This is a genomic window from Streptomyces sp. NPDC093801, assembly GCF_040701585.1.
Classification (GTDB): domain Bacteria; phylum Actinomycetota; class Actinomycetes; order Streptomycetales; family Streptomycetaceae; genus Streptomyces.
The window spans coordinates 1-46,083 of record NZ_JBFBDP010000053.1; the positions used below are offsets into that span (position 1 = coordinate 1).

The following is a 46,083-nucleotide window of genomic DNA, read 5'->3' on the forward strand; positions in this document are numbered from 1 at the left end:
GCGGTGTGCTCTTCCCCACCCCCCCGCCGGGCGCGGGCGCGGGGCCCGCCCCCCCCCCACCGCGGCACCCGTCCCACGGCGCCCAGCCCCCGGAGGATTCGGCTCTGGCCTGCTCCCCGCTGCCCGACTACTGGGACGCGAGACGTCCGGCCAGCCGCTGCGCCTCGACCATCGCAGCCCGCCGCACCGCGGGCGGGTATCCGAGGCGGTCGGCGGCCTCATCCGCCGGCAGGCCCGGGTCGGACTTCATCAGCTCGGCGATCCGGGCGCCCCGCAGCCGGACCAACGTTTTCTGCGCACTGGAATAGGAGACTCCGAGCTCATCCATCACCTGAGCTGTCGTCACTGCGGGGTCGTCCTGCAGCAGTGCCTCGATCCGCGCGGAAAGTTCCGCCCGCGGAACGGCATCGGCGCTTCCGGCTGGCCGGCCGGTGGCTGCCTGCTTACCGGGGCGCGACTGACTGAAGGCCACCACGACGCGGCGGGGCCAGTGCTCCACACCGCCGACAACGACGGTCTGCTCGGCGAGCTCTGGCGCTGCCCGTTTGTAGCTGTCCCAGCTCTTCGGCGTTACGCCGAGTTCGGCGGCCGCCTCGTTACGGTCCAGGAGGTCCTCGTCGTCGCCGGCAGGCGAAAGCCCGGGCACCGGCCGGCCCGCCCGGAAGGCATCCGTCTGTTCCGCGTCCCACAGCAGAACACGCGCGCCCGCCGAGCTGATCGGTACTGGATGTCCTGGGACCGCATACAGCTTCCGGTTGCGGAACGTCCCGAAACTCATCCCCTGATCGCGAGCAAGATCCTCTCGCGTACGTACCAGCTTCAGCCGTCCAGCCCGGATCATCGCGGTCTCAACTCCCCCACAAAAAGCTATAGCATTTACGGCACTCAAAGGTACACTGAACTCGTAGCCACTCCCCCGGGAATCCAGGGTTGTGTGTCTTCGGCTGGCCGGCGCCCTTGTCACCCGCTACGGCGGAAGTGGGCGTCGGCCACATTGCTTTCCCCTATCAGACGTAGCGTCGCTCTGCGGCCCCGGCTGCCAACAACGAACGAGGACACCGGCACGCCGATGCTGGATGAGCCGCAGCAGCGGATGGCGCCACCCGTAGGTATGCCGTGTCTGCCCGCAGCAGGGACACTCTGTGCACCCGCGCGTGAACGCGGTCCGCCGGGGAGATCCAGCTGCGCCTGAACCCGTCGAGGGCGCCTTCGTTCACTTCCAGGAGCCAGTTGCTGCGCGACACACTTGGCTGCGCCCTCAGGCTCGGCATCACCGATGCCGCCCTGCCTGCCCCCTGTTGGGGGCTGAGAGGCACAGCTCTCCCGGTATAGGAAGGGAAACGGCACTGAGCCGTCATCTCCCGCCTGTAGGCCAGGTACGCGTACGCGACAGAGTCGCCCCTCCGCCCTCCCCTGCCAACCCCTCTCCCATCCTCATAAAGAAAGTCCGGCCAGTCACCGGTACTGAAAATGGGGCCTGAGCAGCGCGAATGGAAGGTGCGCGGTCAGCCCGGTCTCCCCGTCAGTCTCCCCTCTCTGCGTCCCTCTCCGTGTCCCCCTCCTACGTCCCCTGCATCTTCCCCCTCAGCCGCCGAAGCGATGAAGAAGGCAGGCCTCGATGTGGTCGAGGCCGGCCGGGTGTTCCTTAGTTCCGGGGTGGGGCGCCCAGGCGGACGACCTGGGGTTCGTGGGTGCTCTTGCGGTTGCCGGTCTGCGGGTCGATGCGGAAAACGCCGCTGGCTCCTCTGATGACGTTGGTGCTGTCGAAGAGGTAGAGCTGGGCCGCCACCGCGTGCACGCTGGGCGGGGTCTGGGGTGTGTCGACGGCCTTGCGGATCGCGAGGCTGGCGGTGAGGACGGCGTCGTGTGCCATGACGGCCCATCCGCTGGCCAGGTGTCCCTTGTCGAACTGCTGCCCGTGGTGGTCGCGGCCGAACTCGTCGGCGAAGCCCTGGAAGAGGCCGTGGTCGGGGTTGGTGCCGTCGGCGAGCTGGGCCGGGTCGGCGAGAGGTACGTAGAGAACGGAGATGGGGGCCTCGGGGTCTTTCAGGGCGGGCAGGCTGCGGTCCAGGGTGGCCGCGTCGGAGCCGGTGACCACCGTGATCGGGGTGGTGTGGCACGGCCGCTGGCGCAGGTCTTCGAGGAAGTCGCCGAGGCGGTTCGCGCGGCCGGCGTAGAAGACCAGGTCGGGCTCGACCTTGCCGCAGAGGTTGTTGCTGATGGTGTTGAGGCTGGTCCGTACGGCGTCGTTCCTGGCGTCGAACCTGAAGGAGATGCCTCCTGCCTGCAGGTAGGGAAGGAGTCCGGTCGCCGGGTTGCGGACGGCCGCTTCCTGGGACTGGGTGTAGAAGTCGGTGGTTCCGTTCGGGGTGGTCGGCGCGCTGACGAGGGCCGCGGTCTTCAGCTCGGGGTGCTTGTGGAGTTCTTGGGCGATTGCCTGGAGCTGTGTGCTGGTGTTGGGGGCGATCCGCACCAGTCCGTCGATGGCTCCGTTGCCGTCGATGGCGCCGGTGGTGTCGAAGCCGTCGGCGGTGATGAGGTCGCCGACCATCGGGATGGAGGCCTTGGACAGGGAGCGTGCGGCGTCGATCGACTCCTTCTGGCTCAGGCCCATGCCTGTCACCGCGACGAGGTGGTCGCTTCCACCGGTCATCGTCTTGAGGCGGTCGACGACGGTGGGCCAGCTCGTCTCGTCGGTGCCCATGTTGGCCAGCACCATCCGGATCTTGGGGTAGGTGCCTCCCTGGTTCGCCTCGTGCTGGGCGATCGCGGCGCCTTCGACCTGGTGCACGGCGCGGTCGCCCGTGAGGCTCTTGTCGCCCTGGGTCAGCGGCCCCATCAGCGCCACCGTGACGTAGCCGCCGCTCTTGACCGCGGCCTGGTTCTCGGCGTCGATCACCGCCAGAGCCGGTTCGAAGCCCTTGCCGAACACGGCGTGGCCGTCACGGCCGTCCGTGATCCCGGCGCACCAGGCCGACGCGGTGGTCAGCGCGGCGTTGTCGGTGCCGCAGTGGGACGTGCGCCATTCCGCCTTGTCCTGGGCCGCGGTCTCCTTGGCCCGGGTGTCGGCGTCTTTCTGCCGCTCCGCCTGCAGCCACAGCCCGCCGGCGACCAGGACGCCTGCCACCGCCGCCGAGGCCAGCCCGATCAGCCAGCGTCGGCGTGCCTGCTTGGAAGGGCTCTTCCGGGAAGTGCTGGTGGCCGGGTTGGCCGAGGAGTCCTGCTCGGAGGTGGCCGGGTCCGCGTGCTCTGCGTCCTGGAGCGCCGGCAGAGCCTCCTGCGAGGGCTCCGCGGTGTCGGGACCGGTCTTCGGGGTCGTCGAAAGGCCTTCCTCGACGGACACCGGTTCCGGGGCCGGAACCGGAGCCGGCGCCTGGTTGGGAGGCCTCACGACTCCGAGGTCAACGGTCCCGACGACGGGCGGGGCCGACGGCGAGGGCACGGCGTCCTGCGGCTGGCCGAGGGGGGCGCGGCCCTCCTCCAGGGCGTGCCACACCTCTATCCAGAGGGGCTGGTCTTCTTCCCGTACCCCGCAGACCCTGATGAGCTGCTGCACGAAGACGAGCTTGGGGAGCTTGTCGCGGGTCAGGGTCGCGGTCACGGTGGCCTTCGGGAGCGGCAGGCCTCCCAGCCTCGCGGCCTTGCCGGCGACCTGGTCGCCGGTCAGCCCCGTGGACTTCAGGACGGTGGTCAGGTGCCCTCGGAAGTCCTTGTCGGTGGCGACCGCGTAGAGCCTCTCCCGCCAGACGGCGCCGCCGCCCGGCCCCGTCAGGCCCGTCATGCCGCTGCTCCGGGCAGGGCGCTGGCGGGCTGCTCGAACCACGAGCTGATCTGGGCGGCCGTGCCGGCCGCGACGGTCACGAGTCCGAACGCGTCGAGGACCGAGAAGCCGGACTTCAGGAGCACGGCGACGACCACGACGACCACCACGAACACCAGCACTCGCAGGCCGCCCGGCAGCGCGCCCGTCCCGCAGGACGGGGTGACGGGAGCCGGCCGGGTGCTGCGGCGCCTCAACGATCGACGAGTATGCATGGATGCCTCCTGGGCGGTGGACGTACGGGACAAGCCCGAGGGCGCTTACCGGGCGCCGAGCACGGGCTGTGATGGGACGTAAGCCTGCTGTCGTCGGCTGGCGCGGGGCAACCCTTGATCCAGCACGGAATACGGCCGCCCGGATCCGCTCGAAACGAGCCCCGTTCCACATGTACTCGCGGCGCGCCGAGGACGGGGGGCGGGCGGAACGGCCCCTGCCGCGACCTGTGGTCCGCCGTTCGGAACCGGCCTTCGTGCCTCGTACGCAACCGGTGCTGGCCTGGGTATCGACCGTTCGGAACGCGCCGGAACGCCTATTCGATCTTGACTATGGTCGGCGGACCGTGGTGAGACTGGACGCATGCAGCCGTCCCAGTGCGGCTGCGGCGGTGGCTCTCTCGTTGAGTCCTCCTGGGCATGACGCGGGCACCACACGGACGATCAGAGGGCCCCTGTTACCGGCGGGGGCCCTCTTCCGCACACGTTCCGCGGCCGCCGCCGAAGTTCCGAACGGGCGCTGCAGATCCAGCGATCGTAGCGACGGTCACATGCCCCGGGCAGATGAAGAGACCAACTCATCATCAGGCCGTGGTCGGCAGAACGAGCGCGGCCGCACTCGAGGCGAGGGGCGCGCACGCAGACGGGGGTACCGCCTTCAGGACGGCTCTCCCGGGCGGCGGCTACGTATAGGTGGGGGACCGTCGGGGTGCCTTCGTGCCTACCCCGCTGCCGCCTAACGGCGGAGCGACGAACTTCCCTGGGGCCGGCGCGACGTGTGGGGCGCGGTGCAGCCGCCCGGCACACCGCGGACGAAGAACGTGGGAGGCAGTCAGAGGCGGTGAGGTGATTGGTGAGTTGAGCGGGGGCGGTTCATCACCGGTGAGGTGTTGCTGTCGGCAGGGCTTTGACCTGCGGCGGGGAGGTTTCAGTGGGTGGTGTGAGCTCACCGGTGACTCACCAGCTGAGGTGTTGCCCTCCCGTGATGGTGGGGGGCTGCCGGCGGTGAGCCGGGTGGTGAGAGCTTGGCCGTTTCGTGGGGTGCAAGAACGAGCTCCTCCACGGAAGGCGTTTCCATGACCCCCGTCCCCTCTGCCTCGCGCCGCCTACGGCGCACCCCACAGACCGCGTCTGCGCAGTCCCTCCGGCTTTCCCGTCCGGAGACCGTTCCGGCCGGGAGGGCCGTCTCGAGCGGTCCGCGTCTGGCCCGGATGGGGGCATGGGCGGCGCTGGCCGCTGGGCCCCTGGCACTGGCCGTCGCCCTCGTGATGCCGCGCGGTTCCGTCGCCCAGGCCGCCCCGGTTCCGCACACTGACAGCGCGCCCAGGCCGTCGGCCGACCCGGCGGGGACGGCCGCGCTGTTCGTGGATCTGTGGCTGCGCTCCGATGCGGCGGCGCCCGACAGCCCGGTGGCCGCGGCCCTGCGGTCGATGGCGCCCGCCGTGCAGCTCCCCAAGCGGGTCCGCGGCGAGGCCGCGCCCGGGGAGATGCGGGTGGTGCCCGTGCGTACCTCGTCCTCCCCGGAGGGGTGGACGGTGGTGGTCGCCGCCGTGGCCTCCGCCGCCGCTCTTGATCCGGTGGGCCCGGGCCCGGCGAAGGAGTCCGTCGCGGTCAGCGGGCCGGTGGTGCGGTACTTCGCGGTGTCCGGTGCCGGCGGTCGCGAAGGTGGGCCGCTGGGCGTCTTCGGAGCGCCGGCGGAGGTGTCCGCCCCGGAGGGCGTCGCGGAGGCCGCCTCCCCGTTCTCCCATTCCGTCCCGTCCGGCGCCGCGCTGTCGGTGTCGCTGGGTGAGTTCCTGCGGACCTATCTCTCGGGCGGGCCGGGTGCGGGGCTGGAGCGGTACCTCTCGCCGGGTGTGCGTCTGTCGGCTCCGGCGGCCGCGGCGTATGTGCGGGTGGACGTCGAAGAGGTCGTATCCGACACCGAGCGCGCGGCGGGGAAGGAGGTTCCGGCCGACGGGACTCGGGCGCGGGTGCGTGTTCGGGTCGCCGGTGAGGACCGGGCCGGGTCTCGGTGGCCGTTGGTCTACCGGTTGGAGGTGACCACGCGGGCCGGGCGGTGGGAGATCGTCGCTCTGGAGGGCGGGGCTGGCGGTGCGGGGGCCCCGGCCGCTACGCCGTCCGGTCCGGTGGCCGCGCCGGCCGCGGGGGGTGCGCGATGAAGCAGTTCATCCTCGCGGGTCAGCTCGACAAGCTGGGCGATTCCCTGATCGGGACGCTCGCCGGGTGGAGTGACAAGGGGCTCAAGGTCGCGCTGACGGTGGTGGTGGTCGTGACCGTGGCCCGCAGGTTCTCGCTGAAGGCCGGGATCGGCGCGCTGATCGCGATGGTGCTGGCGCTGGGCCTGTATGAGGCGCGGGAGTCCTTGTCCGGTGCGGTGAAGGACGAGATCAACAACCCTGCGAAGGGCGCCGGCGCCGTCACGGTCGTGGTCACCCCTGGCGTCGGGGTGGGCGCGGGTGGCGGCCGGGGGGTTCTGTGAGCGGGGCGGAGCGGACGCGGGTCGCGCGTGCGTACACCAGTGCGCGGCGGCATCCGTGGGTGCTGGGCAAGCTCGGTGACTGGACGCTGCCGTTCGGCCCGTACACGCCGGCGCAGTTGGTGGTGCTGGGTGGTGGGGCGTTCGTTCTGATCAAGACGTTTGCCTGGTGGTCGTGGGCGGGGCCGGTGCCGATCGCCCTGTGGCTGGGTGCGGTGTGGGCGGTGCGGGGGGCGCAGATCGCGGGGCAGAACCCGTTCACGGCTGTGCTGGGGGTGGGCTCGCTGCTGTTGAGGCATCCGGCTGGGGTGGTTGGGGGGCGGGTGGCGCGTGACCGGCAGGTGTCCTGCCTGCGTGCGTGGTTCGTCATCACGGCCGCTCCGGCTCCCGCCCTTGCTGGCGGTCCGGGGAGTGGGGTGAGGGCGGCCGGGGTGGGGGTGTCGGGCGCTGAGCGGACGGCCGCCGGGTCGGGGCTTTCGCGGCTGTTGGCCGATGGTGCGGGGAGGGCGTTGTGATGAGGACGCCTTTCCGGCACGTCGCGGGGCATCTGCTGTGGGCGGTGTCGGGGCGGGTGTGGGCGGTGTGGCGGGTGGCCGCGCTGCCGGGCGGCTATCTGCCGGCCCGGGTGCATCAGGATCTGCTGGGGCGGGTCACCTCGCTGGTGCGGTCGATGCCCGGGATGGAGCCGCGGCTGTTCGTGCTGGCGGCCGGTACTGATCCCGGCGAGGTCGCCGAGCGGATGGTCGCGGATGTGGACTGGCGGCGGCTGCCGGCGTGGGCGGAGACCTGCGCGGCGACGGTCGATCTTTTGACTGGTCAGGAGATGCACGAGCGGACGCTGTGGCTGGCCGTGCCCCTGGCCGTCAAGGGCGGGGTGGCGAGTGCCTCCCTGACTGCTTTGTACGCGGAGCTGTCGGCCGCGCTGGATCTTGCGCCGGTTCCGGTGGCTGAGGCTGAGGTGAGGGCGGCCGTTGTGGAGGCCGAGCGGATCCAGACCTCTCTGGGCGGGGGGTTGGGGCTTCGGCCCGCGTCGGCGGCGGAGATCGTGTGGATGCTCCAGCACGCGCTGTGCCGCGGGTTGGAGGAGCCGCTGCTGTCGGATGCCGAGCACAGCCGGCTGTACGGCAGCCGCACCCGCGAGGGTCGTCTGCAGTCGCCGTCGTACGCGGATCTGGGGATGGTCCGTCTCGCCGAGGGCGGGCAGGGGATGCATGCCGGGGCCAAGGAGGCCAAGGCTCGGGGCCCGTGGTGGCGGTCGGTTGGGGCTTCGTCGCCGCTGGGCCGGCGGTGGCTTCAGGTGGAGTCCGAAGCCGGTACCGGATACCAGGCGCACCTGGTGCTGGCGGAGATCCCGCCGGCGGTGTCGGTGCGGGCCGCTGATGTCCTGGCTCAGCTGGAGGCTCTGCCCTTCCCCGTGGATGTCACGGTCGATCTGCGGGTGGTCACGGCGAAGAAGGCGCGGGCGCAGGTCCAGCGCAAGAAGCGCGAACTCCTCGATCAGGCGGATCAGTACGGTGCGCAGCCGACGGGGATGCCGCATTCGCTTCCGGACGCTGCGGGGGATCTGGCGGAGCAGGATGCGCGGATGGCGAGGACGTCGGTGGAGGTCGAGGTCCAGTCGGTGACGGTGCTCAGTGTGTGGGGGCCGGACGCGGGGACGTGTGATGTGCGGGCGCGGGAGCTGTCGGCGGCTCTGTCGGGGGGCGACTACCGGGTGGAGCGCCCGTATGGGATGCAGGAGGAGTTGTTCGCGCTGGGTCTGCCCGGGACGGTGCGGGCGCCGAAGCTGAGCCAATTTACGCAGCACCAGTTGTCGGAGGACTGGGCTGCTTCGGGGGCTTTGACGCTGTCGCGGGTGGGGGACCCGGCGGGGATGATGGTGGGTTACGACCTGGACTGCGGCACGATCCGCCCGGTGCTGCTGAATCCGGCGGATGCCCCGCAGGTCAACGCTTCGGCTTCCAGCGCGGTGATCGGCGACCTCGGCGCGGGCAAGAGCGTGCTGGAGAAGCTGGTCACCGAGGCGGTGGTGGACCGGGGCGGGCGGGCGATCGTCATCGACCGGACCCCGATGCGCGAGTGGGCCGGCTTCGCGCGGACGGCGATGGGTGAGCGCTGCCAGATCATCGACGCCGCGAAGGCGCAGATCTCCATCGACCCGCTGCGGGTGTTCGGCGGCGCGGTCGGCGCGCACTACGCCTTGTCCTACCTGACCTTGCAGTTGGGTGTGGGGGCGATGACGGCCGCCGGGGCCGTGCTCCACCATGCGGTCGAGGAGGTCAGCGGCGGGCCGGAGCCGTCCATGGGCAAGGTCCTCGACGTCCTGGCCGCGCTCGCCGCCTCGGGGGCCGGCTCGACGAGGGGGGATGCGGCCGCGACCATGGCGGATCTGCTGCGGATCGTGCGCGGCAACCCGCTGGCGGCGATGGTGTTCGACTCCGGCCTGCCGCCGGTCACGCTCGCCGGGGATCTGGGTGCCGACATGGTGGTGGTGACCACGACCGGTCTGACCCTGCCGCCGCGGGAGGCGTTCGCCGACGTGGAGGTGCTGCGCCAGCAGCCGTTGGAGGCGTTGATCGGGCGGGCGGTGCTGTATCTGATCGCGGCTGTCGCCCGGCAGGCGGCGTTCACCGATCCGTCCCGGTTCTGCTTGGTCTCCCTGGACGAGGTGTATTGGCTGACCTCCTCGGCGGAGGGGTCCGCGCTGGTCCACGAGATCCTCCACGACGGCCGCAAGCACGGCGCCGGTGTGTTCCTGGGGGCTCACGACGCAGACGAGCTGGGCAAGGACGCGGGTCTGGTCGCCTACCGGTTCCTGGCCCGCACCGCCGACCGGGCCCGTGCGGTCAAGGGATTGCGTTTTCTGGGATTGGACGGCGAGGACGAGGACCTCATCCGGCTGGTCACCACCGGGCTTTCCCCGGTGGGGCAGGCCGGCCGGGAGGGCGAGATGCTGCTGCGCGATCCGCGCATGCAGGTCGGCCGGATCAAGGTGGTCGTCCCGCCCGTGCCCCGCATCAAGGAATCGATCTTCACCACGCCCGGCCGCGCGGTACAGCCCGCGGCCCCCGGGGGGACCTCATGACGTACCGATCGGGTGTGCGGCTGCTGCTGGTGGGCGCCGTCACTGCGCTGCTGCTGGCCTGCACCGTTGCCGCGTGGGCCCTGCCCCACACCCCTGTGGCTTCCCCGGCGGTCGGGGTGAGCGTCTCCCAGGCGGCTGCCGGTTGTGCGCGGGGTGCCGGCCCGGTGCATGGGCCGTGTGTGTCCGAGCCCGTCAGCCCTGTCGCTGCGTCACAGCCGGCCGTGCCGGGTGTGGCCGGGCTGCCGGGGCTGGATGCGCGGTCCGCGCTGCTGCTGTTCTCCACCGTCGCTGTCGCGGCCGCCATCGCTCTGGTGAGTACTGCCGGGCGGCGGCTGTGACGGCCCGGCGCAGGCTGGACCGGGGGACACTGCGCGCCGCCGGGTTCGTCGCGCTGCTCACCGTCACGTTCCTGGTGACGAACACGGCGGTGGCCGCGGCCGCAACCGCCGACGGACCCGGCACGGGCGGGGGCCTGCTGGGGCCCTTGGACATCATGACCGGCGAGGGGGTGCCGCTCAGCAGCTACCAGCTGGAGGCCATGCCCGTCTCCTCGCAGCCCCAAGGGGGTATCCCGGCGGTCGACCTGGCGGTGACGGGGCGCCTGCCAGACCTTGATGTGGTCGGCGACATCCAGCGCCTGGTCCTGGGCGGCCTGTTCACCCTGGTGCGGCTGCTGGTCGGGCTGTGCGGGTGGCTGATCTCCTTCGTGTTCCGCTTCCCGTTGATCACCCTGCTGACCAGGCCGGCGCAGCAGATCGCCGACGCCTACGAGCGGCACGTGGTCGCCCCCCTCGGTCTCGAAGGCTTGCTGCTGGCGTGGGCGTTCGTGTTCGGGCTGGTCCTGTTCGTGCGGGGTAAGGCGGGGACGGGGCTGGGGGAGATCGCGCTGACGCTGGTCATCGCGGCTTTGGCCGCCAGCGCGTTTGTGCGCCCTGACTACCTGCTGGGCAAGGACGGTCCGCTCGACCAGACCCACCAGGCTGCCGTGGAGGTGGCGTCCATCACCACCGCCTCCTATTTCGGCACGCCCGCGCGCGGCGGCCGGCCCTGTGACAGCGCGGTGGGGCCCGCCCACGAGGCCTGCGTGAAGGAGAAGGCCGAGGCGAAGTCGGTGGTCGATCCGGTCCAGCGCGCGCTGACCGACAGTCTGGTGGTCAAGCCGTACATGCTCCTGCAGTACGGCCGCGTCCTCGATCCCCACAGGGCAGGGGAAGCCGACGCCTACAAAGCCCATCTGAAGTGGGTCGAGAGCAGCCAGCCCAAGCAGAAGCAAAAGCAGGGCGAGGTGGATCTGTCGAAGTGTTCCGGGGTCGTCGGTCCTCTCAAGGAGGCTTGCGAGCGCCAGCTGAAAGAAGCCGGCGGCAGCCAGAAAGGGGCGGCCAACCCGGAGTGCAAGATGCTGCGCGGGTCGGCCAAGAAGTACTGCGAGAACCGCGATAACCCCTGCGCGAGCATGGACGAACCGGCTAAGGACTTCTGCGAGAACGGAAACGGCCCTCGCGGGACGAAGTCCAGGGATTCCGCGTACTCGGAGCTCGTCAAGGACTTGCAGGATGCCGGACCGGTCGGGCGGGAGGCTGCCGAGTACGCGCAGGAGCCGACCTGGGACCGGGTGTGGTCGGTGGCCGCCCTGCTGGTCGCGGTGCTCGTGGTCACGCTGATGATCGTGTCGATGGCGGTCGTGATGCTCGGCGCCCAGGCTGCCGACGCGGCCGCCGCGGCCGGCGGGCCGATCGCCTGGGTGTGGTCGATGCTCCCGGGCCCCTCCCGCATGCTGCTGTGGCGGTGGCTCGGGGTGTTCATCGCCTCGGCCCTGGTGTCGTTCATGGCCGCTTTGTGCCTGCCGATGTTCGGGATCGCCGTCGACGCGATCCTGTCGGACAGCGACGCCGACCTGATGGTGGAGCGCCTCCTGCTGGTGGACGCGATCGCTGTGGCCTTCTTGGTCATGCACCGGCGGGTGCTGGCCGCGGCGTCCGGCTTCGGGCAGCGCGTGGCCACCCGCATGCGGTACCGGAAGGTCGGCGGCAGCCACCTGCGCGGTGACAGCTCGGAGATCGGCGCCGCTCTCTCCGAACACGGGTCCGCCGGCGGCGGAGTCTCCCGCCGGGGTGGGCCGTCGTCGGCACACGGCGCGTTCGGTGCGCGGCTGGCGTCCCTGGGCAGTCTCGCGGCGATGAGCGACGGGGCGGGCATGCCGATGTCCCCCGGCCGGTTCATCGGCGATGCCCTCGCCGAAGGGAAGCGCGGCCTGGCGCCGTTCGCCGTCGCGCTGCGGATGGGGCACGCGGCGCTGATCGGGCCGGGGCCCGGCCGACACCCTGCCTCCCAGGCTCTGGCCGGCGCCGCCCGCGGCACCGGCGGCGGGTCCGGCGGCGGGTCCGGCGAGGTCGTCGCGGATCAGTGGACGGGTGAGATCCTGCATGATCCGGCGACCGACCGGCCGCTGCTCGGATCCCGGATCCATGCCCGCGCCTCACGGCTGCGCGGCTACCGGATCGCCTCGCGTACCGCGCGCCTGGCCTACGGAGCGACCCTCGGGCTTCCCCGCAACCTGGGCCGCGCGCGGGGAGCAGCCAGCGAGTTCACCGACGACGCCCGCACCCAGCTGCGCGTGGCGGCACACCAGGTCCGCGAAGACGGGAGCCGGTGGGCCGACGGCGGCCGCCTTGTCCGGGACGGCGTCGACCACGCCGGGCAGCGCCTGGCGACCGCCTGGCAGGTCCACAACCCGATGGGCTCGGTACGGGACACCGCCGTGGCCGCAGCCCTCGCCACCGCCCCGCTGTCCGTGTCCTCCAGCGGCCGCGAGAGCGCCCCGCGCACGAGCATCTCGGCTCCACGCGTCGAAGGCGGCCGCGCGCCGAGGCCGCGGCGGCGGACCGTCGAGCGTGCTGTGACTCCCTCACAGGCCGACGCCCGGGGCGGGGACACCAGTGCGGCGGGTGCGGTCGACAGGGAAGCCGAGGCGAACGCGGCTCGGCTGCGCGCGAGGTTCGCAGCCCACGCGGCAGAGCGCCGGCGCCGTGAAGGCGGTGAGCGGTGAAGAGGTGGCAGAAGCTGGGGTGTCTGGGAGTGCTGCTGATGGTGGCGGCGTGCTGCACCGCTCCGGTGCTGGTGGTGGCCGCCGCCCGTGCCCGCGGCAGCGTGCCGGCCGGTTCGTCGGTGAGTGCGGCCGCGGCCGGGATCCCGGAGAGGATGTTCGCCGCCTACCTCACCGGCGCCGCCCAGGTGACGGCGTACGTGCCGGAGTGCCGGGGGATGCGGTGGCAGGTCCTCGCGGGGATCGCCCAGGTCGAGTCCGACCATGCCGCCGGGCATCTCGTCGGGGCGAGCGGGGACATCGATCCGATCATCACCGGTCCTCGTCTGGACGGCTCGGGTGCGGGCGGGAACACCACCGCGATCCGTGACACCGACGGTGGTCGCTGGGACAACGACAGCGAGTTCGACCGTGCGGTGGGTCCCTTCCAGTTCCTGCCCGAGACGTTCCGCGCCTACGGCAAGGACGGCAACAAGGACGGGCAGATCAGTCCGCACAACGCAGACGACGCCGCCGTGGCGGCGGCCGTCTACCTGTGCGGCAACGGTCGCAACCTCGGTGACCGGGAGCAGTTGCGCGCCGCAATCCACACCTACAACCTGTCCTGGGCGTATGTGGACGACGTCATGTCGGGCATCGACCGCTACGACGCCCTGGGGACAGCGCCGGCCGTGCCGTCGGGGAACGTCGGCGCGGTCATCCAGGCCGCGCTGGCCCAGCAGGGCATCCCCTACTCCTGGGGCGGCGGCGGGCCCGAAGGCCCGAGTACGGGGATCTGCTGCTCGCCCGGCGGGCAGGACGGCGGCGCCGTGGTCGGCTTCGACTGCTCGGGCCTGACCCAGTACGCCTATGCCAAGGCCGGGATCATGCTGCCGCGCACGGCGGCCGAACAGGCCGGCGCGGGCCTGCGCATCCCCGCCTCCGCCGGATTCGGGGCGCTGCGCCCGGGCGATCTCATCTTCTACGGGTACAGCGCCACGTCGGATTCGACGATTCACCACGTCGGGATCTATATCGGCGACGGAAAGATGATCAACGCGCCGCGGCCCGGGAAGCAGGTGCGGATCGACCCCGTCACCGCGATGCCCGACTACGCGGGAGGGGCCCGGCTCCTGTGAGCGGACACGCGTGGACGGGCGGCCGCCTGATCACCGCCGCGGCCGTCCTGGCCGCCGCCGGGCTGGTGCTGCTGTATGCGGGAGCGCACGGCATCAGTCCCGGTGCTGATGCTGTGGCGCCCAGGCTGACGGGTCCCGCCCGGCAGACGGGCCCGGCGGCGCCGCCAGCCGCCGCGTCCGCCGCACCCCAGTCACCGCGGTCCGCCGCAGGCTCGGCGTCTTCCGCCGCTCCGGTGGCGCCGGGTCCCGCCCGGCCGGCGGCCGGACCCGGTGCCGGTAATGGCAGCGCTGTGGCGCGGGAGCTTCCGCCGCCGGGGTCCGGGCCGGCGGCGGACCCGATCATCCAGCAGGCCCTGGACCAGGCCAGCCCACCCGATCTCCCGCCGGACGACGAGCGGCAGCTGCTCGACCTGGGCCGCCAGGCGTGGACGGCGGAAACCGCCGGCTACACGCAGGTGCGGGTCCAGGCCGCCACCGCCCGCCGTGACACCGCACCCCCCGCAGCCGGGGACCCGGCGCGGGCACAGGCCGTGGTGCGGCTGGTGTGGGCCGGCGCGGACCGCGCCGGGACCTTCCTCGACGGTCGCACCGCGACCCTCCACTACACCCAGAACGGACAAGGATCATGGAACCGCACCTGACCGCCATGGCGCTCCTGCACATGGGCGCCGCGCTGTGGGACGGGCTGGTAGCGCTCGCTCGCTGGACCCTGGCGAACTCCTGGTGGCTGGCCTTGCTCACGGCTGCCGCCCTGATCGGATGGGAACACCTGCAACGGCGCCTGAGCGCCGAGGCCCTGTCGCGGCGCACCTACCTCCAGCTGGAGCCGACACCGGCCTTCAAGCCGGACGCCGAGCAGATCTGGCGGCAGGGAATGCAACTGGTGCGGGCGGCCGGCTCGGGTCCGTGGTGGACCCCGCGCCGGGCCCGGTCGGTGAGGCTGCGGCTGCGCGCCGACGGGAAGCGGCCGCTGGTCTACCGGATCGAGGCCCCGGCGACCGCGCATGCCTTGCTCAAGCAGACCCCGTACGGGGCGCGGGTCGAGGTGAAGCGGACGGCCCCGGTGGCCGACAAGCGGCGTGCCCACGTCGTGCGCGCGGTGTTGACCCTGCACGGGGAGCCCGGCTCGCGGCTGCGTGAGGTGCCGCTGGACCCCGATCCGCTCCAGCCGCTGATAGACGCCGTCGCCGACCTGAACGCCGGCCTCGGCGATCTCGCAGAGGTGTGCGTGGACCTCTCCCCCGCGCCGCGCTGGCACCTTGCCGTGCGGCGCATGCAGGCCCTGCAGCGCGCCCGCGAGCAGGCCCGGCGGGAAGCCCAGCGCGAGGCCCGCTGGCAGGTCAGCGAGCCGGCCGACAGCCTGTCGGCCTCCTTGGGACGGCTGCTGGACCCGGCCGAGTGGCAGGGCGGACCGCGCGGGCAGGTGGTGATGTCCCCCCGGCCGCGGCGTGTCGACCGGGAGGTGGTGCTGGGGAAGCTCGCGCACAGCCCGGGGCTGGTACGGGTGCAGATCCTGGTGCGCTGCGCCTCGGACGCGGCCGGGCGAGCGGAAGCACGGCTCGCCAGGATCGGGGCAGCCATGGACGTCTACGCCGGCCCCTCCCGCCTGACCGCGCTCGGCTGGTCCGCCGGCCCCCTGCGTCTGGGCCCCGACCGCAGGCCGTGGCGGGGACGGTTCGATACGCAGTGGGCCACGGCGATGATGCGGCCGGCCCGCGGCGGATGGGCGCACATCGACGAACTGGCGGGGCTGCTGAAACCGCCCACCGTCACGGCCCGGCTGCCGCTGCTGGAGACCGAGATGCCCACCTACGCCCCGGGGCAGGATCTGCTGCCCCAGGGCTGGTACCGGGGAGCGGACGGCCGGGAACGGCTGCTGGCCACTTACGAGGACGACACCCTCTTCGAGGTCCAGTCGGGCAAGGCCGGCTGGGGCAAGACGATGCGCGCGCAGGTCCACGCTGTCGCCAGCGCCCACAACGGGCGCGGGCTGGCGTTCGTGGACCCGCACGGCGACTCCTTCGCCGAGGTCGCCCGATACCTCGCCCACGAGGACATCATCGACCGGGTCGCGCTCTTCGACCTGACCGTCCGCAAGGACGGGGACATGCTCGGCTGCTGGAACGTGCTGGACATGACGGCAGGGCAGCCGGCCCACGAGGTGACCGCCTCGGTCGTGGAGGCGTTCGCGGGGGCCCTGGGGTGGGGGGACGTCACCGCGCCGCGCGCGCTCACCATCTTGACCAAGGCCGTCGAAGCCCTGGTGGCCGTCAACACCCAGGCCGTCCAGGCACAGGCGCCAGGGCAGCAGGCGACGATCTTCCAGGTGCGGGCGCTGCTCACCGACCCCACCTTCCGCCACCTCGCCCTCTCCGCACTGGACGCGGAGGCGCGGCACTGGTGGACGCGGAGCTTCCCCGACTTCCCCCGCGAGGCGGTGCTGACCGTCTTGAACCCGCTGGAGCGCCTCGCGGCCAACCCGGTCGTCCGTGCGGCCCTGGGCTGCCCCGTCGGCGGATACGACATCCGCCGCGCCATGGACGAGGGCCGGGTGCTGTGGATCTGCCCGCCGGGCACCGGCCCCACCGACCGGCTCCTCATCTCCCTGATGGTCCACGACTTCCTGCGCGCCGGCCTGTCCCGCCGCGACCTCCCCGAAGCCAAACGGCGGGCCTTCCGCTTCTACCTGGACGAGCTGATCTCCCTGGACCAGGGGTCCTCGACCGTGCTGGCGGAGATCACCGAGCAGCTGCGCAAGTTCGGCTGCCGCCTGCACGGGATGACCCAGCTCATGCACCGCCTCAGCCCCGCCACCCGATCCGCTCTCCTTCAAAACGCCTCCTGTCTGTCCACCACGGCCGGATCGGCCGAGGCCATCGCCCAAATCACCAGCCAGTGGCCCGACACCGTCACCGCCCGCGACGTCGCCGGCCTCGAGCGGTGGAGGCACTACGCGTCCTTCACCGTCGCGGGCAAACGCACCGGCCCCGTACCGATCCGCGGCCCCGAACTGACCGAGGTCTTCGGCGACCTCGCACGACCCGGCCAGGTCGCCGCCCTGCGCAAGACCGCACACGCCAACACCGCGGCCCAAACCCTGGCGGCGCTGAGCGCCGTGGCACTCCGGCAGGAAGAAGCCGTCCGCGCCTTCCTCACCACCAGCACCACACCCACCGACACCCACGACGCAGGAGAGCAGTACGCATGACCACGGCCGTCTTCCAGCCCGCCACCGCGGACACCCGCGCCCACCAGGCCCTCGCCCTGATCGCCCAGCACCGGCTGCTGACCAGCATCCAGATCCACCAGCTGCTGACCCCGAACAGCCCGCCCCGCAAGATCCACAACGTGCTGGTGCCGCTGCGCGAGCAGGGCCTGATCGCCCACACCGTGCTCCCCGGCCGCCTCCAGGCCCACTTCCTGACCCCCGTCGGCCACCAGACGGTCGGTGACTGGCCCGAGCTCCGCGGCCGCACCGCCACCCCGATCCAGTCCGCCGCAGCCGCGTCCCTGCGCGCCGCCCACATCCTCACCGGAGTCCGCGCCCACCTCGCCTTCCTCACCGACGCCCGGTCCCGCGGCGACGAGTACCAGCCGCTGGACTGGGTGCCCGAGGTCACCCACCGCCTCCCCGACACCGCAGGCGAAGACCGGCTGATCGCCGACGCCGTCTTCCACTACACCGCCACCAGCCCCAGGCGCCTGCAGTACCGGGCGTTCGTGGAGATCGACCGCACCACCATGAGCAGCGAGCGCCTGGCCCGCAAACTCATCACCTACGCCCGCTTCCACGACTACACCCCCCAGCCCGCGGGCCGGCGCGGCACCGTCGCCGACCAGGCGGCCGTCCTCGCCTGGCAGCGCTCCTACCCCCGCTTCCCCCGCGTCCTGTTCATCCTCACCGGCGCCTCCCGCACCACCCTGGCCAACCGGATCGCGGACCTGCGGCGCATGACCGCCGACCATGACCTCGTCACCCGCCTCAGCGCCCACGTCCCCCTCGGCGCCGCCGTCCTCGAGGACATCGAGGCCCACGGCCCCCAGGCGAAGGTGTGGACGCCCCTGGCCGGGAGCAGCGAGCCCCGCGGCTGGACCCAGCTGTGAGCAGGCCCTGGCCCACAAGGCTCTCCGCCGCCGACCTCGCCGACTACCTCCAGGCCCAGGCCGAACACGAGGCAGAGATGCGGGAACTCGCAGACCGCGAGTTCCAGATCGAAACCGGTCAGATCGACAGCTACAGCGACTACCGCTTCACCTGGGAAGACGACGCCCTCCCGCCTGATCCACCCAAGCCGGCCACCGACAGCCCCGGAGCAGAAGTGAGGCGCTCCCTTCCGCCCGGGATGCACAGCCAGGACGCCCCTCCGTTCTAACCGACTTGCAGCAGAGGCAGGCTGCGGGCGAGCCTGCGGCGCCTCACGCACCGTTCGGTAGCACGGGTGCCTGGTGAGGTCGCCGACCCGATCGTGACGTGGGGCGGCGACCACCGGTGAGAAAACTGGTGAGGAGCACGGAGAACCATTACCAGCAGCAAAGAACAAGCCAGTGAGTGGAATTCAAGCCACAGCCCGCCGAAATCGCGCCAACACCGGGCGCCACCCACGGCAACCAACGAAAACCGCACGTCAACGCCCCAAAGAAACAAGATCATCTAGGATTGGCAGGCAAAAGCGACGTCCAGTCGCCTGCACCCCAAGAACCCCATAGGAGCTGCGGCGTTGACGTCGTAGGGTGCCGCATAGAACAGACACCAAATTCGTACGCGACACGTTGCACCAGCGATTTATGCGGGTTGGGCTGCGACCCGCCCGACAGGCGACCCGGGGAGAGTCCAGTGGCAATGGCACCACACCGCCCAATTCGCACGGCCCAGCAACACCGCCGGCTCCTCACTGTCGCCGCCATCATCGCCGCTGCCGCAGCACTCACGGCTGGCTGCACCGCGGAACCCAGTCGGGTCGCTTCTCCCCCACGTGCCTCCGCTCCCAGCCCTGCCGCATCACCGAGCATGTCCGCTGACCCGCAGGCTGAAGCGAAGGCCAAGATCCTTGCCACATACAGCGCCTTCTGGGAGGAGTCCGTCAAGGCGTACGAGGCCGGAACCGAGCAGGGTACGAAGCTCGTGGACTACGCGGCCAAGGACGCACTGAACCAGACACTCACCGACATCGCGAACATGCAGCGAGCCGGCACCGCCACGAAGGGCGCCCCCGGGCATCGCGCCGAGGTCTCGGCCGTGAACCTGTCCGGCGAGCAGCCCACGGCCACCATCTCCGACTGCTTCGATCTCTCTACCTGGAAGATCATCGACCGCTCAAGCGGCCAGGTGAGGCCCTTCCCCACCGAGCAGCCCATGCACTACATCACTGTGTTCGACGCAGAGCTCCAGGGCGGCCGGTGGATGCTGACCAAGTTCGTCCGGCACGGGGACCGCACTTGCTGAGACGGGAAGCCCTCACGGTTTTCACAGCTGCGGCAGCCGCGGTGTTGGCCTGCCCCGCTGTCGCCTATGCGGGAGGAGGCGTGTGTGACGGCGCCACCGGGTGGGTGAGCGTCTGCGCCGACAAGCCCGGGCAGGGCGGAGGCAGCGCCGGACAGCAGGACGGGGGCGGCAGCAACAGCAGAGACAACGGCCCCCCGCCACGATGGGCCTGCACACGCACCCTGTTGGACCCTCAGCCTCCCGCGGGGAGCGCTGCCTGGGAGGGGCACCAGCCAGGCGACGGCGCGGTCTACCGCAAGACATGCAGCTGGGTTGAGTCGGTCAACGGAAACATCGTCATCACCACCGAATGGTCCAACACTCCGGATGCTGTGACCGTCGACCCAGCCGTGCTGGCTCAGCAAGCAGTGGACAGCATGCTCCTGGCCGGCCCGGCAATCGCGAGCCCGAGGCCTGAAGGCAAATACACGGTAGGCGTGCCGCTGTGGTTGTGGGTAAGTCAGAGTCCCACGACCTGGGGCCCCAACACGGCATCGGCGTCGGCGGGCGGAATCACGGTGACGGCGACAGCCACAGTGTCCTCCGTCGCCTGGGGCATGGGGGACGGCTCCACCGTGACTTGCACGGGCCCGGGGTCCGCGTATACCTCTGCGCGCGGCATGACGCCCTCCCCCGACTGCGGACACCTCTACCGGTCGACATCGGCAAGTCGGCCAAACGGCAAGTACCAGGGGACCGCGACGGCCACATGGAAGGTCGACTGGGCCGTCACGGGAGGCGGGCAGACCGGCCAGCTGACCGAAGTCCGCCAGTCACCGTTCACGGTCTCAGTGGGCGAAGTCCAGGTAGTCGGCCAGTAGGCCTGACCAGGGCGCAGCCCATCGCACCTATTCCTCCAGCAATTTACGTGGGCTGCATGGCAACCCGCCCGACAGAGCGACCCGGGGAGACTTCCGTGACAATCGCACGACAGCACCACGCCGCAAACCGCCGACTGCTCACGACGGCTGCCGCCGTCGCGGCCGTCGCGGCACTCGCGGCCGGATGCACCAGCGGAAGCAAGAACGACAAGAACGCCGCCACCAGCCCGAGCGTCTCCCCCAGCAGTGCCCCCACCGCCTCCCCGAGTGCACCCGCCGACCCCGAGGCAGCCGACAAGGCCGAGGTCCAGGCCGCCTACACCCGGTACTGGGACGTGCTGGCCACCGCTTACGCCAAGTCCGACCCGCAGGGAACAGAGCTGAACAAGGTCACCACTGGCAACGCCCTTGTGCAGACGGAGCAGGAACTCGCCAGTCTCCGTAAGGGTGGCTACGTCGTCACCGGGCAGCCGAAGCACTCAAACACCGTGGTCAGCTTCAAGCCGGACACGAAGCTGAAGACTGCCGTCATCACCGACTGCATGGATGTCTCTCAGTGGAAGCCGGTGAGCAAGGACTCGGGCAAGCCAGCCGATCTTCCCACGACGCGGCTCCAGCGCTACATCACCACCGTGACAGCCGAGAAGTGGCCGAGTGGGTGGATGGTCTTGGAGGAGAAGCCTGAAGGACAGGCATGCTGAGACACGGTGTGCGTTCCCTAGGAGTCCTCGTTCTCGCCGCAGCCACGGCCCCGACGGCCAACGCGGCGGACGATCCAGTCAGCGTCGGAAGCTGCGCCGATCTGAAGCACTTCTGTATCGGCGCGACCAGCCCCGGCTCCGTCAAGCCGCCAGCCAAGCAGGAGTCAGGCGGCTCCTCGACGGGTTCCGGGAGCAGCATCGACGGCCTGGGTCGGGACTGTTCGTTTCGGCTGCTGGATCCGCCTCCGCCGGCAGGCAGCGTTCTGTGGCAGGGCCACTCACCCGGTGACGGAGCGGTCTACCTGGACCCGTGCGGGCTCGGAAACGGCATCACGGACGGCGACAATCTCGCGGGAGCCGGGCGGGCGTTCTGGGCGCAGAATCCGCCCGGTGCGGTGGCCGTCGACCCTGCCGTGCTGGCGCAGCGTGCGGTGGACTCGATGCTGCTTCGGCCGCCGGCGATAGGCATCGTTCCGAAGCCTGGGGGTGTTGGTGTGGTCGGTATGCCTGTCTACATGTGGACGGCGACGGGCCCGGAGACGTACGGCCCCAATGTCGCGTCTGCTTCGGCTGGCGCGGTCACAGTGACCGCCACGGCGAGGGTCGCCAAGATCGTTTGGGCGATGGGCGATGGCACGACGGTCACCTGCACGACGCCTGGTACTCCCTACCGGGCCGAGTTCGGCAAGAACCCGTCGCCGGACTGCGGTCACAGCTACCGGTCGCCCGGAAAGTTCCATGTGACCGCGACGTCCACCTGGGCGATCGACTGGACCGGTGGCGGCCAGAGCGGCCAGCTGAGCGAGGTCCGCTCCAGTGCCGTGGACATCGCCGTGGGCGAAGTCCAGGTAGTCGGCCAGTAGCGGCACGCCCCCGATCCCCACTTTTCCTTCCTTCCTCTCTGCTGGAGGCACATCACGTGAGCACCACCACCACGGGCGCGCAGGGCCGTGCCGCTGTTCCCGGGCCGGGCGGGCCTGCGGACAGTCCGGCACCGGCGCCGCGAGTCGTTCGCCAGCGACGTCGCCGGCCCGGGCTGATCGCGCTGTCCGTCGCGCTGATCGCGGCGGGCGGCCTGTCCGGGGCGCTTCTGTTCACCGCGTCGGGCCAGCGGTCGAGCGTGCTGGTGGTGGCCCGGGACGTGCCGGTGGGCGCGACGGTCACGGAGGCGGACCTGGCGCCGGCTTCTCTGGCGCTGGATCCGCTGGTCAAGGCGGTGCCGACGGCGAAGAAGGCGGGCCTGGTCGGCCAGCGTGCCGCTGTGGCGCTGAAGGCGGGGTCGTTGCTGTCGCCGGGCCAGGTCACCGCCGTGTCGTTGGTGAAGAACGGTGAGCAGTTGGTGGGTGTGGCGTTGAAGCCGTCGCAGCTTCCGGCGTCGCGGCTGGCTCCTGGGCAGAAGGTGCTGATCGTCTCGACTCCGGATCCCGCCCAGGCGGCCGGGGCGGCTGCGGCGGGCGGCAAGCCCGCCGATCCGGTGCCTGCGCCGAAGACGCTCGCGGCGACGGTGGTGGCGGTTGGGGTGGCGGCGCCGGCGACGGGTGTCGTGGTGGTGGATGTGGCGGTGCCTGCCGCTGATGGGCCGATGCTGGCTTCGCGGGTGGCGACGGGTGCGGTGGCGTTGATCGTGGCTGCTCAGGAGGGGGGTTCCTGATGGCGGTGGTGGCGCTGGCGGGCGGGCTGGGGGCGCCGGGGGTGACCACGGCGGCTTTGGCTCTGCTGATGACGTGGCCGATGCCGCAGGGGCATCGGGTGGTGCTGGCGGAGACGGATCCGGACGGCGGGGCGGTCCTGCCGGGGGCGCTCCAGGGCACCTTGGACAACTCCCGGGGCATGCGCAATCTCGCGATTGCCGCCCGGCAGGGGCAGGGGCAGTTGGTGGAGGCGTTCTGGCGGCAGTTGGTGGACGTCACCGATGCCGGGACGCGTGACCGGCTGGTGCTGCCTGGTCTCTACGACCCTGCACACGCGTCGGCGATGGAGCCGGTCTGGCGGCCTCTTGCGGGCGTGTTCGCGGGGATCGAGCAGCACGGGCACGACGTGATCGTGGACCTGGGGCGGCGGGGCGCCGTCGGTGCGCCGGGGGTGCTGGCGCAGAAGGCGGACGCGGTGCTGATGGTCGCCCGCAACACGCTGCGCGGGCTGCAGAGCGCCCAGGTGCGGCTGGAGGCGTTGCGTGAGTCGCTGGGCGGCTCGACGGAGCTGGGGATACTGCTGGTGGACCAGGGGCCCTTCTCCAAGGAGGAGGTGCGCAAGCACTTGGGGGTGACGGTCACTGCGGTGCTGCCGTGGCGGCCCAAGGAGGCGGCGGTGCTGTCGGACGGTGCCGGGCAGCCTCGCCGCTTCGAGTCCGGTGAGCTGATGCGCTCCGCCCGGTCGGCGGCGGTGCGGGTGCAGGAGCTGGTGGCGATCCGCCGTTCCCGCCTGGCCCCGCCGAGCGCGGATGCGGCTGGGGTGGTGAGCGGTGCGCGCTAATCCTCTGCACAGCGACCCCCGTGTCGCCGGGTCCCTCGAGAGCCGGCTGGGCGCGGCCCGCGGCGTGGCTGTGGTGCCCTCGCCGGAGGCCGTGGGTGGCCGCCCGGCCGACGCGTGGGTTCCGGGCCCCTCCGCGGGGCCGGTCGCCGGTACGCCGCGCCTGCCCCAGCCCTCCCCTGCCCTGGCCGCTGACGTCGTGGTGGACTACGCGGCGGTGCGGCTGATCAAGAAGCAGGTCGGGGAGCGGCTGACCGAGCTGCTGCGCGCCCGGCCCGGACTGGGCCAGGCTGCGCAGGAGCAGCAGGGCCGGCACCTGATCAACGAGCAGGTTGCCGTCTGGTCGGATGCCGAGGCCGTCAAGCGCGGGGCTGCCACGAGTCCGGGTGAGGACGCGGTGATCGCGCAGGCGGTGTTCGACCTGCAGTTCCGGGCCGGGCGTCTGCAGCAGCACCTGGACAACACGCTGGTGGAGAACATCTTCATCAACGGGTACGCGGACGTGTGGCTGGACTTCACCGACGGGCGGCGCGTGCGGGTGGCGCCGGTCGCGGACTCCGACGAGGAGCTGCGCGAGCTGCTGCGGGACCTGGCCCGGCGTACCACCGGTCAGGCAGAGCGCAGCCTGTCGACCGCGGACCCGTTCCTGGCGTTGCGGCTGTCAGACGGGTCGCGGCTCCAGGCGGTCATCGACGTCACGCCGGGCACGTATGTGACGATCCGCCGGCACAGCATGCGCCACGCCGACCTGCCCGAACTCGTGGCGCGGGGGATGCTCGACTCCACGCTCGAGGCGTTCTTGCGGGCGTGTGTGCGCGCGGAGAAGAACGTCATGATCGTGGGCGGTCAGGCCGCGGGGAAAACGACCCTGCTGCGGGCGCTGCTCAAGGAGATCGACCCCGACGAGCGGTTCGCCACGCTGGAGACCGAGTACGAGCTGTTCGCCCACGAGAACGGCCACCACCGGCAGGTCGTGCCGATGGAGGCCCGCGAGTCCAACGGCGAAATGGTCGCAGGCCAAGCGGCCGGTGAGATCACGCTCATGGACCTGATGTACCGGGCGCTGCGCATGACGCTCACGCGGATCGTGGTCGGTGAGGTCCGCGGGCCGGAGATCGTGGCGATGCTCCAGGCGATGACGAACGGGGCGGGCGGCAACCTGTGCACCCTGCACGCCATCCATCCGTCGGTGGTGTTCGACCGGATCGCGGAGCTGTATCTGCTGGCGCAGGCGAACATGTCGGAGTCGCTGGCCTACCGGCAGGCCGCGAACGGGCTGCACTTCATCGTGTTCGTCTCCTCCGTGGACGAGACGAAGATCGGCGGGCACCGGCACCGGTTCGTCTCCCACGTCTTGGAGGTCACCGGCATCGGAGAGGGCGGACGCCCGGAGACCAACCAGATCTTCGGGCCGCGTCCGGAGTGGGGGGAGTACCGGGCGGTGCCGCTGATGCTGCCGCGGTGTGTCAACGACCTGCGCCGGGCCGGCTTCGACGCCTCGCTGCTGAACTCCCCGGCGGGGGCGTGGGAGGCGGCGCTGCCGCTGCTGGTGGCGGAGGGGGCGCTGTGACGGTGCTGTGGTGGGTGCTGGCCGGGCTCGCGCTGTCGGGCGGCCTGGTCGGCCTGGCGGTCGGCTTCTTCGGCACGACGGCGCCGAAGGGGCCGGGGGTGGGCGCGCGACTGCGGGCCGGGCGGAGCCTGGCGACGCGGGATGAGCGGATGGCCCGCCGTACCCGCCTGGTGGGCGGGGCACTGGGCGGGGTGCTGGTGTGGCTGGTGACGGGGGTGTTCATCGCCGGCGGCATGCTGTTCCTGGCGGTGATCGGCGTTCCGTGGCTGCTGTCGCCGACGAAGTCGGCCACCGCCAGGATCGGGAAGCTCGAAGCGCTCGGGGACTGGACTCAGCGTCTGGCCAACGTGCTGCGGCTGGGGCGGGGCCTGGACGAGGCGCTGCAGATCTCGCGGCGGGGGTGTCCGGAGGACATCGCCGGTGAGGTCGCCGACCTCGTGGACCGGCTCCAGGTCGGCTGGCGGCCCACTGACGCGCTGCGCGCCTTCGGCGACGCCCTGAACGATGTGACGGCCGACAAGGTGGTCGCGGCTCTGGTGCTGTCGGCGGCCGACCGCGGGCCCGGGCTTGCGCAGGCCTTGGAGGATCTCGCCGAGTCCGTGCACGAGGAAGTCGCCCGGCGGCGGGCGATCGAGGCAGACCGGGCCAAGCCGCGCACGACGATGCGGTGGATGACCATCATGACCCTCGCCGTCATCGGCGCCGGGTTCCTCATCCCCTCCTACACCGCCCCCTACGGAACCATGGTGGGCCAGCTGGTCCTGGCCGTGCTCCTCGCGGGGTTCGTCGGGGTCCTGGTGATGATGCGGCAGATCGCCGACACCAAGCCCGTCCCCCGCTTCCTGATCGCCGACCCCCGCAGCGCCGTCACCCCGCCCCCTGTCGCGGAAGACGCCGATGACGTGTCCGACTCGGTCGTGGAGGTGGGCGCATGATGCCGGTCGCGGCGATCCTGTCCGGAGCGGCCATCGGAGCCGGCGGCGCCCTGCTCATCCGCGAGATCCTGCGGCCCGCCCCGGCCCTCGGCCCCGCGCTGCGCCGCCTCAACCAGCCCCCGCCCCCGCCCGCCGCATCCGGTGAGGTCGTGGACCGGGACGAGCGGTGGGGACGATGGCTTCTCGAGCGCCTGGCCGACGTGCCGGGCATCCGCATCCCGTACAAGGACCTGGCCCTGACCGGCAGCACCCCCGCCCGGTTCCTCCTGACGAAGGTGGCGCTGGCCGGAGGCGGACTGCTGCTGCCGCCCCTGTCGACCGTCCCGCTCCTGCTCCTCGGGGTACCTCTCTACCTGCCTGTGATCGTCGCCATCCTGGCGGCGGCCGTCCTGTGGTTCGCACCGGACCTGGCGCTGCGCGACAAGGCGAAGCGGGCCCGGGCGGAGTTCGCCCACGCCATGGCCGCCTACCTCGACCTGGTCGCGCTGCGCCGGGCCGGGAACGTCTCCGCCGAGCAGGCAATGGAACAGGCCGCCCAGGTCGGCCAGGGGTGGGCGTTCCAGCGGATCCAGGCAGCCCTGGCCCAGTCCCGCGTCGACAAAGTGCCGCACTGGGAGTCCCTGGCCCGCCTGACCGCCGAACTCGACCTGCCCGTCATGGACGACCTGGCCGCGATCATGCGGCAGTCCGCCGACGACGGCGCGTCCGTCTACGCCACCCTGCGCTCCCGCGCGAAGAACCTGCGCACCGAACTGCTGGCCGCTCAGGCGGCCGACGCCAACGCGAACAGCGAGAAGATGACCGCCCCCGGCGCCCTGCTGGCTGTGCTGGTCATGCTCCTGATCGCGTTTCCCGCCATCATCCGCATGCTCACCACCTGACACACCCTGAGGGAATCCCTGTTATGACCAAGCTCGCCGTCCGCCTGTCCGTCGCCCTGCGCTCGCACTGGCAGGAGATCAAGGAACACAGCTCCAAGGACCGGGGCGACATCTCCATCACCACGATCATCATCTGGGTCGCCGCCGTCGCCGGGGCCATCGCCATCGCCGGAACCATCGGCATCGTCGTCACCAAGTACCAGGGCAAGCTGTCCGGCATCTGACAGACCGGCATTCCGCACCGCGTAACAGAGGAAGGGGGGCAAGGTGCCAGGACGCCGGGCACTGAGCCGGCCTGCCGAAGGGCGTGTCCACGGCCGCCCCGGCAGGGGCTCATACAGCCGGTGGCGGGGCCTGCGGCGGTACACCGAGCGGGGGGAGGCGTCGATCCAGATGGCGATCGTGTTCCCGTTCGTCATCCTCGTCACCGTCGCGGTCGTCCAGGCCGCGATGTGGTTCTACGCCCGCAACATCGCGTTGACCGCCGCCCGGGAGGGCGTCGCAGCCGCCCGCGTCTACCAGGCCCCCGAAGACGCGGGCGCGGCCCGGGCCCGCGAGACCCTGGGGCGGATCGCGGGCGACAGCCTCGCCGGCAGCACGGTCAGCACGGCGGGCAGCAACGGCGCCGAGGTCCGGGTGACCGTCACCGGCCTCGCCCCGTCCCTGATCCCAGGGGTGTCGGGGCTGAGCGTGTCGCAGTCCGCCGCAGCACCGCGAGAACGGTGGACCACCCCATGACGTCCATCCGCCTTCGGGCAGGGCGGTGGCTGGCGCTGGCCCGGCAGGACCGCGGCAGCGAGACCATCGCGGCCGCCATCGTCACCCCGCTGCTGATCATGCTGCTGTGCCTGGCGATCGCGGGAGGGCGGCTCGTCACCTCCGGCGCGAAGATCGACGCGGCCGCCGAGGACGCGGCCCGCGCCGCCTCCATCTCGCGTACCTACACCGGCGCCCAGGCCGAAGCATCCGCCGCCGCCACCCGCTCCCTGGGCGACCAGGGCATCCACTGCTCGTCGTTGAGCACCAGCGTGGACGTCTCCGGCCTGGCCGTGCCCCTCGGCCAGGCCGGAACGGTGACCGTGTCCATCACCTGCAACGTCACCATGGCCGATCTGCTGCTCCCCGGTATTCCTGGATCCAAGACGTTGACCAGCCGTTTCACGTCCGTCGTGGACGCCTACCGCTCCCGGGAGGGCTAAGCATGCACAACCGCCTGCGGCGGGCCGCCGGACGTCTGGGTGAGGACCGGGGCGGGATCGCCGTCTACACCGCGATCGTCACCGTGGCGCTGCTGGCCGTCATCGGCCTGGCCATCGACGGCGGCGGGAAACTGCGGGCGACCGAACGCGCCGATGCGCTCGCGATGGAGGCCGCCCGCGCGGCCGGGCAGGCCATCGACCCAGCTGCGGCCGTCACCGGCACGGACGTCCGCGTCGACCCGGAAGGGGCCCAGGCGGCCGCCCAGGCCTACCTCGCCCGCGCCGGCGCACACGGCAGCGCCACCCTCTCCGCCGACCGGAGCCGGCTCGACGTCACCGTCCACGGCACCTACCCGACCGTGTTCCTGGCCATCGCCGGGATCGGGTCCATGGACGTCACCGGCCACGGAAGCGCCCGCCTGCTCCACGGCATCACCCAGCCCCAATAGCCCCACCCACCACCGTGAGAAGGACCCGGCCGATGCCGAAGCCCACCCCCGTCACCACCCGGCCGTCCCACAGGGGAGGCGCCCAGACGGCGGCCGCGCTGCTGCGCGCCCTGCTCTCCCTGACCGTTCTGGCCCTGCTGCTGGCCGGGCTGCCCGTCCTGCTGTGGTGGGCCACCAGCCTGGTCGGGCCCCCGGGCCTGGCCGCCCTCTCACATCTGCTGTCCACCGAGGACTCGGGACAGGTATTCCTGCTCGTCCTGGCCGTCGCCGGATGGGCCGGCTGGGCCTGCTTCACCGGCGCCGTACTGCTGGAGATCCCCGCCCAGCTCCACGGCCGCACCGCCCCGCAAATCCGAGGGCTCGTCGGACAACGGGCCGCCGCCACCCTGGTCGGCGCCGTCCTCCTGGCCCTGCCCGCCGGAACCGCCCTCGCCGCCCCCAGCGCCGCCGCACCCGCCACCAGCCCTGCGGGCGTCAGCGCCTCGCCCGTCCCCGGATCCGGCACCCAAAGCGCACCGCGCGCCGACGCCCCGGCCGACGCACCGAGCACTGCGGTGACGTACACGGTGCGCGACGTACGGCCCGCGGAAAGCCTGTGGTCCATCGCCCAGCAGACGCTCGGCAGCGGGGAGCGGTGGACGGACATCGCCGCCCTCAACCAGGGCCGCACCATGGCAGACGGCGCGGTCTTCGACGCCGAGCGGCCCATCCAGCCGGGCTGGGTCCTCACCCTGCCCACCGGTGCCTCCGTCCCGGCTGCCCAGCCAGCGGCCGCCAGCACAGAAGGCAGCGCACCCCAAAGCGGCCAGGCCAGCTATACCGTCCGCGAGGGCGACAGCCTCGCCTCCATCGCGGCCAGCCAACTGGGCTCGCCCGACCGCTTCCAGGAACTCTTCGACCTCAACCAGGGGCAGCCGCTTCCCGGCGGCGGCACCTTCACCGACCCCAACCTGATCTACCCCGGCCAACAGCTCACCCTGCCCCCCGCCAACCCACCCGCCGAACCCGCCGCTCCGACCGCGTCCCCGCAATCCCCCAAGCCTGGGCCGGCCACCCCTCCGGCCGCCACCTCACCTGCCACGGCGGCCCCTCAGACAGCCCCATCCGCCCAGGCACCGGCGCCATCAGCTCCCGCCACCACACCAGCGGCCCAGCTCCCGGCGCAGAAATCCGCTGGCCCGGCGACCGCGCCGAGCTCCCCCGCCACCCACACACCGGCCGCTCCCACCCCGGCCCCGGACGCCCCGCGTGTCCAGAGCACCGCGGCCGGCGTCAACTGGGCGCTGGTCGCCGGGGTCGGGACGCTGCTGGCCGCGTCACTGGCCGGCGCGCTCGGCGTGCGACGGGTCCTCCAGCAGCGTCGGCGCCGCGCGGGCCAGACCATCGCCCAGGACCACGACCCCAACACCCTCGAACAGCTCCTGACCGCAGCCGGCGAGCCCGCCGGCGTCGAAATCCTCGACCGCATCCTGCGCACCCTCGCCCACCAGGCCGCCACCGACGAACGTGCGCTGCCCGCCCTGCGCGGCGTGCTCCTGGCGGGCAAGGAGGTCCGCCTGCTCCTGGACGAGTCGGCCGACCCCGTAGCCCCGTTCACCGCGGGGCCCGACAGCCGTACATGGACCCTGGACCCCGCAGCCGTTCTCCCCGATGCCGAAATGCTGAACGACGTCGAGGCCCCCTACCCGGGCCTGGTCACCCTCGGCGCACACGAGGACGGACTGCTGCTGGCCGACCTGACCACCTGCCACGTCCTTCTCCTGGACGGCACCCCGGAGGAGGTCCTCGAAGTCGGCCGCGCTCTGGCCCTGGAACTGGGAACGTCCGGGTGGACCGACTACAGCGAGATCCTCACCGCCGGTCTCGGCAGCCGCCTGGCCAAGCTCCTGCCGCAAGGCCGGATCCGCACCGTGCCCCACCTGCCGGCCGTCGCCGCCGACCTTGGCGAACTCCTCCTCGAAGCCCACCAGAGCGGCGAGCAGGTCCTGCCATGGCTGATGATCGGCGTCGGCGACCACGAAGGGGAACACCTGGCCCAACTCGCCGATGCTCTCGCCGCCGCCCGGGACCTGAAGACCGCCGTCGTGCTGCCTGCGAGTGAGGCGGCCCAGCGTGTCTTCCCGCACGCCGAGATCATCGACGTCACGACAGGGCAGGAGGCCCTCCTCGCCCCGCTCGGCCTGCCCGTCACCCTGCAACGCATCACCGACGAGCAGTACCGGCAGTACGTCCACGCCCTGGAGGTCTCCACCCAAGACCCAGTACCGGCCACCGGGGCATGGGAATTCGCCGAGAGCCATGACCAGGCGGCCGCATGCGGACAGCCTCTGACCCTACGGTCCACCACCGCCGAGGCCCAGGACCCCGGCAACCCCTTCCCCGCGCTCATCGACGCCTCCCCGGCCACCGCTCCCCAGCCCGTCGGCCACCAAGGCAATGCCGAAGCCGGGCAGTCAGCAGCAGACGGGGCAGAGACGGCGGGCACGGCAGAGCCCGACGAGAACGGCCAGGCCGCCACCGACAAGGCGCCGGTACCCGCCCAAACAGCCGCCGCCGTGCCCGCTAAGGCCGCTGGCGAAGAGCGAGCACCTGTCCGCATCGACATGCTCGGCCCCCTGCGTATCACCGGGACCGCCGCCTCCGCCCACGGCCCCCGCACCGCCGCCGTCGCAGCCCTCCTCCACCTGCGCCCCGGACGCGGCACCGACTACCTGTGCCAGGCCATGGACCCCGTCAACCCCTGGTCCACCCGCACCCTGCACTCCCGGCTGTCCGAACTGCGCAACGTCCTCGGCCTCACCAGCGACGGCCAGCCGCTGCTTCCGCGCCCCAAGAACAGCAGCGGGTACGTCCTCCACCCCTCGGTCACCTCGGACTGGGCCGAGTTCAAGACCCTGGCTGCCCGAGGCCTCGCCGCAGGCCCCGGCGCCGGCACCGCCGACCTGGAAGCGGGCATGGCGCTGGTCCGCGGCCGCCCCTTCGAGGGCCGGACCCTGCCCTGGGCAGACCCCGTCATCCAGGAGATGCTCTCGCGCATCACCGACACCGCCCACACCCTCGCCCGCTGGCACACCGATGGTGACACCCCTGACCTCGACGCCGCCCGCCGCACCGTGCTCCAAGCCCTCGAGGTCGAAGAAACCTCGGAGGTGCTGTACCGAGACCTCCTCCACCTCGAAGTAGCCGCAGGCAACCACGCCGCTGTTCGGAAGGTCATTGCACGAGCCCAGCAGATGGCCCGCACCTACAACATCACCCTCGACGACACCACCGAAGCGACCATCAACGCAGCCCTCACCGGCAAGCTGCCGCATCTGAGCCAGCGACACTGAGGCAATCGCGCCTGCCACGGGCTCGCCCACGGACCAGCTGACCACTGCGGCAGACGGCAAGCTGGCTCTCGTCACCCTCGCCTCTCTTTCAGCAGGTGACATCGCCGAGTTGCGGGCGGTGCCTCGGGCAGCAGCACTCTGTTACCCGGCATCGTCCGGCGCGCTGGGCAGGTGGCGAGCCCGTTTGTGATGTTGCTCAGCGACGAGGTACTTGCGCAGCCGCGAGCCCTGCGGGCACCAGATCTCCCGGGGGCACCGGTCACAGGCGGCAAGGTGTCTCGCGTAATTGGCAGCCGCTGGCGTCGAGCTACGGCTGTCCTCGTGTGCGTCGGACGGCGCTGCTCTTGCTGTGGTGGGAGGCTGGCCCGGTAGGGCCGACGCCAGGGCCCCATCCACCTGAGGCTGAGACACCACCTCTGCCGTCTCATGGTGAAGGGCTTGGTGAAGCCTGGTAGGGGCGTCATGTGACGCCTTTTGATCCGTCACGTGACGCTGTCTGCCTTCGTCACGTGACGCCCCCTCAATCACTTCATCAGCGGGTACGAGGGCGTCACGTGACGCCTCCAGCGCCTGCATCCGGCGCCGATCAGCCGGCGTCACGTGACGCCCTGAGGACTTGGCCCGCTTGTGCCGAAGCCTGCGGTCGTACTCGGAACTGGACAGCACGGCCAGCGCCCTCTCCCAGGCGATGCCGCAGCCTGTCTCGGTGTCGGCGCCAAGAGGGAGCGTGCATGCGTAGGTGGCAGGTCTGGGGTGACGGCCTCCACGGGCGTTCGCTGTCTTCCTGATAAGGCAGACGCCCTCCGCGGCGACGAGGACTTTCTGGACGGTTTCCTTGCTGCACCGTCCGATCGCCATGAGCGTGTCGGTGCCGAGGAAGGCATTCGTGCCGTCCTCGTTCGCCGCCTGGCCAACGGCCTGCAGGATCGCGAAGAACGACGCGCCGAGGCTTTTCCACTCGGGCTGGTCCCGGGTCGCCTTCGGGATGTGCTTGGCGGAGCGGAGCAAAAACCAGCGCCAGGCGTGGGCCGGGGCCCAGCCAGGCCGGATCGCTCCGGGCATGACGTCATTCGGTCCGGCGGTCATATCTCCAAAATACCAACAGAGTTTCTCTGAGAGCAACCCGTGCAGGTTGATGGCTACACCGATGTCAGAGAGTGGGCCTTGGTATCCAGTGTCGAATCCGGGGTCGATATGATGACCCCATGGAGAAGACCGCGAAACAGCAGGCCCGGGAAGCCGTCACCGACCTCGAACTCAGGTTCATCGAAGCCGTAGAACACGGACGACTCCGCGCGGAACTCACCTACGAACAGCTCGGCCGCTACCTCGGCATGTCCAAAAGCCAGATCAGCAAACGCCAGGACGGCCAAATCACCTACACCCTCCGCGACATGCACCACATCAGCCGGCTCCTTGGCATCGACCCCCTGGTCATGGCAGCCGGACTAGGGGCCTGGCTCAACGACATCCACCCCACCGAAGTCCACCACCGCCTCGACACGAACCCAGACACGACCCCTGAACACACGTGAGCGAACTTCGCGCACGCGCTGCAATCCCGGCCCCTCAGCCCTGTTACCGCATCGACTCGGCGGCCTCGCGCAACGGAGCGTAGCTGACCCGGAACTGGCTGCGTCGTACCTTGCGAGGACGTGGGGTTCCTTGTCGCGAAAGCCGCCCGACAGGGATACACCGCCACGCGCCGGCTCCTGGCCGCGACCGCCCGCCGCCCTCCCCCCTCGCTGCTCTCCCACGGCCAGTGGCGTCGAGGGCCCGGCACGGGTTACCCGCGAGCGACGCGCAGCGGGTAGTTGCCCGGTGGTGGGCCGGAATCTCCTGGCCCGGGAGCCGGAGACTGCGTAGCGTGGCGGTCATGCCGATGCCCGTCCTTTACTGCCGTGATGCCTTCAACACTCAACGCGTGGACGGACACTTCGCGCTGGAGGCTCGGGAGGTCCGCGCCTGTGGCGGGACGGTGGGGCTGATCGACCACGCCATCGGAAGCCGGATGCCTTCCTGAAGGGACAGCCAATCGGAGGTGTGCGTTCAGATTGGCCGGGGGCTGTCACCCCCCGATCGCGACAAGTTCGCGCACACCCGTGACTCGGGGGTGGCGTGCACCGAGTTCGGTGACGATCTGGCGGATGGGCGGCCGGTCACGCACCTCTGCGACCGAGACGCGGGCTGCGGCCAGGAGCTGCCCGGCGGTCTCCTCGGGCTTGCCCCACTGCCACCACGCCCGCGCGAGGTCCGTGTGCATCCGGCCCTTCCGCTCGGCGGTGGCGAACTGCCCGGGCTGGAGGTTGCGGCCGACTTCGAGTGCGGTGCCAGCGTCGCCAAGAGCCCAGTGCACGCCGACAGCGTAGAGGTCGACGGAGGCCGGAGTGATGGGGAACAGCCGGCCGCTCGGGGCCTGGTCGGGGAGGTTCCGGGCGGCATGCGAGGCCTCGCGAATCATGGCAAGAGCCTGGTCGCGGTTCCCGGCGACGGCTGCGGTGTACGCCGTGGTGCACAGCATCTGGGCGTAGGCGGAGGCCTGTGCATCGGTGGCCAGCCCCGTGGCCTCCACGCGTACGGCGGCGGCCTCGATGTGGCGCTGGGCGGCCGTCTCCTGGCCCTGGTGGCGCAGGACGGCTGCGAGTTCGCGGGCGGCGGCCGCGGCCGCGAGCGGGGATCCGGAGACCTCGGCGTAGGCCGCGGCCCGGTCCGCGGTGATCCGGGACGTCCCGTAGGCGCCAAGCTTGTTCAGCAGGGTCGCGGCGAGGGTGTAGGCGGAGGAGAGGCGGGCGTAGTCGAGGTCCCGGCGACCGCCGGCGGCCTGGTGGGTGTCGCCGAGCAGGCCCGGCAGCGTTTCTAGCAGCTTCGAGTGGCGGCCGGTGTCGAACAGGGTGCGTGCGTCGGCGAGCCGGGTGTCCAGCGGCAGGGGGGAGCCTGTGGGGTCGGGTGGGCTGGCGAGCGCTGTCTCCAGCCCACCCAGCAGGCTCACGGGCGCGGCGAGGCCGACGGCTGCGAGGACGGTACGGCGGCGCATCGGGTCCTCCTGGTCAGGCAACGGATCACGCTCAACTGTAGGGCGCGCCCGCGCCCTTAACCCTAAAGAGGACGCGAGCAGGTCAAGGGGAACCCCGACTTCCTCGGCGGCGCGGCGCAGCAACTGGACGTCACTGTGGCGGCCGGCCTCCAGTCGGGAGACGGTGGAGGCCGAGCAGCGCAGTCGGGCGCCGAGGTCGCCCTGGCGGAGGTCGAGGGCTTCCCGGCCGATCCGTACGAGACCACCCGGGTCGTGCTCTTCCACCAGTGCGAGGGCGCGGCGGCTGGTCCAGAGCGGATCCGTGCTCATGGGGCGCCCTTCGTCGGTCGGCCCAGGGGTCTGCCGCCCCCACCATAGAGGCGGTGAGCGGCCGTGCGCAGTGCGTGTGCAGAATCTGCAAACGGCGTGCGCGATCTGCATCTCACATCCCGGGCTGGCCACGGAGTGTGGTGTCGTGGTCACGGACACCGCGGCGGGGAACTGCCGGCGTGGGGGCCGAGTCAGAGGCACCATTACCTACGTGAGGGGAGCACAGCATGGGCAAGGACAAGGGCGGAAGCAGCGGTGGGGGCGGGAGCCACGCGAAGCCGAACCCGCCGCTGAGCGGCGGCACCCCGCCGCCCGGGAACAGCGACGGGAAGGTCGACTCCCCGCCGCCGCCCTCCGGCAAGCGCAGGGGCTGACTTTTCGATGACCCTCGTGCGTCTTGATGAGCGCCGCCGCTCTCTGGCGGAGGCCATGGACGCCCAGGGATGGCCGGCGGACTCCGAGTGGGTCCGCCGCGCCATCCTGGAGACCGTCCCCCGACACCAGTACGCCCCCGACCGGCTGTGGACATGGAACGGCCGGGACGCGTACGTCCCTGTGGAGCGCGGCAGCGATCCGGATACCTGGGCCGGCCTGGTCTACGCCGACCCGAACGACTCGGCGATCACTCAGATCCTCGACGACCTGCCCAGCTCCAGCCTGTCCTGCGTCTCCGTCGTCGCCGACATGCTCGACTCACTGGAACTGGAGCCCGGCCACCGGGTCCTGGAGGTCGGCACCGGCGCGGGCTGGAACGCCGGGCTGCTCGCCGCCCGGGCCGGTGCCGGTCAGGTCACCACCGTCGAGGTCGATCCCGGCCTCGCGGCGGCCGCCGAGCGGCGGCTGACGGCGGCCGGGCTGGACGTGGCCGTGCACGCTGGCGACGGACAGACCGGCTGGCCCGCGGGCGCGCCGTACGACCGGCTGATCGCCACCTACGCCGTCGACACCGTCCCCTGGGCCTGGATCGAGCAGACCAGACCCGGCGGCATCATCGTCTTCCCCTGGGGACGCCTGGGCACCATCGCCGTCACGGTCGCAGAGAACAGCGCCTCGGCGACGGGCTGGGTGCACGGCCTGGGGATGTTCATGCCCAGCCGCGGCACCGACCAGGGCCGCGAGTTCCACCAGATCCGAAGCGACGGGGGACCCGAACGCGAGACCAAGGTCGACACCGACCTGCAACCGCTCACCGGGCCCGACGCCCTCTTCGCCCTCCGCGTGTCCCACCCGGACATCCGGATCACCACCGAGCGCGGCGAGCGGGGCCTGACCGTACGACTCCACGACGGCATCAGCTCCTGGGCAACTGCGATCACCGATGCGTCGGGCACCACTGTGGTCCACGAAGGTGGCCGGCGGCGCCTCCTGACGGAAGTCGAGGCCGGTCTTCAGCACTGGGGCGCGCAGGGTTCCCCGTCTCCGTTCAGCTTCGGGATGACCGTCACACCCGACACGCAGTACGTCTGGGCCGGTACCGAGGAAGCAGGACCGTACAGGCCCTGAGGCGCTGAGTTCAGGTGCCTGCGAACGACGACTGTCCACTGTCAGTCCTTGCGGCAAGCTGGTCGGACGGCGTGCCCTCCCCGATCCCTGCGGGGAGGGCACGACCGGAGACTAGCGACCGCTGGTGTGCACGGTGAACGTGTACCACGCGGCCTGCGTGAACGACAGGACCGGCTGGCCACCGGCCTCGCCAAGCTGCTTGGAATCGCGGACGCTGACCGGCTTGTCGGCCTGGTAGCGGGCCTCAACGCACTCACCGCTGGGGTTACCGCTGTAGGGCGACTTGAAGCACTGGCTGTGCGGTCGCGACATCCGAGCCTCCTAAAGGGTGGTGGTGAACGCCGTCCAAGCCTTCGCGGAGAAGTCGAGGACGTCGTATGTCGCTTCATCCTTACGCTTGGAGTCGCGCACGCACACGGCGCCCGGCTGCCGGTTGGCCTCCACGCAGTTGCCGTTGGGGTCGCCGCTGTACGAGGACTTGAACCAACCGTCGTTCTGGGTGGTGCTCATCTCTGATCAGACCTCTCGTGAGAGTTGTTCGAGGAACTGCGGGGTTTCGTAGGGAGGCAGGGCGCCCTGGGCCAGAGCCTCGAAGCGCCGATGGAACTGCTTGGTCTGCCGTTCCTTCGAGGAGACGCGCGTCGTTCCGTCCACCGTGGCGCTGGCGACTGCGGGCGCCAACCGTTGCTCCGGGGCGAAGCTGAAGATCCCGAAGTCGCCACCGATCGCTCGGTAAGTGGGGGCCCGCTTCGGGATGATCTGGATGGTCACGTTCGGCAGCTCGTTCAGCTCAGCGATGGCCCGAAGTTGTTGGCGCATGATTTCGGAGCTGCCGACCACATTGGTGAGCGCGGCCTCGTCCATGATGCAGGTTAGCTCCATCCCCTCCTCAGTGATCCGCCGCTGCCTCTTGATACGGATATCGACGGCCTGCTCGATGAACTCTTCGGTCGTGTCGTGGGCGAGCTTCGCCGACCGAATCAGCCAGTGAGCGTAGTCCGGTGTCTGAAGCAAGCCGTTAACGACGCCGTGGCACCACCACTTCGCATCGTTGGCCCCTGACTCCATGGCGAGGTAGAGGTTCATCCCGGACGGGAGGTAGGAGACGCTGGTGGTCCACCAGTCCTCGCCCTTCGCCTGGCGGTGCCAGTCCATCAGCATCGCGCGGTCCGCCTTGCTCAGGTTGTACCCGGCGAGTAGGGCGGCGAGCTGCTCTATGCGTCGGAAGCCGGTGGTTCCGCTCTCGACATTGTGCACGGTCGATCCGGCGCATCCGGCTTCTTTCCCCGCCTGAGCGAGCGTCAGGCCGGCTTGCTCCCGCAGGCGCGTGAGCTCCTGCCCCAGCACGATCCGGAGGAACGTCTTGCCGACGTTCGCTGCCATCTCGTCACCTCCTGTTCGGTTCGCCGCTGCATCGTGCCGGTTCGTCTCTGGGATACCCCGGTGCGCTTCGAAAGTCTCCCGGTCTTCTTCGAACGGTGCAGGGTGCGCGGCTAGTTGGCCCTGGTTCGCGTCTGTCATATACCACTTCACCTTCAGGTGGCAATCACCCCCCATACAGATTGAAATTCAAGTTGAAGAAGGAGCAACGTAGTTGTCGGCCGCTCCGGCGGCCCCCTGGTGTGAGGCCAGCCGTGGCTCCGTTGTGCCGTGTCGAAATACGGCCTCACACCGCCCCCGACTGGGACGGAGAGGGCACCGATGGGAACGATCAGCAGATTCCGGCCCGCAGGCCACAACGAGCACGTGCGTCCGGTTGACCGGCGGGTGGCGGGGCCCGCGCGGAGCCGTGTGGAGGTCCTCGGCGAGCTCCGCGAGGAGTTCAACGCGGCATCGACCGCGCGGGTCCGCCTCGGGGACGGGGCGCGGCGCCTGGTGGCGTACGCGTTCGTCGCCCCCGGGGAGTCCCCGGTGGTCGCGCTGGCGGCCGCGCGGCGGTACGCCGAGCGAGAGGGCCACCGGGTGATCCGGGAGTTCGCCGATGCGACGGGTCCACTGGACCCGCGCCGGCGCCCGGGCTACCTGGAAGCGCGCCGCTTGGTGAGCGCCGGGTACGCCGAGGGCCTGGTGGTGCGGTCGATGCAGGACATCAGCATCGACCTGGACGAGTACGAGCTGGAGATCCGGGACCTGGGCGAGAAGTCGGCCTTGGTGCTGCTGGAGCGACCGGAGGAGTCAAGGTGAGCGTGGAGAACGACGTGGTCGCGGAGGATGCCGTCGACCTGGCGGCGCCGCCGTTCGGTGTGCCGCCGGTCTCGTTCGCCGCGCCGATCAACCGGGACCCGCTGTGGGACATGAAGAACGATCTGCTGCTGCTGGCGGTTGATGTGGTCTACAGGGACGCCACGAAGGTGCGGACGGTGCTGCGGCTCCGGCCCGGCCGGGTGGAGCTGCTCCACAGCCAGCTGGACAGGGCCTTGAGGGAACGCGACAAGGCGAAGGCGTCGTACGAGGACGACGACGAGTCGTCTGACGGTGGCGCCTGGTGAGGGGACGACGGTGGGGGTGGAGGCAGTGGGCGTTTCAGCTGCTGATGGTGGCGGTCGGGATCGCCGTGGTGGTGCTGCCGCTGATGTGGGCGGCGGCCAGCCGGTGAGCCTGCCCAAGCGGGTGCCGATGGCGAGTCTGCCAGAGGAGTTCGTCCCGCCGTCCGTGATCGGCCTGGGTCTGTTCAGGCCATCGGTGTGGCCGTGCCGGGGCGCCCGGCGGCGGGTGGTGGCCGAGTCTTTCGGTCGGCGAGGGGAGTCGCGGTGACGTCGCTGGGCCCTGACTGGGTCCTGCCGCTGGCCGGGGCCATGTTGGCGCTGGCTGGGCAGGTGTACGTACTGACGGACGTTTTGGAGGCCGGCGAGCGTACGACTCCTCACTACCCGGTGATGTCCGAGGAGCAGATCGAGATCTTGGGCAAGGACTGGGCGCATATGGAGACGTGGCCGGTCGGCTCGCGCACAGCTGTACTCCTGTCGGGCTACGGCCTGTAGAGACCCCGTCCCGGGCAGCAATACAGGGGCTTGGACCCGAGACGGTTCCGAATCCGGCAGCAAACGCATCCACATCACCAGGCAGCTGCCGGTTCCGGCCACCCTACCTTCCTCGGCGGGGCGGCCAGCACCGCAGGACCGCCCCGCAGTACGGGGAGTCCGCCCCCCGTGGGGCGGCCATTCCGTGCACGTCCGTCCCCAGGTCAGTCACTCCTGGGGCGACGGCGTGCACAGTCACCTCCGGGTGCGCAAATGGCCCTTGCGGTCTCGGAGTACGGCGTCGTGAGGCCGCCGCCTGTGCCCGGGCTTCCGCCAAGGAGCCCGTCCGGCGTCCGGAGCGGGGAGTCGAGTGAGTCCGGGTGACTCCCGCCGCGCAATCGCTCTCGTATCAGTCGAACAACGGAAGAGGTGCCATGCACAAGATCGCCCTTTACGGGCTGCCGGGCGCTGGGAAGACCATCGCGGCTCGGGTACTCACCGAGGACCTCGCCTCCGAGGGAATCCAGGTCGCCCGCCTCAGATTGGCGGAGCCCCTCTACCAGGCGCAGCGAGCCATCTACGCGTTGGCGAATCGGCCGCTGGCCGACGAGAGCCAGCAGGACGGCCGGCTCCTGAACATGCTCGGCACGGAGATGCGGCGCATCAACCCGGCGGCACTGACGGGACCGTTCGTCTTCCGGGTGCGTCAGGCCGAGAAGGAGAACTCGGACTCCGTGCTGCTGTGCGACGACCTGCGCGCCCCGGACCTCGAGACCGTGATCAACCTCGGGTTCCGGCTCGTCGAGATCAGCGCGCCGGCCGCCCTGCGCAGGGCCCGCCGACAGGCGCGCGGGGACTTGGCCGCCGGGGACGAGAACCACCCCACCGAGGCGCCGCTGACGGTGGAGCCGTGGCGCAGGATCGACAACGCTGGCGATCTTTTCGAGTTCCGGACGCGTGTCGGCCTGCTGGTCAAGGAGCTGAGGTCGTGATCCTGACCGGGCCCGAGATCCAGCATCAGCGCGGCCTGGGCGCGCTGACCATCGAGCCGTTCACCCCTACACAGCTCAACCCCGTCTCCTACAACTATCGACTTGGGCCGGTGCTGCGTACCCACCGAACGCGAACGGCCGACACCCACAGGCAGCTCGACCTGGACGAGGTCGAGATTCCCAAGGGCGGCCTGGTGCTGATGCCCGGCCGGGTGTACCTGGGGACCACAATGGAGACGATCGGCAGCAGTGAGTTCGTCGTCTCGCTGATCGGCCGCTCCTCCGTGGGCAGGCTCGGGCTGTTCGTCCAGTACAGCGCCGACCTGGGCCAGCTCGGAGCCTGCCACCGCTGGACTCTCGAGCTCAAGGCCGCCCAGTCGTTGCGCGTATACGCGGGCATGGTCATCGGCCAGGTCAGCTTCTGGGTCGCCACCAGCGGCCGTCTGCCCTACACCGGCCGGTTCGGCCGGATCGACGAGGCCACCGTTCCACTGCCCGGGCTACTGGCCCCGGCCGCCGTCGCCCACACCTGAGGAGACCTCCCGTGATCCTGACCGGACCGGACATCGCCGCCGAGCGCGAACGCGGCCGCCTCGTCCTGGACCCCTTCCACCCCGCGCAGGTCCAACCGAACAGCTACGACCTGACGCTGGGCCCGACCCTCGTCTACTACACGGCCGAGGTCCTCGACACCCGCACGGAGAACCCCTACGTCGAGGTGAAGATCCCCGAGGACGGGTTCGTGCTGGAGCCGCACCGCATCTACCTCGGTGCCAGCGTCGAGGTCATCGGCAGCAACTTCTACGTGCCGCGGATCAGCAGCCGGTCGGGCGCGGCCCGGCTGGGCCTGTTCAGCCACTGCACGGCCGAGCTGATCGACATCGGCTCGATCGGCCAGACCACCTTCCAGTTCCACACGGTGGAGCCGCTGCGGGTCTACGCCGGTGACCGGCTGGGGCAGGTGGCGTTCGTCCGGGTCCAGGGCGACGTCATCCTCTACGACGGCAAGTACCAGGGCAGTCGCGGCCCGCAGCCCTCCAAGATCCACCACGACATGTCGGCGGCGGCAGCCTGATGAGGGCCGGCGAGGTCCCGAACCCGGCCGCCGACTACAGCGACTCCCTCGCCCGCGGCCTGGTGTCGGCGGCGTTCGAGGCGATCCGGGACCGCTATGTGCTGGCCCGCCACCAGATCGCCGCCGCGGTCGTGGACGCCGACGGGCGGGTGCACCTGGGCCTGCACGTGGACGCCATGGTCGGGCGGGCGGCGGTCTGCGCGGAGGCCGGGGCACTGTCGGCGGCCCGCCTGGTCACCAGCGCCGACCTCCTCGCGGTGGCCGCCGTCCGCTTCCCCAAGCCCACCGAACCGCCGTACGCCCGCGTCGTGCCCCCGTGCGGGCTGTGCCGCGAGCTCCTCCTGGACCACGCCCCACACATCTCGGTGGTCCTGCCCCACCCCGCAGCCCCGCTAACCCCGCTCGGCCGCCTGCTGCCCCACAAGTACGTGGGCACCAAGTGGCCCGCACCGCTCACCCACCCCTGAACAGACCGAGTCAAGGAGACCTGTCATGAGCCGGACCGACTTCCGCACCGCCGCCCTCGACGCCCTTGCGCAGGAGGTCATCCCCGAGCGGCACTTCGAGTTCTCCATGGAGACCGCCCGCGACCGCTTCTTCAACGACACCCGGATGCTGGACGTCAAGCAGGACGTCCACAATCGCTTCCGCACCAACCCGACGTCCATGGTCGGCCACATGATCAACAACCTGGCCCTCACCGGCCAGGAGGACCTCCTGGACCTCGGGTGCGGCAACGCCTTCGTCCTGGAGCACCTGCGACCCCACCTCGCCGACGGCACGATCACCGGCCTCGACGTCGCGCCCGCCGTCCTGGAGGCCGCCCGGGCCCGCATGCACGGCACCGCCACCCCATGCACGTGGATCGAAAGCAGCGCCGACGACCTGTCGATGCTCGCCGACGACTCCTTCGACCGGGTCATGGCCAACTACATGATCCACTACGTGCCCGACCTCGACGCCTGCTTCTCCGAGGTCCGCCGCGTCATGCGCGACGGCGGCATCTTCCAGCTCACCACCGACCGCCCCGACAGCATGCTGGAGATGTACCAGGTCCACTTCACCGCCCTGAAGGCGATGAACGCCCCCGCAGACCTGTTCAAGGCCACCCCCAAGGGCCGGCTGTCCCTGGACAACGGCGCCGCACAGCTCTCCGCACACTTCGAGACCGTGAAAAGGGTCACGTGGCAGGACCAGCTCCGCTTCATCGACCCCGCCCCGTTCATGCGCTTCTACCAGGTCGGCCACAACCACTGCTGCGCCTCCTCCGAGCCCGACGAGCGCCTCGACGAGGCGTTCTTCGCCGAGTTGCGCGAGCGCGTCGCCGACCAGGTCACCGAGGCGATCCAGAAGAACGGCTACTTCGCGGTCACGAAGTACACCGGCAGCTTCCTCTGCTCCTGACCACGCCGGTGCGCCGCCCGGCCAGCGGGCCGATGATGCGCAAGAGGCGTTGGTAGCGTCGGGGGACGTCCCGCCGGCCGGTGCGGGACCAGTCCACCGACGGAAAGAGCCCCCTGATGCCCGCGAACCCGACGATCCGCAGGGCCGTGATCCCTGCCGCCGGACTCGGCTCCCGCCTCCTGCCGCTGACCAAGGCCACGCCCAAGGAGATGCTCCCGGTCGGTGACCGGCCCGTCATCGAGCACACCGTCCGCGAGCTCGTCGCCTCCGGCATCACCGACATCACCATCGTCGTCTCCGGCGGCAAGAGCCTCATCCAGGACCACTTCCGCCCCAACCCGGCCCTGGTCGAGCAACTGCGCGCGGACGGCAAGAAGGAGTACGCCGACGCGGTGGAAGAAGTAGGCGAGCTGGCCCGCCAGGGCCACATCACCTACCTCGACCAGCACGGCCCCTACGGCAACGGCACCCCCGTCCTGAACGCCGCCCGCTCCTTCGGCGACGAACCCGTCCTCGTGCTCTGGCCCGACGACGTGTTCGTCGCCGAGGTCCCCCGCGCTCAGCAGCTCATCCGCGCCTACGAGAGCACCAACTGCCCCGTCCTGGCCCTGATGCCGATGGCACCGGCCGAGTCCCAGCGCTACGGCGTCCCCGTTGTCAAGGAAGACCTCGGCGAGGGCCTGCTGCGCATCACGGGCCTGGTCGAAAAGCCCAAGCCGGCCGACGCCCCCTCCGCCTACGCGGCGATCGGCGGGTACGTCATCACCCCCGCGATCATCGACGAACTCCGCGAGCAGACCCGCCGCTGGTACGAGCACCGCCAGGGCGAGATCTACCTGACCGACGCCATCAACGCCTACGCCGCCAGCCGGGCCGTCTACGGCCAGGTCATCTCCGGCCGCTGGTACGACACCGGCAACCCGGCCGACTACCTCGTCGCGCAGATGGCCACCGCCCTCGCCCACCCCGAGTACGGGCCCATCCTGCGCAAGCTCGCCCTCGAATCCGGTGACCCCCACACCACCCCGCGCACCAGCTGATCCGCCGCTCCCTTCGGGCCGCCGCCCACCGCGAGCGGCCCCAAGGGAGTCTCAATGACTGAGTCAAGCCGCCTGCGTGGCCGGCGGGGCGGAGGTGAAGATCCTTCCGTCACGCAGCAGCGCCCACAACACGCTCGCTCGTCGGCGGGCCAGGGCGATGACGGCCTGGACGTGTTTGCAGCCCTCGCCGCGCTTCTTGAGGTAGAAGTCCCGGTTCGGGCCCTCGCGGATGATGCTGGTCTGCGCGGACAGGTAGAACACGCGCCGCAGGCGGCGGCTGTAGCGCTTGGGCCGGTGCAGGTTGCCAGTCCGGCGTCCGGAGTCACGTGGCACCGGCACCAGTCCGGCTGCCGAAGCCAGGTGGCCAGCGTCGGCGTAGGCCGACAGGTCGCCGGCGGCAACGACGAATTCGGCTCCGAGTATTGGTCCCATGCCGGGCAAGGACTCGATGATCTCGGCCTGCGGGTGACTGCGGAACGACTCGCGGATCTGCTTGTCGATCCGCTTCAGCCGGTCGTCGAGATCCAGGACCTGAGCCGCCAGGTCGGCGACGATCTGTGCGGCGGCGTCCTCACCGGGCAGCGGGGTCTGCTGGGCCTGGGCGGCTTCCAACGCGGTCGCGGCGACCGCGTCGGCACCCCGGACACTGCGGTTGGCCAGCCACGCCGTCAGCCGGGCCCGGCCGCGGCGACGGATGGAGGCCGGCGTCTGGTAGCCGGTCAGCAGCACCAGCGCACCCTTGTGGGCCGAATAGTCGAAGCCCCGCTCCAGCGCGGGGAAGACGCCGGTCAGTACGTCACGCAGGCGGTTGATCATCCGCACCCGGTCGGCGACCAGGTCCGAGCGGTGGGCGGTCAGCAGCGCGAGGTCGGCGGCCAGCTGGGCGGGCACGTCGATGGCGGCGAAGTCGCTGCGGTGGCGGGCGGTTTCGGCGATGACGTAGGCGTCGCGGGCGTCGGTCTTTGCCTCGCCGCGGTAGGCGCCCGACATGCGGTTGACCGTGCGTCCGGGCACGTAGACGGCCTGCTGGCCGTGGGCCGCGAGCAGCGCGAGCAGCAGCGCGGAGGACGTACCGGAGATGTCCACTGCCCAGTGGACCCGGTCCGCCAGGTCGAGGATCTCACCAAGTGCGGTCAGGATGGCCGACTCGTCGTTGTCGACCTTCTTCGACCACAGGGTTGCGCCGGTCTCATCGACCACGGCCGTCCAGTGGTGGCCTTTACCGGCATCAACCCCGGCCCAGACCTGATCCTTCCGCTTGCTCATGTGCCCCTCCTTGTTCCACCCGGCATGCCGTTGGCCCGAGGAACATCCCGCTGTCATCTCCGTAATCAGCGACCGCACACAGCGCGCACATCTCAATCAGCAGCCAGGGCGCCCCGGAGAGCTGGACGGCCACTCCCTGGGAGCCACTGAAGGCAAGCACCCATAAGCCACACCCGGCCCTCCCGGGCCGACTAACAACTTACGGAGCCCCCATGCCACCTGCCACGCCCGTCTACGAACCCGTCATCGACCAGCACGACACCTGGATGGCCGTCAACCCCGTCCAGGGCTGCCCCAAGCGGTGCCGCTACTGCTACCTGGAAGACCTCGGGCTCACCTCCGTCAAACCGAGGGTGCTCGCCACCCCCGCCGAGACCGTCGAGCAGCTCCTCGCGCACCGCTACTACCACCCCGCGCTGGTCCTGGCCCTCTACACCTGTACCGACGCCCTGGCCACCCCGGCCACCCGCGCCCACCTCACCGCGCTCCTGGACCTGCTGGGCGCCTCCACCGTCCGCAACCCGGTCTGCATCATCACCAAGTGCGCCATCCCCGACGACGTCGTGGAATGCATCGCCCGCAACCGCGCCGCCGGCCTGCCGATCCTGGTCTACCTCAGCTACTCCGGCCTCGGCCCCGACATCGAGCGCGGCATCGACCACACCGCGCTGCGCGCCAACTTCCCCCGCCTGCACGCCGCCGGCATCCCCGTCATCCACTACTGGCGGCCCGCCCTCCCGCAGAACAGCACCCCGCAGGCCATCGAGCACGTGATGGACCTCGCCGTCCGCTACGCCGCCTGCACCGTCGCGGTCGGCACGAAGGTCAAGCCCACGGCGATGGACCAGATCACCCAGCTGTGGCCGGCCCTCGCCGACCCCGCCCTGGACCCGCGCGCCGCCGACTC

The 46,083-nt window shown here is 71.0% G+C and carries 46 protein-coding genes and 1 pseudogene; 38 read left to right on the top strand and 9 right to left on the bottom strand.

From position 1 onward, the window contains the following. Positions 1–127 precede the first annotated feature (127 nt). From AB0469_RS37765 to AB0469_RS37775, 3 genes are all read right to left on the bottom strand, one after another. Positions 128–778 carry a hypothetical protein gene (locus tag AB0469_RS37765; RefSeq protein WP_366456107.1) on the bottom strand — a complete coding sequence of 217 codons (651 nt, stop codon included), beginning with the start codon at positions 776–778 and terminating at the stop codon, positions 128–130. An 867-nt stretch (positions 779–1,645) separates the two neighbouring features. Next, entirely contained in the window at positions 1,646–3,781 is a 2,136-nt protein-coding gene (locus AB0469_RS37770) for a hypothetical protein (protein WP_366456108.1), read from the bottom strand. Next, a complete protein-coding gene (locus tag AB0469_RS37775; RefSeq protein ID WP_366456109.1) occupies positions 3,778–4,035 on the bottom strand; it encodes a hypothetical protein in 258 nt (85 codons plus the stop codon). Before AB0469_RS37775 ends, AB0469_RS37770 begins: the two co-directional genes overlap by 4 nt. 1,208 nt (positions 4,036–5,243) lie before the next feature. Here AB0469_RS37775 and AB0469_RS37780 point away from each other — a divergent pair. The 24 genes from AB0469_RS37780 (at position 5,244) to AB0469_RS37895 (ending at position 31,593) form a co-directional block, all read left to right on the top strand. Then, complete coding sequence (locus tag AB0469_RS37780) at positions 5,244–6,191, top strand: conjugal transfer protein (RefSeq protein ID WP_366456110.1); 948 nt, start codon at positions 5,244–5,246, stop codon at positions 6,189–6,191. Continuing rightward, positions 6,188–6,511, top strand: coding sequence for a hypothetical protein (locus tag AB0469_RS37785; protein ID WP_366456111.1), 324 nt, complete (start codon positions 6,188–6,190; stop codon positions 6,509–6,511). The genes AB0469_RS37780 and AB0469_RS37785 overlap by 4 nt, the downstream gene beginning before the upstream one ends. 59 nt (positions 6,512–6,570) lie before the next feature. After that, a complete protein-coding gene (locus tag AB0469_RS37790; RefSeq protein WP_366456112.1) occupies positions 6,571–7,023 on the top strand; it encodes a hypothetical protein in 453 nt (150 codons plus the stop codon). Then, positions 7,023–9,593: an ATP-binding protein gene (locus tag AB0469_RS37795; RefSeq protein WP_366456113.1), complete on the top strand. Its 2,571-nt coding sequence runs from the start codon at positions 7,023–7,025 to the stop codon at positions 9,591–9,593. The genes AB0469_RS37790 and AB0469_RS37795 overlap by 1 nt, the downstream gene beginning before the upstream one ends. Before the next feature lie 14 nt (positions 9,594–9,607). Next, complete coding sequence (locus tag AB0469_RS37800) at positions 9,608–9,931, top strand: hypothetical protein (protein ID WP_366456114.1); 324 nt, start codon at positions 9,608–9,610, stop codon at positions 9,929–9,931. Further along, positions 9,928–12,639, top strand: coding sequence for a hypothetical protein (locus AB0469_RS37805; protein ID WP_366456115.1), 2,712 nt, complete (start codon positions 9,928–9,930; stop codon positions 12,637–12,639). Before AB0469_RS37800 ends, AB0469_RS37805 begins: the two co-directional genes overlap by 4 nt. Beyond that, on the top strand, positions 12,636–13,754 hold the full coding sequence (locus tag AB0469_RS37810) for a C40 family peptidase (protein ID WP_366456116.1): 1,119 nt from the start codon (positions 12,636–12,638) through the stop codon (positions 13,752–13,754). The genes AB0469_RS37805 and AB0469_RS37810 overlap by 4 nt, the downstream gene beginning before the upstream one ends. Before the next feature lie 290 nt (positions 13,755–14,044). Continuing rightward, the gene (locus tag AB0469_RS37815; RefSeq protein ID WP_366456117.1) at positions 14,045–14,395 is read left to right on the top strand and encodes a hypothetical protein; all 351 of its coding nucleotides are present in this window, start codon (positions 14,045–14,047) and stop codon (positions 14,393–14,395) included. Then, positions 14,380–16,962, top strand: coding sequence for an ATP/GTP-binding protein (locus AB0469_RS37820; protein WP_366456119.1), 2,583 nt, complete (start codon positions 14,380–14,382; stop codon positions 16,960–16,962). Before AB0469_RS37815 ends, AB0469_RS37820 begins: the two co-directional genes overlap by 16 nt. After that, entirely contained in the window at positions 16,959–17,858 is a 900-nt protein-coding gene (locus AB0469_RS37825; protein ID WP_366456120.1) for a replication-relaxation family protein, read from the top strand. Before AB0469_RS37820 ends, AB0469_RS37825 begins: the two co-directional genes overlap by 4 nt. Continuing rightward, positions 17,855–18,127, top strand: coding sequence for a hypothetical protein (locus AB0469_RS37830; protein WP_366456121.1), 273 nt, complete (start codon positions 17,855–17,857; stop codon positions 18,125–18,127). The genes AB0469_RS37825 and AB0469_RS37830 overlap by 4 nt, the downstream gene beginning before the upstream one ends. 635 nt (positions 18,128–18,762) lie before the next feature. Continuing rightward, positions 18,763–19,197, top strand: coding sequence for a hypothetical protein (locus AB0469_RS37835; RefSeq protein ID WP_366456122.1), 435 nt, complete (start codon positions 18,763–18,765; stop codon positions 19,195–19,197). A 955-nt stretch (positions 19,198–20,152) separates the two neighbouring features. Continuing rightward, on the top strand, positions 20,153–20,758 hold the full coding sequence (locus AB0469_RS37840) for a hypothetical protein (RefSeq protein ID WP_366456123.1): 606 nt from the start codon (positions 20,153–20,155) through the stop codon (positions 20,756–20,758). Continuing rightward, a complete protein-coding gene (locus tag AB0469_RS37845) occupies positions 20,752–21,621 on the top strand; it encodes an ATP/GTP-binding protein (RefSeq protein WP_366456124.1) in 870 nt (289 codons plus the stop codon). The genes AB0469_RS37840 and AB0469_RS37845 overlap by 7 nt, the downstream gene beginning before the upstream one ends. A gap of 56 nt (positions 21,622–21,677) precedes the next feature. After that, positions 21,678–22,409 carry an SAF domain-containing protein gene (locus AB0469_RS37850; protein ID WP_366456125.1) on the top strand — a complete coding sequence of 244 codons (732 nt, stop codon included), beginning with the start codon at positions 21,678–21,680 and terminating at the stop codon, positions 22,407–22,409. After that, positions 22,409–23,230: a hypothetical protein gene (locus AB0469_RS37855; protein WP_366456126.1), complete on the top strand. Its 822-nt coding sequence runs from the start codon at positions 22,409–22,411 to the stop codon at positions 23,228–23,230. The genes AB0469_RS37850 and AB0469_RS37855 overlap by 1 nt, the downstream gene beginning before the upstream one ends. A 181-nt stretch (positions 23,231–23,411) precedes the next feature. Further along, positions 23,412–24,797, top strand: a complete 1,386-nt coding sequence (locus tag AB0469_RS37860) for a CpaF/VirB11 family protein (protein ID WP_366456153.1) — start codon at positions 23,412–23,414, stop codon at positions 24,795–24,797. Further along, positions 24,794–25,732 (top strand): type II secretion system F family protein, encoded by a 939-nt coding sequence (locus AB0469_RS37865; RefSeq protein WP_366456127.1) that lies wholly within the window; start codon positions 24,794–24,796, stop codon positions 25,730–25,732. Before AB0469_RS37860 ends, AB0469_RS37865 begins: the two co-directional genes overlap by 4 nt. After that, the gene (locus tag AB0469_RS37870) at positions 25,729–26,613 is read left to right on the top strand and encodes a type II secretion system F family protein (RefSeq protein ID WP_366456128.1); all 885 of its coding nucleotides are present in this window, start codon (positions 25,729–25,731) and stop codon (positions 26,611–26,613) included. The genes AB0469_RS37865 and AB0469_RS37870 overlap by 4 nt, the downstream gene beginning before the upstream one ends. A 23-nt stretch (positions 26,614–26,636) precedes the next feature. Continuing rightward, entirely contained in the window at positions 26,637–26,837 is a 201-nt protein-coding gene (locus AB0469_RS37875) for a hypothetical protein (protein ID WP_366456129.1), read from the top strand. Between the two features lie 130 nt (positions 26,838–26,967). After that, complete coding sequence (locus AB0469_RS37880) at positions 26,968–27,351, top strand: TadE family protein (RefSeq protein ID WP_366456154.1); 384 nt, start codon at positions 26,968–26,970, stop codon at positions 27,349–27,351. Continuing rightward, on the top strand, positions 27,348–27,812 hold the full coding sequence (locus AB0469_RS37885; RefSeq protein ID WP_366456130.1) for a TadE/TadG family type IV pilus assembly protein: 465 nt from the start codon (positions 27,348–27,350) through the stop codon (positions 27,810–27,812). The genes AB0469_RS37880 and AB0469_RS37885 overlap by 4 nt, the downstream gene beginning before the upstream one ends. A gap of 2 nt (positions 27,813–27,814) precedes the next feature. Then, positions 27,815–28,261 carry a hypothetical protein gene (locus AB0469_RS37890; protein ID WP_366456131.1) on the top strand — a complete coding sequence of 149 codons (447 nt, stop codon included), beginning with the start codon at positions 27,815–27,817 and terminating at the stop codon, positions 28,259–28,261. A gap of 32 nt (positions 28,262–28,293) precedes the next feature. Then, a complete protein-coding gene (locus AB0469_RS37895; RefSeq protein WP_366456132.1) occupies positions 28,294–31,593 on the top strand; it encodes a LysM peptidoglycan-binding domain-containing protein in 3,300 nt (1,099 codons plus the stop codon). Between the two features lie 141 nt (positions 31,594–31,734). On the opposite strand, the gene AB0469_RS37900 is transcribed toward AB0469_RS37895, so the two are convergent. Continuing rightward, positions 31,735–32,679, bottom strand: a complete 945-nt coding sequence (locus tag AB0469_RS37900; RefSeq protein WP_366456133.1) for a hypothetical protein — start codon at positions 32,677–32,679, stop codon at positions 31,735–31,737. 119 nt (positions 32,680–32,798) lie between these two features. Between AB0469_RS37900 and AB0469_RS37905 the strand changes: the two genes are divergently transcribed. Beyond that, positions 32,799–33,128 (top strand): helix-turn-helix transcriptional regulator, encoded by a 330-nt coding sequence (locus AB0469_RS37905; protein ID WP_366456134.1) that lies wholly within the window; start codon positions 32,799–32,801, stop codon positions 33,126–33,128. A gap of 341 nt (positions 33,129–33,469) precedes the next feature. Beyond that, positions 33,470–33,616, top strand: coding sequence for a hypothetical protein (locus AB0469_RS37910; protein WP_366456135.1), 147 nt, complete (start codon positions 33,470–33,472; stop codon positions 33,614–33,616). Positions 33,617–33,661: 45 nt separating this feature from the next. On the opposite strand, the gene AB0469_RS37915 is transcribed toward AB0469_RS37910, so the two are convergent. Next, on the bottom strand, positions 33,662–34,936 hold the full coding sequence (locus tag AB0469_RS37915) for a helix-turn-helix transcriptional regulator (protein WP_366456136.1): 1,275 nt from the start codon (positions 34,934–34,936) through the stop codon (positions 33,662–33,664). Between the two features lie 227 nt (positions 34,937–35,163). On the opposite strand from AB0469_RS37915, the gene AB0469_RS37920 reads away from it, so the two are divergent. Then, complete coding sequence (locus AB0469_RS37920; RefSeq protein WP_366456137.1) at positions 35,164–35,310, top strand: hypothetical protein; 147 nt, start codon at positions 35,164–35,166, stop codon at positions 35,308–35,310. Positions 35,311–35,317: 7 nt separating this feature from the next. After that, on the top strand, positions 35,318–36,439 hold the full coding sequence (locus AB0469_RS37925; protein ID WP_366456138.1) for a methyltransferase domain-containing protein: 1,122 nt from the start codon (positions 35,318–35,320) through the stop codon (positions 36,437–36,439). A gap of 111 nt (positions 36,440–36,550) precedes the next feature. On the opposite strand, the gene AB0469_RS37930 is transcribed toward AB0469_RS37925, so the two are convergent. From AB0469_RS37930 to AB0469_RS37940, 3 genes are read right to left on the bottom strand one after another with little or no spacing between them, the layout of a single operon-like run. Beyond that, positions 36,551–36,751, bottom strand: coding sequence for a DUF397 domain-containing protein (locus tag AB0469_RS37930; RefSeq protein WP_366456140.1), 201 nt, complete (start codon positions 36,749–36,751; stop codon positions 36,551–36,553). Between the two features lie 9 nt (positions 36,752–36,760). After that, entirely contained in the window at positions 36,761–36,949 is a 189-nt protein-coding gene (locus AB0469_RS37935; protein ID WP_366456141.1) for a DUF397 domain-containing protein, read from the bottom strand. Between the two features lie 6 nt (positions 36,950–36,955). Continuing rightward, complete coding sequence (locus AB0469_RS37940) at positions 36,956–37,822, bottom strand: helix-turn-helix transcriptional regulator (protein ID WP_366456142.1); 867 nt, start codon at positions 37,820–37,822, stop codon at positions 36,956–36,958. Between the two features lie 363 nt (positions 37,823–38,185). On the opposite strand from AB0469_RS37940, the gene AB0469_RS37945 reads away from it, so the two are divergent. The 9 genes from AB0469_RS37945 (at position 38,186) to AB0469_RS37985 (ending at position 43,910) form a co-directional block, all read left to right on the top strand. Then, positions 38,186–38,623, top strand: coding sequence for a hypothetical protein (locus tag AB0469_RS37945; RefSeq protein WP_366456143.1), 438 nt, complete (start codon positions 38,186–38,188; stop codon positions 38,621–38,623). Next, positions 38,620–38,928: a hypothetical protein gene (locus tag AB0469_RS37950; RefSeq protein ID WP_366456144.1), complete on the top strand. Its 309-nt coding sequence runs from the start codon at positions 38,620–38,622 to the stop codon at positions 38,926–38,928. Before AB0469_RS37945 ends, AB0469_RS37950 begins: the two co-directional genes overlap by 4 nt. 261 nt (positions 38,929–39,189) lie before the next feature. Continuing rightward, positions 39,190–39,420 carry a hypothetical protein gene (locus AB0469_RS37955; RefSeq protein WP_366456145.1) on the top strand — a complete coding sequence of 77 codons (231 nt, stop codon included), beginning with the start codon at positions 39,190–39,192 and terminating at the stop codon, positions 39,418–39,420. Between the two features lie 413 nt (positions 39,421–39,833). Continuing rightward, positions 39,834–40,391: a hypothetical protein gene (locus AB0469_RS37960; protein ID WP_366456146.1), complete on the top strand. Its 558-nt coding sequence runs from the start codon at positions 39,834–39,836 to the stop codon at positions 40,389–40,391. Beyond that, positions 40,388–40,924: a deoxycytidine deaminase gene (locus AB0469_RS37965; protein WP_366456147.1), complete on the top strand. Its 537-nt coding sequence runs from the start codon at positions 40,388–40,390 to the stop codon at positions 40,922–40,924. The genes AB0469_RS37960 and AB0469_RS37965 overlap by 4 nt, the downstream gene beginning before the upstream one ends. Positions 40,925–40,935: 11 nt before the next feature. Further along, positions 40,936–41,466, top strand: a complete 531-nt coding sequence (locus AB0469_RS37970) for a dCTP deaminase (RefSeq protein ID WP_366456148.1) — start codon at positions 40,936–40,938, stop codon at positions 41,464–41,466. Next, complete coding sequence (locus AB0469_RS37975; protein WP_366456149.1) at positions 41,466–41,933, top strand: hypothetical protein; 468 nt, start codon at positions 41,466–41,468, stop codon at positions 41,931–41,933. The genes AB0469_RS37970 and AB0469_RS37975 overlap by 1 nt, the downstream gene beginning before the upstream one ends. A 25-nt stretch (positions 41,934–41,958) precedes the next feature. Next, positions 41,959–42,870 (top strand): class I SAM-dependent methyltransferase, encoded by a 912-nt coding sequence (locus AB0469_RS37980; RefSeq protein WP_366456150.1) that lies wholly within the window; start codon positions 41,959–41,961, stop codon positions 42,868–42,870. A 116-nt stretch (positions 42,871–42,986) separates the two neighbouring features. Beyond that, positions 42,987–43,910, top strand: a complete 924-nt coding sequence (locus AB0469_RS37985; RefSeq protein WP_366456151.1) for a UTP--glucose-1-phosphate uridylyltransferase — start codon at positions 42,987–42,989, stop codon at positions 43,908–43,910. Between the two features lie 63 nt (positions 43,911–43,973). Here the strand turns inward: AB0469_RS37985 and AB0469_RS37990 are convergent, their stop codons facing one another. Continuing rightward, a complete protein-coding gene (locus AB0469_RS37990; RefSeq protein ID WP_366456152.1) occupies positions 43,974–45,176 on the bottom strand; it encodes an IS110 family transposase in 1,203 nt (400 codons plus the stop codon). Positions 45,177–45,388: 212 nt separating this feature from the next. Between AB0469_RS37990 and AB0469_RS37995 the strand changes: the two are divergent. Beyond that, positions 45,389–46,083, top strand: a pseudogene (locus tag AB0469_RS37995) (hypothetical protein); the annotation flags it as partial.

Excerpts from the sequence above, each read along its gene's own strand:
- AB0469_RS37765 (WP_366456107.1), bottom strand. The coding sequence starts at position 778 with ATGAGTTTCGGGACGTTCCGCAACCGGAAGCTGTATGCGGTCCCAGGA.
- AB0469_RS37770 (WP_366456108.1), bottom strand. The coding sequence starts at position 3,781 with ATGACGGGCCTGACGGGGCCGGGCGGCGGCGCCGTCTGGCGGGAGAGG.
- AB0469_RS37775 (WP_366456109.1), bottom strand. The coding sequence starts at position 4,035 with ATGCATACTCGTCGATCGTTGAGGCGCCGCAGCACCCGGCCGGCTCCC.
- AB0469_RS37780 (WP_366456110.1), top strand. The coding sequence starts at position 5,244 with ATGGGGGCATGGGCGGCGCTGGCCGCTGGGCCCCTGGCACTGGCCGTC.
- AB0469_RS37785 (WP_366456111.1), top strand. The coding sequence starts at position 6,188 with ATGAAGCAGTTCATCCTCGCGGGTCAGCTCGACAAGCTGGGCGATTCC.
- AB0469_RS37795 (WP_366456113.1), top strand. The coding sequence starts at position 7,023 with ATGAGGACGCCTTTCCGGCACGTCGCGGGGCATCTGCTGTGGGCGGTG.
- AB0469_RS37820 (WP_366456119.1), top strand. The coding sequence starts at position 14,380 with ATGGAACCGCACCTGACCGCCATGGCGCTCCTGCACATGGGCGCCGCG.
- AB0469_RS37825 (WP_366456120.1), top strand. The coding sequence starts at position 16,959 with ATGACCACGGCCGTCTTCCAGCCCGCCACCGCGGACACCCGCGCCCAC.
- AB0469_RS37835 (WP_366456122.1), top strand. The coding sequence starts at position 18,763 with ATGTCCGCTGACCCGCAGGCTGAAGCGAAGGCCAAGATCCTTGCCACA.
- AB0469_RS37845 (WP_366456124.1), top strand. The coding sequence starts at position 20,752 with ATGCTGAGACACGGTGTGCGTTCCCTAGGAGTCCTCGTTCTCGCCGCA.
- AB0469_RS37855 (WP_366456126.1), top strand. The coding sequence starts at position 22,409 with ATGGCGGTGGTGGCGCTGGCGGGCGGGCTGGGGGCGCCGGGGGTGACC.
- AB0469_RS37870 (WP_366456128.1), top strand. The coding sequence starts at position 25,729 with ATGATGCCGGTCGCGGCGATCCTGTCCGGAGCGGCCATCGGAGCCGGC.
- AB0469_RS37875 (WP_366456129.1), top strand. The coding sequence starts at position 26,637 with ATGACCAAGCTCGCCGTCCGCCTGTCCGTCGCCCTGCGCTCGCACTGG.
- AB0469_RS37885 (WP_366456130.1), top strand. The coding sequence starts at position 27,348 with ATGACGTCCATCCGCCTTCGGGCAGGGCGGTGGCTGGCGCTGGCCCGG.
- AB0469_RS37890 (WP_366456131.1), top strand. The coding sequence starts at position 27,815 with ATGCACAACCGCCTGCGGCGGGCCGCCGGACGTCTGGGTGAGGACCGG.
- AB0469_RS37895 (WP_366456132.1), top strand. The coding sequence starts at position 28,294 with ATGCCGAAGCCCACCCCCGTCACCACCCGGCCGTCCCACAGGGGAGGC.
- AB0469_RS37900 (WP_366456133.1), bottom strand. The coding sequence starts at position 32,679 with ATGACCGCCGGACCGAATGACGTCATGCCCGGAGCGATCCGGCCTGGC.
- AB0469_RS37905 (WP_366456134.1), top strand. The coding sequence starts at position 32,799 with ATGGAGAAGACCGCGAAACAGCAGGCCCGGGAAGCCGTCACCGACCTC.
- AB0469_RS37910 (WP_366456135.1), top strand. The coding sequence starts at position 33,470 with ATGCCGATGCCCGTCCTTTACTGCCGTGATGCCTTCAACACTCAACGC.
- AB0469_RS37915 (WP_366456136.1), bottom strand. The coding sequence starts at position 34,936 with ATGAGCACGGATCCGCTCTGGACCAGCCGCCGCGCCCTCGCACTGGTG.
- AB0469_RS37920 (WP_366456137.1), top strand. The coding sequence starts at position 35,164 with ATGGGCAAGGACAAGGGCGGAAGCAGCGGTGGGGGCGGGAGCCACGCG.
- AB0469_RS37925 (WP_366456138.1), top strand. The coding sequence starts at position 35,318 with ATGACCCTCGTGCGTCTTGATGAGCGCCGCCGCTCTCTGGCGGAGGCC.
- AB0469_RS37930 (WP_366456140.1), bottom strand. The coding sequence starts at position 36,751 with ATGTCGCGACCGCACAGCCAGTGCTTCAAGTCGCCCTACAGCGGTAAC.
- AB0469_RS37935 (WP_366456141.1), bottom strand. The coding sequence starts at position 36,949 with ATGAGCACCACCCAGAACGACGGTTGGTTCAAGTCCTCGTACAGCGGC.
- AB0469_RS37940 (WP_366456142.1), bottom strand. The coding sequence starts at position 37,822 with ATGGCAGCGAACGTCGGCAAGACGTTCCTCCGGATCGTGCTGGGGCAG.
- AB0469_RS37960 (WP_366456146.1), top strand. The coding sequence starts at position 39,834 with ATGCACAAGATCGCCCTTTACGGGCTGCCGGGCGCTGGGAAGACCATC.
- AB0469_RS37975 (WP_366456149.1), top strand. The coding sequence starts at position 41,466 with ATGAGGGCCGGCGAGGTCCCGAACCCGGCCGCCGACTACAGCGACTCC.
- AB0469_RS37980 (WP_366456150.1), top strand. The coding sequence starts at position 41,959 with ATGAGCCGGACCGACTTCCGCACCGCCGCCCTCGACGCCCTTGCGCAG.
- AB0469_RS37985 (WP_366456151.1), top strand. The coding sequence starts at position 42,987 with ATGCCCGCGAACCCGACGATCCGCAGGGCCGTGATCCCTGCCGCCGGA.
- AB0469_RS37990 (WP_366456152.1), bottom strand. The coding sequence starts at position 45,176 with ATGAGCAAGCGGAAGGATCAGGTCTGGGCCGGGGTTGATGCCGGTAAA.